The sequence below is a fragment of the Shewanella sp. JNE2 genome (genome assembly GCF_023159115.1).
Taxonomy (GTDB): Bacteria; Pseudomonadota; Gammaproteobacteria; order Enterobacterales; family Shewanellaceae; genus Shewanella; species Shewanella putrefaciens.
In genome coordinates this window covers 1-57671 of the sequence record NZ_CP096169.1, presented here as the reverse complement: position 1 = coordinate 57671, position 57671 = coordinate 1, and the positions used below count along the sequence as shown (strand labels likewise).

Annotated in this window: 44 protein-coding genes, 3 rRNA genes and 1 pseudogene (1 of these 48 running past the window's edge); 23 read left to right on the top strand and 25 right to left on the bottom strand. The window is 45.0% G+C overall.

Features of this window, described 5'->3' with window-relative positions; translation table 11 throughout:
• Positions 1–606, top strand: partial view of a DNA polymerase I gene (gene polA, locus MZ182_RS00240; RefSeq protein WP_248067638.1) — the final stretch only. 2163 nt of this gene lie to the left of the window's left edge; 606 of the gene's 2769 nt are visible here — the last part of the coding sequence; the start codon falls outside the window, past its left edge; the stop codon is at positions 604–606.
• A gap of 811 nt (positions 607–1417) precedes the next feature.
• Here the strand turns inward: polA and yihA are convergent.
• The gene (gene yihA / locus MZ182_RS00235) at positions 1418–2077 is read right to left on the bottom strand and encodes a ribosome biogenesis GTP-binding protein YihA/YsxC (protein WP_011920302.1); all 660 of its coding nucleotides are present in this window, start codon (positions 2075–2077) and stop codon (positions 1418–1420) included.
• 169 nt (positions 2078–2246) lie between these two features.
• Here yihA and MZ182_RS00230 point away from each other — a divergent pair, with 169 nt between their 5' ends.
• From MZ182_RS00230 to hemN, 5 genes are all read left to right on the top strand, one after another.
• Entirely contained in the window at positions 2247–2870 is a 624-nt protein-coding gene (locus MZ182_RS00230) for a c-type cytochrome (protein ID WP_011920303.1), read from the top strand.
• A gap of 817 nt (positions 2871–3687) precedes the next feature.
• Entirely contained in the window at positions 3688–4326 is a 639-nt protein-coding gene (locus MZ182_RS00225) for a methyltransferase domain-containing protein (protein WP_011787463.1), read from the top strand.
• A 90-nt stretch (positions 4327–4416) separates the two neighbouring features.
• Positions 4417–4968 (top strand): Der GTPase-activating protein YihI, encoded by a 552-nt coding sequence (yihI, locus tag MZ182_RS00220; RefSeq protein ID WP_248067635.1) that lies wholly within the window; start codon positions 4417–4419, stop codon positions 4966–4968.
• Positions 4969–5037: 69 nt separating this feature from the next.
• On the top strand, positions 5038–5505 hold the full coding sequence (locus MZ182_RS00215) for a DUF2489 domain-containing protein (protein WP_248067633.1): 468 nt from the start codon (positions 5038–5040) through the stop codon (positions 5503–5505).
• Positions 5506–5753: 248 nt separating this feature from the next.
• Positions 5754–7130, top strand: coding sequence for an oxygen-independent coproporphyrinogen III oxidase (hemN, locus tag MZ182_RS00210; RefSeq protein ID WP_014609519.1), 1377 nt, complete (start codon positions 5754–5756; stop codon positions 7128–7130).
• Positions 7131–7226: 96 nt separating this feature from the next.
• Here the strand turns inward: hemN and add are convergent, their stop codons facing one another.
• Entirely contained in the window at positions 7227–8222 is a 996-nt protein-coding gene (add, locus tag MZ182_RS00205) for an adenosine deaminase (RefSeq protein ID WP_115016650.1), read from the bottom strand.
• Between the two features lie 210 nt (positions 8223–8432).
• Between add and MZ182_RS00200 the strand changes: the two genes are divergently transcribed.
• Together MZ182_RS00200 and MZ182_RS00195 are read left to right on the top strand one after the other, a co-directional pair.
• Positions 8433–10244, top strand: coding sequence for a DUF885 domain-containing protein (locus MZ182_RS00200; RefSeq protein ID WP_248067632.1), 1812 nt, complete (start codon positions 8433–8435; stop codon positions 10242–10244).
• A 95-nt stretch (positions 10245–10339) separates the two neighbouring features.
• Positions 10340–11323 carry an alpha/beta fold hydrolase gene (locus tag MZ182_RS00195; RefSeq protein ID WP_014609516.1) on the top strand — a complete coding sequence of 328 codons (984 nt, stop codon included), beginning with the start codon at positions 10340–10342 and terminating at the stop codon, positions 11321–11323.
• On the opposite strand, the gene MZ182_RS00190 is transcribed toward MZ182_RS00195, so the two are convergent.
• From MZ182_RS00190 to MZ182_RS00175, 4 genes are all read right to left on the bottom strand, one after another.
• Positions 11280–13730: an EAL domain-containing protein gene (locus tag MZ182_RS00190; RefSeq protein ID WP_317233125.1), complete on the bottom strand. Its 2451-nt coding sequence runs from the start codon at positions 13728–13730 to the stop codon at positions 11280–11282. The genes MZ182_RS00195 and MZ182_RS00190 overlap by 44 nt on opposite strands.
• Positions 13731–13969: 239 nt before the next feature.
• Positions 13970–14085: ribosomal RNA gene (gene rrf, locus MZ182_RS00185) — 5S ribosomal RNA — on the bottom strand.
• Between the two features lie 221 nt (positions 14086–14306).
• Positions 14307–17199: ribosomal RNA gene (locus MZ182_RS00180) — 23S ribosomal RNA — on the bottom strand.
• A 326-nt stretch (positions 17200–17525) separates the two neighbouring features.
• Positions 17526–19068, bottom strand: a 16S ribosomal RNA gene (locus MZ182_RS00175).
• Together the 16S, 23S and 5S rRNA genes form the textbook arrangement of a ribosomal RNA operon.
• Positions 19069–19650: 582 nt before the next feature.
• Between MZ182_RS00175 and MZ182_RS00170 the strand changes: the two genes are divergently transcribed.
• On the top strand, positions 19651–20199 hold the full coding sequence (locus tag MZ182_RS00170) for a gamma carbonic anhydrase family protein (RefSeq protein WP_248068445.1): 549 nt from the start codon (positions 19651–19653) through the stop codon (positions 20197–20199).
• A gap of 133 nt (positions 20200–20332) precedes the next feature.
• Here MZ182_RS00170 and MZ182_RS00165 read toward each other — a convergent pair whose 3' ends face one another.
• Positions 20333–20608, bottom strand: a complete 276-nt coding sequence (locus MZ182_RS00165; protein WP_248068442.1) for a DUF1488 domain-containing protein — start codon at positions 20606–20608, stop codon at positions 20333–20335.
• 5 nt (positions 20609–20613) lie between these two features.
• A complete protein-coding gene (aroE, locus tag MZ182_RS00160; RefSeq protein WP_248068439.1) occupies positions 20614–21462 on the bottom strand; it encodes a shikimate dehydrogenase in 849 nt (282 codons plus the stop codon).
• A 153-nt stretch (positions 21463–21615) separates the two neighbouring features.
• On the opposite strand from aroE, the gene MZ182_RS00155 reads away from it, so the two are divergent.
• A complete protein-coding gene (locus MZ182_RS00155; RefSeq protein ID WP_248068435.1) occupies positions 21616–22053 on the top strand; it encodes a group II truncated hemoglobin in 438 nt (145 codons plus the stop codon).
• A gap of 34 nt (positions 22054–22087) precedes the next feature.
• Here MZ182_RS00155 and hemF read toward each other — a convergent pair whose 3' ends face one another.
• The 6 genes from hemF to MZ182_RS00125 form a co-directional block, all read right to left on the bottom strand.
• Positions 22088–22996, bottom strand: coding sequence for an oxygen-dependent coproporphyrinogen oxidase (gene hemF, locus MZ182_RS00150; protein ID WP_248068449.1), 909 nt, complete (start codon positions 22994–22996; stop codon positions 22088–22090).
• Positions 22997–23021: 25 nt separating this feature from the next.
• A complete protein-coding gene (locus MZ182_RS00145) occupies positions 23022–23588 on the bottom strand; it encodes an L-threonylcarbamoyladenylate synthase (protein ID WP_248068431.1) in 567 nt (188 codons plus the stop codon).
• A gap of 147 nt (positions 23589–23735) precedes the next feature.
• The gene (locus MZ182_RS00140) at positions 23736–24299 is read right to left on the bottom strand and encodes a type I DNA topoisomerase (protein ID WP_105253028.1); all 564 of its coding nucleotides are present in this window, start codon (positions 24297–24299) and stop codon (positions 23736–23738) included.
• Between the two features lie 119 nt (positions 24300–24418).
• Positions 24419–24892, bottom strand: coding sequence for a DUF494 family protein (locus tag MZ182_RS00135; RefSeq protein ID WP_006083793.1), 474 nt, complete (start codon positions 24890–24892; stop codon positions 24419–24421).
• Positions 24893–24894: 2 nt separating this feature from the next.
• Positions 24895–25911 carry a DNA-processing protein DprA gene (gene dprA, locus MZ182_RS00130; RefSeq protein ID WP_025008553.1) on the bottom strand — a complete coding sequence of 339 codons (1017 nt, stop codon included), beginning with the start codon at positions 25909–25911 and terminating at the stop codon, positions 24895–24897.
• Positions 25912–25995: 84 nt separating this feature from the next.
• Positions 25996–27120: a LysM peptidoglycan-binding domain-containing protein gene (locus MZ182_RS00125; protein ID WP_248068415.1), complete on the bottom strand. Its 1125-nt coding sequence runs from the start codon at positions 27118–27120 to the stop codon at positions 25996–25998.
• Between the two features lie 125 nt (positions 27121–27245).
• On the opposite strand from MZ182_RS00125, the gene def reads away from it, so the two are divergent.
• The 5 genes and pseudogenes from def (at position 27246) to MZ182_RS00100 (ending at position 32904) form a co-directional block, all read left to right on the top strand.
• The gene (gene def / locus MZ182_RS00120) at positions 27246–27758 is read left to right on the top strand and encodes a peptide deformylase (protein WP_011787446.1); all 513 of its coding nucleotides are present in this window, start codon (positions 27246–27248) and stop codon (positions 27756–27758) included.
• A 9-nt stretch (positions 27759–27767) separates the two neighbouring features.
• Entirely contained in the window at positions 27768–28724 is a 957-nt protein-coding gene (fmt, locus tag MZ182_RS00115; protein ID WP_248068412.1) for a methionyl-tRNA formyltransferase, read from the top strand.
• Between the two features lie 2 nt (positions 28725–28726).
• Positions 28727–30016 carry a 16S rRNA (cytosine(967)-C(5))-methyltransferase RsmB gene (gene rsmB / locus MZ182_RS00110; protein WP_248068410.1) on the top strand — a complete coding sequence of 430 codons (1290 nt, stop codon included), beginning with the start codon at positions 28727–28729 and terminating at the stop codon, positions 30014–30016.
• Between the two features lie 15 nt (positions 30017–30031).
• Positions 30032–31441: a Trk system potassium transporter TrkA gene (gene trkA / locus MZ182_RS00105; protein ID WP_248068407.1), complete on the top strand. Its 1410-nt coding sequence runs from the start codon at positions 30032–30034 to the stop codon at positions 31439–31441.
• A 20-nt stretch (positions 31442–31461) separates the two neighbouring features.
• Positions 31462–32904: pseudogene (locus MZ182_RS00100) on the top strand (TrkH family potassium uptake protein).
• A 39-nt stretch (positions 32905–32943) separates the two neighbouring features.
• On the opposite strand, the gene hemG (MZ182_RS00095) reads toward MZ182_RS00100, so the two are convergent.
• Positions 32944–33498 (bottom strand): menaquinone-dependent protoporphyrinogen IX dehydrogenase, encoded by a 555-nt coding sequence (hemG, locus tag MZ182_RS00095; RefSeq protein WP_011787441.1) that lies wholly within the window; start codon positions 33496–33498, stop codon positions 32944–32946.
• A gap of 202 nt (positions 33499–33700) precedes the next feature.
• Here hemG (MZ182_RS00095) and MZ182_RS00090 point away from each other — a divergent pair, with 202 nt between their 5' ends.
• On the top strand, positions 33701–34009 hold the full coding sequence (locus MZ182_RS00090; RefSeq protein WP_011787440.1) for an ArsR/SmtB family transcription factor: 309 nt from the start codon (positions 33701–33703) through the stop codon (positions 34007–34009).
• A gap of 48 nt (positions 34010–34057) precedes the next feature.
• Here the strand turns inward: MZ182_RS00090 and hemG (MZ182_RS00085) are convergent, their stop codons facing one another.
• The 4 genes from hemG (MZ182_RS00085) to pepQ all read right to left on the bottom strand — a co-directional run bounded on the left by hemG (MZ182_RS00085) (position 34058) and on the right by pepQ (position 38083).
• Complete coding sequence (gene hemG / locus MZ182_RS00085) at positions 34058–34582, bottom strand: menaquinone-dependent protoporphyrinogen IX dehydrogenase (protein WP_014609506.1); 525 nt, start codon at positions 34580–34582, stop codon at positions 34058–34060.
• Positions 34583–34584: 2 nt separating this feature from the next.
• A complete protein-coding gene (locus tag MZ182_RS00080) occupies positions 34585–36042 on the bottom strand; it encodes a TrkH family potassium uptake protein (protein ID WP_011787438.1) in 1458 nt (485 codons plus the stop codon).
• A gap of 77 nt (positions 36043–36119) precedes the next feature.
• Positions 36120–36734: a YigZ family protein gene (locus tag MZ182_RS00075; protein WP_115016689.1), complete on the bottom strand. Its 615-nt coding sequence runs from the start codon at positions 36732–36734 to the stop codon at positions 36120–36122.
• Positions 36735–36760: 26 nt separating this feature from the next.
• Positions 36761–38083 carry a Xaa-Pro dipeptidase gene (gene pepQ / locus MZ182_RS00070; protein ID WP_248068404.1) on the bottom strand — a complete coding sequence of 441 codons (1323 nt, stop codon included), beginning with the start codon at positions 38081–38083 and terminating at the stop codon, positions 36761–36763.
• Between the two features lie 490 nt (positions 38084–38573).
• Between pepQ and fadB the strand changes: the two genes are divergently transcribed.
• The 5 genes from fadB (at position 38574) to MZ182_RS00045 (ending at position 46292) form a co-directional block, all read left to right on the top strand.
• Positions 38574–40724: a fatty acid oxidation complex subunit alpha FadB gene (gene fadB, locus MZ182_RS00065; protein WP_248068401.1), complete on the top strand. Its 2151-nt coding sequence runs from the start codon at positions 38574–38576 to the stop codon at positions 40722–40724.
• A gap of 22 nt (positions 40725–40746) precedes the next feature.
• The gene (fadA, locus tag MZ182_RS00060) at positions 40747–41910 is read left to right on the top strand and encodes an acetyl-CoA C-acyltransferase FadA (RefSeq protein WP_248068398.1); all 1164 of its coding nucleotides are present in this window, start codon (positions 40747–40749) and stop codon (positions 41908–41910) included.
• Positions 41911–42140: 230 nt separating this feature from the next.
• Positions 42141–42386, top strand: coding sequence for a sulfurtransferase TusA (gene tusA, locus MZ182_RS00055; protein ID WP_248068395.1), 246 nt, complete (start codon positions 42141–42143; stop codon positions 42384–42386).
• A 44-nt stretch (positions 42387–42430) separates the two neighbouring features.
• The gene (locus tag MZ182_RS00050; protein WP_011918267.1) at positions 42431–42883 is read left to right on the top strand and encodes an MOSC domain-containing protein; all 453 of its coding nucleotides are present in this window, start codon (positions 42431–42433) and stop codon (positions 42881–42883) included.
• Between the two features lie 220 nt (positions 42884–43103).
• A complete protein-coding gene (locus MZ182_RS00045; protein WP_248068392.1) occupies positions 43104–46292 on the top strand; it encodes an amidohydrolase family protein in 3189 nt (1062 codons plus the stop codon).
• Between the two features lie 117 nt (positions 46293–46409).
• Here the strand turns inward: MZ182_RS00045 and MZ182_RS00040 are convergent, their stop codons facing one another.
• Complete coding sequence (locus MZ182_RS00040) at positions 46410–47012, bottom strand: DNA-3-methyladenine glycosylase I (RefSeq protein WP_248068389.1); 603 nt, start codon at positions 47010–47012, stop codon at positions 46410–46412.
• Positions 47013–47129: 117 nt separating this feature from the next.
• Between MZ182_RS00040 and glyQ the strand changes: the two genes are divergently transcribed.
• Together glyQ and glyS are read left to right on the top strand one after the other, a co-directional pair.
• Positions 47130–48035, top strand: coding sequence for a glycine--tRNA ligase subunit alpha (gene glyQ, locus MZ182_RS00035; RefSeq protein ID WP_011070431.1), 906 nt, complete (start codon positions 47130–47132; stop codon positions 48033–48035).
• 10 nt (positions 48036–48045) lie between these two features.
• Positions 48046–50115 (top strand): glycine--tRNA ligase subunit beta, encoded by a 2070-nt coding sequence (gene glyS, locus MZ182_RS00030; protein WP_248068387.1) that lies wholly within the window; start codon positions 48046–48048, stop codon positions 50113–50115.
• Positions 50116–50203: 88 nt separating this feature from the next.
• Here glyS and MZ182_RS00025 read toward each other — a convergent pair whose 3' ends face one another.
• From MZ182_RS00025 to dnaA, 5 genes are all read right to left on the bottom strand, one after another.
• Positions 50204–51250, bottom strand: a complete 1047-nt coding sequence (locus MZ182_RS00025; RefSeq protein WP_248068373.1) for an HDOD domain-containing protein — start codon at positions 51248–51250, stop codon at positions 50204–50206.
• A 201-nt stretch (positions 51251–51451) separates the two neighbouring features.
• Positions 51452–53869 (bottom strand): DNA topoisomerase (ATP-hydrolyzing) subunit B, encoded by a 2418-nt coding sequence (gyrB, locus tag MZ182_RS00020; RefSeq protein WP_011787427.1) that lies wholly within the window; start codon positions 53867–53869, stop codon positions 51452–51454.
• A 16-nt stretch (positions 53870–53885) separates the two neighbouring features.
• Complete coding sequence (gene recF, locus MZ182_RS00015; RefSeq protein ID WP_011787426.1) at positions 53886–54968, bottom strand: DNA replication/repair protein RecF; 1083 nt, start codon at positions 54966–54968, stop codon at positions 53886–53888.
• Between the two features lie 196 nt (positions 54969–55164).
• Positions 55165–56265: a DNA polymerase III subunit beta gene (gene dnaN / locus MZ182_RS00010; RefSeq protein WP_011787425.1), complete on the bottom strand. Its 1101-nt coding sequence runs from the start codon at positions 56263–56265 to the stop codon at positions 55165–55167.
• Positions 56266–56285: 20 nt separating this feature from the next.
• Complete coding sequence (gene dnaA / locus MZ182_RS00005; protein ID WP_011787424.1) at positions 56286–57671, bottom strand: chromosomal replication initiator protein DnaA; 1386 nt, start codon at positions 57669–57671, stop codon at positions 56286–56288.

The window sequence follows — 57671 nt, the reverse complement described above, 5'->3', positions numbered from 1 at the left end:
GAGGGTAAAGACATTCACAGAGCCACCGCTGCCGAAGTATTTGGAACTAACTTTGATGCTGTAACAACAGAACAGCGACGCCGCGCTAAAGCCGTAAACTTCGGCCTTATTTATGGTATGTCAGCCTTTGGTTTAGCTCGTCAACTGGATATTCCTCGTAACGAAGCTCAAACCTATATTGATACTTACTTCGCCCGCTACCCGGGAGTGTTAAGGTATATGGAAGAAACGCGCGCAGGAGCAGCAGAATTAGGATATGTTTCAACACTATTTGGTCGTCGCCTCTACTTGCCCGAAATCCGGGATCGTAATGCAATGCGCCGCCAAGGCGCAGAACGTGCTGCGATTAACGCACCGATGCAAGGCACGGCTGCCGATATCATCAAAAAAGCCATGATCAATATTGCCCAGTGGATCAAGACAGAAACCCAAGGCGAAATCGCCATGATTATGCAAGTCCACGACGAATTAGTATTCGAAGTCGATGCCGATAAAGCAGAGACGCTCAAACAAAAAGTATGTGAACTCATGGCGAAGGCTGCAATCCTCGATGTAGCATTACTCGCAGAAGCTGGCATTGGTGATAATTGGGATGAAGCCCACTAACCCAATCTGAGCGACATCTTTTACAAAAAACTTAAAATCAACACAATGAAAACAAAGATAAATCTGAATCTACTATAGCAATAGCATTCAGATTTATCTTCTTGTTAATCAACACCTTTAAGTGTCGTCATCAAATAATAAGTAAGAATGTGTGCTCATTCTTACTTTTGACTGCTAAAGCCGAGCCAATATTTTAGAGTAAAAACATTAAATTTGATGCTGTGATCGTTTTTGTATAAAAATTTCTATTAATTCATTACAAACAGCGTGTTAAGTTCTTTAAATGAAATTTTCAGATCAAAATAAGATGTTTTTTCACACACAACTTGAGATCAAACGCACATAATTACCTCTTTTTTGAAAAAACTGTTTTCCATTTAAAGATAAATGCCGTATTATTCTCTGCGTAGGGTACAGAGGTTAAGATGTTCTATCTTTCAGACCTTTATTTCACTTATAGTGATGAGCCAAATTCTGGCGCCTCAGCAACTTGTTTGCTGAGGCTTTTTTTTGCGTATTTTTTAAAAAATTCATCACAAAATTTAGAGCATTTACTTTAATAAACAGTAAATCCCATGTATGCTGTCTTCATTGAGAACCATTGAAGCTAATTTTTAATGGTGCTTGAGTCTTGTTGAATTTAGCTTCTCCCCAAAAGAGCTAATATTATTTAGGCCGATAACACTGTTATCGGCTATTTTTTTACCTGAAATCTGAAAAGTGGCGGGAAGTACTGCCAGAAGATAGAAAGAAGGCACAAAGCAAACTACACAGCTTAAGTTAGGCTGCGTAGGCTTTGTTAATAAAAAGATTAGTTAGATTGTTCTGCGGTATCTAACTCATCCCTCAACCACTGGGGATGACACCATTCATTTAAGATACTTAAGACTTTAGGCTTACCAGTTCCCTTCAAAGCAGAGAAAGGCTCTACCAGAACCCAATCACCAAAATCTGCCAGAGCTTTACGCACTTCATTCACCGTTTTCATTTTGGCACTTTGAGCTAACTTGTCAGACTTTGTCAGTAGAGCCAGAACAGGGATCTCACTCGCAACTGCCCACTCGATCATCTGCATATCTAAATCTTTTAAAGGATGACGGATATCCATTAACACCACTACGCCACTTAAACAGGCACGCTTTTGCAAATATTCACCCAAGGCTTGCTGCCATTTGTTTTTCATTGCCAGTGGTACTTGTGCAAAACCATAACCAGGCAAATCCACCAATCGTCGCTGAGAATCGAGTTCAAAGACGTTAATTAGCTGAGTCCGTCCAGGTGTTTTACTGGTTCTCGCCAAACTCTTTTGCTCAGTTAAAGCATTGAGTGCGCTAGACTTTCCAGCATTAGAGCGGCCAGCAAAAGCAATCTCAACACCAACATCGCCGGGCAGATATTGATCCAAGTGTGCAATGTCTGGTGCACTAATTAAAAACTTCGCCCTGCGAAAATCTATATGAGATTCAGTCACTATTTACTCCAAAATATTTGCTGCGCAATACCATAATTAATGAAGAATTGCTTACTTTTCCACGTTTTCGTGTAAAATATTACTCCGATCACATTAAATACATTTTACCACGCTTGCGGGTCACCCTAGTAAGCTCAGGATAATAATCTTAACCAGAAGTTGGAACGCCATGAAAAAGTTAGCTCTTGCGCTGTCTGTTGTAGTTGCCGCCATATCTTCACCTGCGATTGCTGAAGGTAATGCTGAAGCGGGAAAAACTAAAATTATCGTTTGCTCAGCCTGCCATGGCATGGACGGTAACAGCATGATCGATATGTACCCTAAGCTTGCTGGCCAACACGGCACTTATCTCCAGAAGCAATTACACGATTTCCGTAGCGCAGCGCAAACTGGTGGTAAAAACGGTCGTATGGATCCTATCATGGGTGGTATGTCTATAGCTCTAAGCGATCAAGATATTCTCGACATTAGCGCATATTTTGCGAGTCAAACAGTTCAAGTTGGTGAAGTAAAAGATATCCCAGAGCTCGGCGCTCAACTCTACAAAGGCGGTGACGTTTCCCGTGGTATTACCGCCTGCATGGCATGTCATGGTCCTGATGCAAAAGGTGCTGAATTAGCAGGTTTTCCAACGCTTGCAGGCCAACATGCAAACTATATCAAAATTCAACTCACCAAATTCCGTGATGCTGGACGCAATAATGACTTGAATGGCATGATGCAAGATGTAGCTAAAAAGTTAAATGATAACGATATTGATGCGTTATCCAAATATCTATCAAGTTTAAAATAAGTTCACAGTATTAAAAAGGGTGTTTTGTCACCCTTTTTTTACACCCAAAGTTTACGTTCACGTAAACTGCGAAAGATTCAGGCTTGACATAGATCACGTATTTAGGTTTAATTAGCCCCGTACCGAGATAAACCCATCTGCTTGTACAAATAAATTAATCATAACTTGCAGATTTCGGTATAATTAACATTAAAGATATAAGAATAAAAAGACTCAATAACAATAATATAATTAAGACTACTCTCTAATAATAACAAGAGTCGTGGTTTCGCTTTGAAATCCAAGTCAGTACATTTTTGTAAGGGATGGCCGATAACGCCAATTTGCGCTAAGCAAAACGCCTTACACTCAGGGTAACTTGCCCCATCAGGACACAGTTTGAATGATTCAAATTGTAGCAAAGGAAGCTAATTAGCTTAGGATGCACTGGCTGGAAGCTTGTTATCACTGGAAGGTACTTTAAGCAACATGGATGGTTAACTGAACGTCAATGATGACGCTGCTATACAAGATGTGTCTTGAGACCATCTACAGAAACTGTGGTCAGGATGGCGACAGAAAATGAATTAAGTGTCTGGAAGACCGATAACGAAAATGTTGCAGGGAAAGCAGTAAAAAAAGAAGGATACCGACCGGGAAAGTCGCATAGCAAGTATGGATACTTGGAATCAGGATAAGGTGCTAAATGCACCCTTTGTAAGGCGGCAGTTAAACTGCCGCCTTTTTTCTTTTGTAACACACCATCAGTGTCTAAAATGTGCACTCAACCAATATAATTGGTACAATCAAAGCCTTAATAACCACTTCAGCAGACTCAATGCCCAGATGCCCTCTTTGTCATAACAGTCAGACACAACTCCTTCATCAAGATAAAAAGCGGAGTTTTTATGTTTGCAAGACATGTGAGTTAACCTTTGCGGATGCGAATAGCCATTTACCCCCCGCGGCAGAGAAGCAAAGATACGGTCGTTCACGCATAGCGTCGAAGCAAAAGCAGTTATCGCAATTTATTTTGCCGCTGTTAGCGCAATTAGAGCAGCAACAAGCTGGCAGTTTATTAGGATTGAATTTTGGTCGCATACTCGATGATGAGAGCCTGACGACCATAGAAAATGCGGGCCACAAATTAAACCAATATGATCCCTTCTTTGCACCAGACCATGAAACACTCAAGCAGGAGTATGATTTTATTTGCTGCTATCGTGTCTTTGAACATTTTAAAAACCCCATAAAAGAATGGAGTCTGCTCTCGCGCTTATTACGTCTAAGAGGATGGTTAGCAATTAGTACTCCATTACTAATTGATTTAGATGGTTTTGCTAAGTGGCATCATAAAAATAATCTCACTCATGTAAGCTTTTACCAACGACAGACCTTTGAGTTCCTAGCAAACAATAGCGATTTTGAACTATTATTTGCCGCGAAAGACCTCGTTTTGATGCAAAAAACATCATAATCTGGTATAACACCCGACCTAATTTAGCACCTTATAGATATGATTATCTCTTATCTGTAAGGCCACACGTTGTAAATAATTGAGAAAACCATGTCTCGTAGCAAGAAAACACGCAAGGGCGGCGAGAATAGCCCCAAGTTGCAGCCAAGAGTGAAAAAGCAAGACCGTGCTGTAGCAACTGGCAAACGTAAAGAAAGCGGTAATAAGTCAGGTAGTCGTCATAATGAAGGACTGATCCTTGCTCAGGCTCCGCAGCAAACTGCAACGCAAAAGAAAGATCCACGCCATGGCAGTAAAAAACCTGTGCTATTAGCCATTCCAGCGGCAACAGAAACAACGCAAGCAGCAAAGGTTAAGCAACCTAAACTAACTGATGAGCAAAAGTTGTTGAAGCTGGAAGAAGATCCAAGACTAAACCAATTACTCGATATGCTAGAAGAAGGTCGCGACCTTAATGACGCCGATCAAAAATGGTTAGATCAACAGTTAAATAAGATTGAAGCTCTGATGGTCAAACTTGGAATAAGTGATGAACTAGATGAGGATGTGCCTGCCTCAGCTAAAGCGCTCTCCGATGATGAGTTGTTCGATAAATTTGAGTCAGGTGCTGATTTACTTAAAGATTATCAAGATAAATTCTAATTTCTAATAATGCATAAAAGCAAAGGCATAATTTCCTTTGTTTTTATGCCTGTTACATAAGGAATATTTGTGTCTACGGCTCTCATTGTCCTCGGTTTTATCATCATAGTGGCACTCAGTAGCTACGCTACCTTTTTACTCTTAAAACTCAAGCGGCAAAAACAACGTCAACAGGTAGCACATGCCGAACGAGAAGTTGCTGCAAATGCGAAAAGAGCTCAAGTTTTAGGAGATATTCGCTATATAGCGACAGCAATGATTGAAGATCGGTGCGAAATATCTGAAGGCGTGGTGAGAATTGGCCGTTTATTCGAGATTTTATCCCTCAGTGAACGGGTGGCTCCAGAGTTTCCTTCATTATTCCAACACTTTGAGTTAATTAAAGGTCATCCCATAATGGAGGCTCGCCAAGCATTGCCTAAGCAGGAAAGGATGAAGTTAGACTTAATCAGAATGAAGTCAGAAGCTGAACTGGCTGAGGGCATCAATGATGATGCAAAAAAATTATCCGACTACCAACTCAAAGCAACACACTAAAAAGACCCCGAAACCATAAACGGTGACTTTTGAGGTCATCTACATCACATTATTTTGTACCGCCCAAAACATCTTCCCGTGAACCTGTGCACAAAACCTCCAAAAAATGACAGACATTGAAACCTTTTTCATAGATATTGCGTAACTTCTAAAAATGCAGACTTCATTTTTACAACCTAGATCAAGGTTATTTACTATAGAACCTTGCATACTTCGCTTGTTGCTAATTTACCCTCGGAGGACACGCCTTGAAGCAGCCCACTCAGATTAGTTGGGATCAGTCGATGATCGAAAAATATAACTACAGCGGTCCCCGTTATACCTCTTACCCAACGGCATTAGAGTTCGATGATTCTTTCACCGAACAAAGTCTATTAACTGCCATTGAAACTAGCAAAAGCGATAAGCTATCGCTGTATATTCATATCCCGTTCTGTGCCAAGCTTTGCTATTACTGCGGCTGTAATAAAGTCATCACCCGCCACCAACACAAAGCCGATCAGTACATTGAATATTTAAGCCAAGAAATTATTAAACGTGCACCCCTGTTCAAACATTACAGTGTGACCCAAATGCATTGGGGCGGCGGTACACCCACTTTCTTAAATCCAGAGCAAATTTTAAAGCTGACATCATTGATTAAAGCCAACTTTAACTTTGCGGATGAAGGTGAGTTTTCAATTGAAGTCGATCCCCGCGAGATTGAACTTTCAATGCTCGACACGTTGAAAGAAGCGGGTTTTAACCGAATCTCCATCGGCGTACAAGATTTCAATAAAGAAGTGCAAATTGCCGTTAATCGCGAGCAAGACGAGCAATTTATTTTCGACTTAATGGCTAAAGCAAAAGCCATGGGGTTTGTGTCAACCAACATAGATTTAATCTATGGCTTGCCACACCAAACACCAGAAACATTTGCCGCAACAATGCAGCGCGTTTTAGATTTATCGCCTGATCGGTTATCGGTATTTAACTATGCTCACTTACCTGCGCGCTTTGCCGCTCAGCGTAAGATCAAAGACGAACATTTACCTTCGCCAAAACAAAAACTCGAAATGCTGCACCAAACGATCGAGACCTTAACTGGCGCGGGCTACCAATATATTGGTATGGACCACTTTGCTAAGCCCGATGACGAGTTAGCCAAGTTACAGCGTGAAGGCAGACTACACCGCAACTTCCAGGGTTATACCACCCAAGAAGAATGCGATTTGTTAGGTCTTGGCGTATCGTCCATCAGTCAGATTGGCGATTGCTATGCACAAAACCAGAAAGATATCCGTCCTTACTATGAAGCCATAGATAAAGACGGCCATGCCCTGTGGAAAGGTTGCAGCCTAAACCGTGACGATGAAATCCGCCGCGTAGTGATTAAACAGCTGATTTGCCACTTCGATTTAGATATGGCCAAAATGGATGAAAAACTGGGGATCCAGTTTGAAGAATACTTCGCCGAAGACTTAAAACTACTGCAAACTTTTATCGACGATAAATTAGTTGAAGTGGTCGACAGAAAAATCACTATCAGCCCAACAGGCCGTTTATTGATCCGCAATATCTGTATGTGCTTCGACCTTTACTACCGTCAAAAAGCGCGTCAGCAACAGTTCTCGCGCGTGATCTAAAGGCTCTTTGCCGTACTCACAAGTGCTGCACAAAAAATCCGACTCTAAGTCGGATTTTTTATTGATGGCAATTTTTATTAACGACTCAGAATCGACTTATACCTTAGCGGCATAGAGTGCTTTGCGCTCACTATCGGATAAAAATGCCATTTCAACCCCGTTGCGTTGCACCTGCGCTAACTCAGCATCGGTTAACTTGAGTTCAGATTTAGCGATACGATACTCATGCTTAATATCGATAGCACTCACACCAGGATCATCGGTATTTAGGCTTATCAACACGCCTGCATCCATAAAGGTTCTGAATGGATGCTCAGCGTAAGAAACCACTGTAGAAGTATGCAAGTTACTGGTCGGGCAAGATTCGATGCCAATACGGTGCTTAGCGAGATATTCCATCAGCTTAGGATCGTGAATCGCGTTCACCCCGTGGCCAATTCGAGTTGCGCCAAGTTCTTGAATCGCTTGCCACATACTTTGTGAGCCCGCAGCTTCACCGGCGTGAGCCGTAATCGCAAGGCCTGCATCACGAACACGTTTAAAGTGATCGTTAAATAACTCACCTGGGAAACCCAATTCATCACCTGCCAAGTCCATCGCCACGAGATGTTGTTTATGGGCAAGTAAGCCTTCAAGTTCTTGAGTACAAGCTGCTTGACCAAATGAACGTGACATAATGCCAATTAAATTGATCTTCACGTTATAGTCTTTTAAGCCCGCTTTAACGCCGTCAACTACCGCCTCAACTACGCCTTCAATCGGTAACTTATGGTTCATCGCCATATAGTAAGGACTAAAACGTAACTCAGCGTAATCTAAGCCAGATAACGCCGCATCGGCAACGTTTTCATAGGCGACGCGTTTCACTGCATCCAAATCAGCGAGTACGGCAACCATCCAATCGAGTTTCTTTAAGAAGGCGACTAAGCTAGTTTCTTTCCCCTGAATTTGCACAAAAGGTGCGAGTGTCTCTAAAGAATCGGCAGGTAGCGCAATGCCGTGTTGGTGTCCTAGTTCCCAAATGGTATTTACCCGCACATTACCGTCTAGGTGACGATGCAGATCCACCAATGGAATGGATGTATCAATCATATTTAACCCCTATTTGAACTACCCAGCCAATGCTTTTGTTATTTGGTCGCGGGCGGACACTAAGTTTAACACGCATTTTCAGGGGCATTTATGGACCAGATGCATTTAAATTCACATTTAGTCACAATTCTGCTTAATATCCGTACAAGGAACTGCCGTATTCATCAGGCATAATGACTTCAATAACAAAGAAAATATCAGAGATCTAACATGCATAAACTCTTAACCCCCAGTTTATTGATATTCGCATTAGCCGCCTGCAGTGCCACTCAAACCACAAAAAATATTCAAACCCCATCGTCACAGACAATATCAGCAGCACAGTCGCAAGTTGAGCCAATCGCTCCCGCGCTGCAAGCGATTATCGACCAAAGCTGGCAATTACAGCTCAGCGCGAGTCCTGAAATGGCTTACAGCATGGGTGATACCAGTGCCGCAGGAAAATTAGCAGATCTCTCGCCAGCCGCGCTCGCTAAGCTTAATCAAGGTCAAATCGCAGTATTAGCGCAGCTCAAAGCACTCGACCGCAGCAGCTTGAGTAAAGAAGATAAGATTAATGCTCAAATACTGGAAGATCAGATCCAAAACGATGTCGACCTATATAGCTTCAAGGATTATTACCTGCCCATTACGGCGGAAAGCGGCTTCCACGCGTATATCACGTCAATCGCACAGGGAAGATTCAACACCTTAGAGGATTACCGCAACTATATTGCCAAACTCAATGCACTCCCGACCTATTTCGCCCAGCAAACCCACTGGCTAAAACAAGGATTAGCCGAGGGAATAACGCCGCCAAAAGTGACACTCAATGGCTTTGAAGACAGTATCAGTGCTTATATTGTCCCTGTTGAAAAGAGCGGTTATTTCAAACCTTTTACGCAATATCCCAGCTATTTCACTGAGGCACAAAAAACTCAGCTGACCCAAGAAGGCCGCGCTTTAGTTGAGCAAAAAGTTCTACCTCTGTACCAAAACTTTTATGATTTTATGACTAAAGAGTACATTCCCAATGCACGGGAAAATATCGCAGCGAGTAGCTTACCTAACGGTGCAGAATTTTATGAGAATAGAGTACGTTACTATACGACCTTGAATATGACGTCGATGCAAGTGCATGAACTGGGCTTAAAAGAAGTACAGCGTATCCGCCAAGAAATGGAACAAATCATCGCGTCGGTAGGCTTTAAAGGCAACTTTGCCGACTTCTTACATTTTTTGCGGACCGATCCCAAGTTTTACACCACCAGTGCCGATCAGTTACTCAAAGAAGCGGCATTTATTGCCAAAAAAGCCGATGCCATGCTGCCTAAGTACTTCGGCAAACTCCCCCGTAAACCCTATGGCATTGCACCAGTACCCGCCGAAATTGCACCGAAATACACCACGGGGCGATATTCAGGATCTAACAGCGATGACGAGCCAGGTTACTACTGGGTCAACACTTATGCATTGGATAAGCGCCCACTCTACGAGTTAGAAGCCTTAACCTTGCATGAAGCCGTACCCGGTCATCATCTGCAAATTTCATTGAACTCTGAACTAACTTCACTCCCCGACTTCCGTCGTTATAGCTATATCTCTGCCTTTGGTGAAGGATGGGGCTTGTATAGCGAATACTTAGGCTTAGAGGCCGGTTTCTACCAAGATCCATACAGTAACTTTGGTCGCTTAACCTATGAAATGTGGCGTGCTGCACGTTTAGTTGTAGACACAGGCATGCATGCCCAAGGATGGAGTCGTCAACAAGCCATCGACTTTATGGCTAGCAATACCGCACTATCACTGCACAATGTCACTACCGAAATTGACCGCTATATTTCGTGGCCAGGACAAGCCTTGTCCTACAAGATTGGTGAGTTAACAATCAAACGATTACGTGCCAAGGCAGAACAGGAACTCGGCGACAAATTTGATATTCGTGCCTTCCACGATGCTGTGCTCGAAAATGGCTCAGTGCCTATGTCAATCCTCGAACAGCAAATCAATGATTTTATTGAAGCGAAAAAGGTGACACGCTAAGTTAATGAAATTCATGGGAGTCGGTATTTTCAGACTCCCATGGTTGTCTGTTACACTCTAGCAAACCATTCAAGCCAAATGATTTGCGACTGAGTATGAGCCAAGCCAAAGCGACATTTTCAACTGAACACGATTTAAATACCTCAGAGCAGCAAGCCTTCTGGCAAACCGTTGTCCAAGATACGCTAGCCTCTGCCGACGGCGTCACGCTGGCCTATATGATGGTCAAACATCCCCAAGCGCATACCGCAATTGTTCTCAGCAGTGGTCGAGTCGAGTCCTATTTAAAGTATCAAGAATTGATCTTCGACTTATACCAACAGGGTTACTCTGTTTATGCCATAGATCATCGTGGCCAAGGGCTATCGGATCGAATGACAATCAACCCACATATGGGACACGTGCGAAGATTTAATGATTATATCGATGACTTTGCTCTATTTATGCAGAAGATAGTGTTACCACAAAACGACAAACAACTCATGCTACTCGGCCATTCAATGGGTGGCGCGATTGGCACTTTGTATCTCAAACAGCACCCCGATATTTTTACTGCGGCGGCATTTTCGGCGCCCATGTATGGCATTAAATTACCTATGCCTAAAGGGTTCGTGCGTTGGTTAGCCAGTAAACTCGATACCACACTCAATGGCGGCGAGCCTAATTATGTGCTTGCAGGACAAAACTATAAACCTGTTCCATTCAAAGGGAATGAGCTAACTCACAGCCAAACCCGATACCAAGCCTACCGAGAATTGTATGATGCCGCGCCTAAGTTACAACTCGGTTCACCCACTAACCGTTGGTTGACTGAATCTTTAGATGCCGCAGATACTTGCGTACTGGCAACGGCACAAATTCGCACTCCGATACTGATACTGCAAGCGAGTGAAGATAAGATTGTTGATAATGCGGCCCAGAATCTCGCCGTGAGTACCCATTGCCAATTGAAAGTAATCGCTGGAGCTGCCCATGAGATTTTTATGGAAAAAGACGCCTGCCGAAACCAAGCCTTAAACTATGCACTCGATTTTTTTAAACGCTACGCAACAAAGAATTCGAATGGAAAAGTTGTTTAAAATCAGCAAAATTTAGTGCTCGGCTATAATAATAGCCTTGATAAGCATGGCAACCTAATGCCGTAAATATCTGTTGTTGCTGTGCTGACTCTATACCTTTAGCCACTAAGCATAGGTCGAATGGTAATACTGATTGAATTAATGCTTTTTGCCATATCTGCGTCGAGGTAATAGAAGCGACACAACTCAGATCTAACTTTACTTCGCTTATCGGATACTGATTTAAGCAGCTTAACGCAGCGTGACCTGAACCAAAGTTATCTAGAATGACTGGCACCCCAATCTCCACTAACTGGGTAATACGTTCATTCACAAAAGCATCTTGTAAGAGTAGTGCAGATTCATTTAATTCAATGCCAAGTTGATTAGTACGAATTGAATACGTACGAATCAAAGCAATTAAATGCTCAATAAAATCAATCTGACAAAATGATAACGCGCTAATATTGATCGTTATACGAGGAAGAGATAAACCCTGCTCATCTGCTTGCTGTAATAATATACATATTCGTTTAGCAACACTTAAATCTAACCCAGCAATCAAACCACAACGTTCAGCAAGGGCAATAAATTCAGAAGGAGAAACAACATCACCATTAGCTAAATACCAACGTGATAACACTTCTGCAGAGAGAATTTCGCCCGCTACATTCACAATCGGTTGAAACATTAATGATAGCTTTTCATGTTCTATCGCTAACTTAAGCTCATGTTGTAACAGCTCATCACGGCTCTGACGAACATCTAACTCCGAATGATAAAAAGCGCAACCGCATTGCCCTAACAATTTTGCATGTTTTTGGGCTAGCTCGGCGCAGCGTATCACAAGTAGGGGCTCTAATGTTTCTACTGGATCGAGCAGATAAATACCGACATTGGCATTTAATTCAAAGTGATGATCTCTGTAATGAAATGGTCTTGCAATGATTTGCCTCAACTCAGTCGCTAGGGCTAGAGTTCGACGTGCAGCCACTTCTGCATCAATCGACAATTCTTTAGCAAGCAAGGTGAAACGCCCTAACTCCAAATGTCCAACAATAATATTGTCTGTGAAGTAGCTCGAGAGTCTCGCGCCAATCTGTGTAAATAAACGCTCAGCTTCATGTGAAGTTAGCGAGTTCATTACCCCTAAACTCTCAACCTCAATAAAAAATAATCCTCCCCAATGACCAGAATTATCTTCTTGAGTCAGAAATTGGGACAAACGTTCCATGAATACTGCTGGTAACATTCGATGCCCTGCAACTGAATGTTCAACTAACTCTGCAATTGCTGCATGGTTTTTCTCACTTTCAGATACATCAACATGGATGCCTATCATCCGCATTGGACGGCCCAAATGATCCCAATCAACAAGCATGCCACGATCGAGCACCCATATATAATGACCATCACGATGCCGCAGTCTATGGACACTCTCAAACTCTTTACTTTTACCGCTAATATATTCCTGCAAACAATCTAAAACAGTATCTCGGTCTTCCGGATGCAGCCGCGACTCCCAAGTTTTAAAAACACACTCTAATTCATCAGGAGCATATCCAATCATCTCTTTCCAACGATCGGAAAGAAATACTTCACCAGTGCTAATATCCCAATCCCAAATACCATTACGAGATCCCTCAACGGCAAATAGCCAACGCTGCTCACTGTCATTTAGCTGTTTTACTGCACGTCCCAAACGGGCATGTACCTCCTGTAAACTGCTTTGCAGTGACAAAACCTCTGAAGAACTCCAAGGGATCTGAGTTGAAAATTCAGGTGTACCTATATGCTTTGCACTTTCACTTAAAATCCGAAATGGCTTAATTAATAAAAAATATAAAATGAGAGTAAAACCAATCAATAGCAATCCACCCAAGCCCCATACACGGATAAATCGCTGTTGTAACTTAGCAGAGGCTTCTGAAACTAAAGGAGCCAAGTCAGATTCGAGGTAAATTAATTCAACTGCACCAGGGTATTGAGAAATAACAGGATAATAAGCCTGAATCGTTAAACGCTCCATATTGACAGATACTTGCGGGAGAGAGGATTGAGCAACGGTATGATGTCGAACAACATCATAACCATCAATAACTTGAATAGCATTACTATCGCGCCAAACGGTATGATTAGCAAAGCGGATCCGACTATCCATATCCACCAATATATACACCATTGTGTTCATATCCAGTGCAGCCAATGACACCTCTTGTTCTATACGCTCAATATCCTGTAAAACTTGTGCCGATTGTACAACCGCCTGCATTCTCAAAAGCTGTTGTTTTATTTGAGTAACCTGACGTCCAGCGAGCTCACTGCGTATTTGATCACTCTCATACAAATACTCTCCTATGACTAACACCAAATAAAGTATTAGCATACAAAGAGGAATTAGAACTGCGAGTGAAAGTTTTCTAAGCATCTGCGCTAGGCAGCCTTCTACTGAACAATGAATTATTCGTATGCTAACGGGAAATAGGATACTAAGCAAAAGGACTTAACGAAGTTATCGAGATCTTCTGCTAATTAATGGAGTTCAGCGATAATTTAACAATCTAGGAATAAATATTATGCGTCATCAAACGGGTATAGCTAAAAGTGAAATGCAAAAAAGCCAGCTTATTCAGCTGGCTTTGTTACATCTTTACAAGATAATTAGGCGCTTGGCGATGACCTACTCTCACATGGGGAGACCCCACACTACCATCGGCGCGATTGCGTTTCACTTCTGAGTTCGGGATGGGATCAGGTGGTTCCACAATGCTATTGTCACCAAGCATATTCGGTTTAAACAAGGTATCAGGGCGCGCTTTGCGCTTCTAGGAACTAGAACCTAGGACCTGCTGTACCTTATTTAATAATTCGGAAAGCTGATTGTTTTTTGAGTTCAAGTACACGGATGTACTGTGTGTCATAAATGCAGGAGCATTTTATGACCACACTTTATTAAGTGTTTATATTCTGTCTAAGGCTTCTTTGTAAAACCCATCTGGGTTGTATGGTTAAGCCTCTCGAGTCATTAGTACATGTTAGCTCAACGCCTCACAACGCTTACACACCATGCCTATCAACGTCCTAGTCTCGAACGGCTCTTTAGTGGACTTATAGTCCAAGGGATGACTCATCTTGGGGCTCGCTTCCCGCTTAGATGCTTTCAGCGGTTATCGATTCCGAACGTAGCTACCGGGCAATGCCATTGGCATGACAACCCGAACACCAGCGGTTCGTTCACTCCGGTCCTCTCGTACTAGGAGCAACTCCCCTCAATCATCCAACGCCCACGGCAGATAGGGACCGAACTGTCTCACGACGTTCTGAACCCAGCTCGCGTACCACTTTAAATGGCGAACAGCCATACCCTTGGGACCGACTTCAGCCCCAGGATGTGATGAGCCGACATCGAGGTGCCAAACACCGCCGTCGATATGAACTCTTGGGCGGTATCAGCCTGTTATCCCCGGAGTACCTTTTATCCGTTGAGCGATGGCCCTTCCATTCAGAACCACCGGATCACTATGACCTACTTTCGTACCTGCTCGACGTGTATGTCTCGCAGTTAAGCTGGCTTATGCCATTGCACTAACCGTACGATGTCCGACCGTACTTAGCCAACCTTCGTGCTCCTCCGTTACTCTTTGGGAGGAGACCGCCCCAGTCAAACTACCCACCAGGCACTGTCCCTAACCCCGATTAGGGGTCTAGGTTAGAACATCAAAACTACAAGGGTGGTATTTCAAGGACGACTCCATCAGGACTAGCGTCCCAACTTCATAGTCTCCCACCTATCCTACACATGTAGGTTCAATGTTCAGTGCCAAGCTATAGTAAAGGTTCACGGGGTCTTTCCGTCTAGCCGCGGGTATACGGCATCTTCACCGCAATTTCAACTTCACTGAGTCTCGGCTGGAGACAGCGTGGCCATCATTACGCCATTCGTGCAGGTCGGAACTTACCCGACAAGGAATTTCGCTACCTTAGGACCGTTATAGTTACGGCCGCCGTTTACCGGGGCTTCGATCATGAGCTTCTCTTGCGATAACCCAATCAATTAACCTTCCGGCACCGGGCAGGCGTCACACCGTATACTTCCTCTTGCGAGTTTGCACAGTGCTGTGTTTTTGATAAACAGTTGCAGCCACCTGGTATCTGCGACTCCCGTCAGCTTAGAGAGCAAGTCTCATCACCAACAGGAGCGTACCTTCTCCCGAAGTTACGGTACCATTTTGCCTAGTTCCTTCAGCCGAGTTCTCTCAAGCGCCTTGGTATTCTCTACCCGACCACCTGTGTCGGTTTGGGGTACGATTCCCGCTAACCTGAAGCTTAGAAGATTTTCCTGGAAGCATGGCATCAACTACTTCAGTCCCTTAGGACCTCGTCATCAGCTCTCAGTGTATAGCAACCCGGATTTGCCTAAGTCACCCACCTACCACCTTAAACGCGGACTACCAACGCCGCGCTAGCCTAGCCTTCTCCGTCTCTCCATCGCAGTTAGCGGAAGTACAGAAATATTAATCTGTTTCCCATCGATTACGCCTTTCGGCCTCACCTTAGGGGTCGACTCACCCTGCCCCGATTAACGTTGGACAGGAACCCTTGGTCTTTCGGCGAGGGGGTTTTTCACCCCCTTTATCGTTACTCATGTCAGCATTCGCACTTCTGATACCTCCAGCGTGGGTTACCCCTTCACCTTCAACGGCTTACAGAACGCTCCTCTACCGCGCAACCCTAATGGGCTGCACCCGTAGCTTCGGTGGTATGTTTAGCCCCGTTACATCTTCCGCGCAGGCCGACTCGACTAGTGAGCTATTACGCTTTCTTTAAATGATGGCTGCTTCTAAGCCAACATCCTAGCTGTCTAAGCCTTCCCACATCGTTTCCCACTTAACATACACTTTGGGACCTTAGCTGACGGTCTGGGTTGTTTCCCTTTTGACGACGGACGTTAGCACCCGCCGTCTGTCTCCCGAGTAGTACTCATTGGTATTCGGAGTTTGCAAAGGGTTGGTAAGTCGGGATGACCCCCTAGCCTTAACAGTGCTCTACCCCCAATGGTATTCGCTCGAGGCGCTACCTAAATAGCTTTCGAGGAGAACCAGATATCTCCCGGTTTGATTGGCCTTTCACCCCCAGCCACAAGTCATCCGCTAATTTTTCAACATTAGTCGGTTCGGTCCTCCAGTTGATGTTACTCAACCTTCAACCTGCCCATGGCTAGATCACCGGGTTTCGGGTCTACACCTTGCAACTAAACGCGCAGTTAACACTCGGTTTCCCTACGGCTCCGCTATTCGCTTAACCTCGCTACAAAATGTAAGTCGCTGACCCATTATACAAAAGGTACGCAGTCACGGTCTCAAGGACCGCTCCCACTGCTTGTACGTATACGGTTTCAGGTTCTATTTCACTCCCCTCACAGGGGTTCTTTTCGCCTTTCCCTCACGGTACTGGTTCACTATCGGTCAGTCAGGAGTATTTAGCCTTGGAGGATGGTCCCCCCATATTCAAACAGGATGTCACGTGTCCCGCCTTACTCGTTTTCATCTACGGTTAGTTTTCGTGTACGGGGCTATCACCCTGTGCCGCTGGACTTTCCAGACCATTCCACTAACACCCCATAGACTTAAGGGCTAATCCCCGTTCGCTCGCCGCTACTAGGGGAATCTCGGTTGATTTCTTTTCCTAAGGGTACTTAGATGTTTCAGTTCCCCTCGTTCGCCTCATGTAGCTATGTATTCACTACATGATGACCGCTTATGCGGCCGGGTTCCCCCATTCGGACATCGTTAGCTCAAATGCTTGTTACTAGCTCGCCAACGCTTTTCGCAAGTTACTACGTCCTTCATCGCCTCTGACTGCCAAGGCATCCACCGTATACGCTTAGTCGCTTAACCATACAACCCAAATGAGTTTCACTTGAATTGTTGCGACCAGCTGGTTTTACTTGTCTCACTTCTGACCAAAGAAGTGGACGCGCCTTAGACTTGAATATTCAAGACACTTAATAAAGTGTTTGAGAACTCAATGTTCAATGCTTTCGCATTAAACTTTTTTCGTATCAACACAACGACAGACATCATTGTGTTTAATACTATCAGCTTTCCAAATTGTTAAAGAACTACATCGACCTGCTAGAGGGATGTTTCGCTCTACCCGTCCTAAGACAGGATAAACAAGCAATCTGTGTGAACACTCAAAAGCATCAAGTTAGTCGTATAGGTAAGGAGGTGATCCAGCCCCAGGTTCCCCTAGGGCTACCTTGTTACGACTTCACCCCAGTCATGAACCACAAAGTGGTGAGCGCTCCCCCGAAGGTTAAGCTACCCACTTCTTTTGCAGCCCACTCCCATGGTGTGACGGGCGGTGTGTACAAGGCCCGGGAACGTATTCACCGTGGCATTCTGATCCACGATTACTAGCGATTCCGACTTCATGGAGTCGAGTTGCAGACTCCAATCCGGACTACGACGAGCTTTGTGAGATTAGCTCCACCTCGCGGCTTTGCAACCCTCTGTACTCGCCATTGTAGCACGTGTGTAGCCCTACTCGTAAGGGCCATGATGACTTGACGTCGTCCCCACCTTCCTCCGGTTTATCACCGGCAGTCTCCCTAGAGTTCCCACCATTACGTGCTGGCAAATAAGGATAGGGGTTGCGCTCGTTGCGGGACTTAACCCAACATTTCACAACACGAGCTGACGACAGCCATGCAGCACCTGTCTCACGGTTCCCGAAGGCACTAAGCTATCTCTAGCCAATTCCGTGGATGTCAAGAGTAGGTAAGGTTCTTCGCGTTGCATCGAATTAAACCACATGCTCCACCGCTTGTGCGGGCCCCCGTCAATTCATTTGAGTTTTAACCTTGCGGCCGTACTCCCCAGGCGGTCTACTTAATGCGTTAGCTTGAGAGCCCAGTGTTCAAGACACCAAACTCCGAGTAGACATCGTTTACGGCGTGGACTACCAGGGTATCTAATCCTGTTTGCTCCCCACGCTTTCGTGCATGAGCGTCAGTCTTTGTCCAGGGGGCCGCCTTCGCCACCGGTATTCCTCCAGATCTCTACGCATTTCACCGCTACACCTGGAATTCTACCCCCCTCTACAAGACTCTAGTTCGCCAGTTCGAAATGCTATTCCTAGGTTGAGCCCAGGGCTTTCACATCTCGCTTAACAAACCGCCTGCGCACGCTTTACGCCCAGTAATTCCGATTAACGCTCGGACCCTCCGTATTACCGCGGCTGCTGGCACGGAGTTAGCCGGTCCTTCTTCTGTAGGTAACGTCACAGATGAGCCGTATTAAGACTCACCCTTTCCTCCCTACTGAAAGTGCTTTACAACCCGAAGGCCTTCTTCACACACGCGGCATGGCTGCATCAGGGTTTCCCCCATTGTGCAATATTCCCCACTGCTGCCTCCCGTAGGAGTCTGGGCCGTGTCTCAGTCCCAGTGTGGCTGATCATCCTCTCAGAACAGCTAGGGATCGTCGCCTTGGTGAGCCATTACCTCACCAACTAGCTAATCCCACCTAGGTTCATCCAATCGCGGAAGGCCCGAAGGTCCCCTCCTTTCCCCCGTAGGGCGTATGCGGTATTAGCAGTCGTTTCCAACTGTTATCCCCCTCGACTGGGCAGATCCCTAGGCATTACTCACCCGTCCGCCGCTCGCCACCTCAGGAGTAAACTCCCTTGTGCTGCCGCTCGACTTGCATGTGTTAGGCCTGCCGCCAGCGTTCAATCTGAGCCATGATCAAACTCTTCAATTAAAGTTTTGGTGCTTCCGTCTTTCGACTTCAGCGGCTCAATGAATTCTGATTTTTGTTTCCGCTTTTAAAAAAGCGAAATCAAAATTATGTACATATTGCTATGAACACTCAATCACCTAAGTGACTTGAAGACATTGATTTAAATTTTTGACTGCCAACCCGAAGGCTAAGCAGTTTCGATTAACTCAACACCTGTGAGTGTCCACACAGATTTCTTGTTTTATCTTGTTAAAGAGCAACTCAACCTCGTAAGAGAAGGTGAGTACCACACTGAGCGCCGAACGCTTCCAGTTGGCTAGGGCTGCGTATTTTACGCATTTCCCGTTTAGCGTCAAGGAGTTTTTTTCAACTTCTTGCTGCGCTTGAATTAAGTGCTTAAAAGCTACTCAGTTCAACCTAACTCTTCAGTTGGCTTTCGCTGTCTGCCGTGTCAGTGGATGCGCATTATAGGGAGATTGAGAAAGTCCGCAACCCCTATTTTTAAGATAATTGTCATTTTCTCTCTGTTCGTTGGATATTTGACCTGACCCGCTAGTTTTTAACCTTTATAATGCTAAAAACCACTCAATTAGGGACTTTTCTATGTCAGGGCCACTCAGAACTTACCAAGGTATTCATCCTCAATTAGGCAATAACGTATATGTAGATGAAGCTTCGGTGCTTGTTGGCGATATTGCGTTAGATACTGATGCCAGTATTTGGCCTATGGTGGCGGCGCGTGGTGATGTTAACCATATTCGCATTGGTAAGCGCTCGAACGTACAAGACGGTAGCATATTACATGTGACGCGTAAGTCATCTGCTCGTCCCGATGGTCATCCACTGATTATTGGTGATGATGTAACTATTGGTCACAAGGCTATGCTTCACGGTTGCAAAGTCGGTAACCGAGTATTAGTGGGCATGGGTGCGATTATTCTCGACGGTGCGATTTTAGAAGATGATGTGATCTTAGGTGCTGGTTCTTTAGTGCCACCGGGCAAGGTATTACAGAGTGGCTATTTATATGTAGGGAGCCCAGTTAAGCAGGCTCGCCCATTAACGCCTGCCGAAATTGCCTTTTTGCCAGAATCTGCCGACAACTATGTTAGACTGAAAAACGAATACTTAGTTGAGTTACAAAACATCTAGTCACTTATAGCTAATCTCTTATAGTTAGTCGCTTATTGTCACTATAACTATATAAGAAAGGCGGTAGACACTCATTGAGTCTCTACCGCCTTTTGCTATTCGCTGATTCAGAAGCTATCTAAGCTCGATGAGTTTAGCCTAAGTGTACTGCCCCAAACTCATCGAACTCCTCGGCTTCGATTAACTCTTCCGCCATTTCTTCGGCATCAAATCTCACTGCATCAAACAAAGCCAGGATAGCGGCGGCTTCATCGGTACTCGGCTGCTTGGAGAAATCATTCAGCTCGGCTAACTTATTCGCACTGATATAGCACTTGATGTTCATCCCTTGTGACTGCGCGATAAAGCAGACTCGCTTGTGGGCGTCGTCCCAATATTGCAGTTCGGGGAAAAGAATACTTTGATTCATGCTTCCTACTTAGGCTCAGCCTTTAATTTGTCCCGCAAAAGAGTCAACACCACTTGAGTATCTGGCTCAACACCTCGCCATAGGGTAAAGCTTTTAGCGGCTTGTCCGACTAACATACCGAGTCCATCAATAACCTTAGCTGCACCTTGGGATAGCGCCCATTGGTTAAAAGCGGTAACTGAGGCACCATACATCATGTCATAGCAGACAGTTTGAGGGGTAATGATATGCGCTGGCACGGGTGGCAACTCGCCCGCAAGGCTAGCCGAAGTTGAGTTAATAATGATATCGAATTCGCCCACAAGCTCATTCATTTCTACGGCGGTGACTCTATTTGCGAAAGCACCGTTATCCACCGAAGTAAAGATATCGACCAGAAGCTGCGCCTTAGTGTGAGTGCGATTGCTAATCGTTAGCTGCGCAATTCCCGCATTTAATAATGGCAGAATACAACCGCGCGCCGCACCACCAGCACCTATAAGTAACACGCGCTTACCTTGCAGGCTGCCTAAGTTAGCGATGAGATCAGCCACCAGCCCTAAACCATCGGTGTTATCACCGCGAATAGTGCCATCGGCCAATAAACTTAAGGTGTTTACCGCGCCGGCAAGCTTGGCCTCTGGGCTGAGACTGTCACACAGCGCAAAAGCTTGCTCCTTAAAAGGCACTGTCACATTCGCGCCCTTGCCGCCCGCATTGAAAAACGCCGTCAGTGAGGCTTCAAAACCATCGACCGGAGCAAGAATGGCTTCATAGGTTAATAACTCTTGGGTGGGCGCGGCAAATTGTCCATGGATGAACGGCGATTTACTGTGGCTAATTGGATTGCCAAACACTGCGTATCTGTCTGTCATAGCGATATTAAATTTTAGGTTCAATGGCTTTGCAGTCTACCGCGCTTTTGAGCCTAGGCAAGACGAATTATGCTCAACTAAATTTCACGCTGGGTTTCACGCTATAATGCGCCATCGGCTCAATACTCTCTATTTTAGTGAACGACTATTCCAATGAACTGGCTTAAAAAGATTTTTAGCAAACACACTCCACCGCAGGATGATCGCGATCCGAGCCAATCTAACGCTTACGACTTAATCGGCGGCGAAAAAGTGATCCGCGCTATCACTAAATGTTTTTATCAGAAGATGGCAAGCTCCGCAGAAACGACAACACTGCTTGCCATTCATAGAGCACCAATTGCGGAATCAGAGCAGAAGTTGTTCGAATTTTTAAGTGGTTGGCTCGGCGGGCCACAGCTCTATCAGCAGAAATATGGTCATCCCGCATTGCGAGCACGGCACATGCATTTCGCCGTCGATGAGGCGATGCGGGATCAATGGCTGTTTTGTATGAAATTTGCGATTGAAGAAAACATTAATAAGCCAGAGCATCGAGCCGCCATTTATGAGGCGATTTCAACTCTAGCTGATCATATGCGTAATCAATAAAGTGGATGTTGTATCCACTTTATAAGATTACTGGCTAAACCCAGTTGCGGGGTTTGAGGTAGTTATCGTACAAATCTGCCTCTGGGCTTCCCGCCTCTGGTGTATAAGCATATTGCCAACGCACTAATGGCGGCATCGACATTAAGATAGACTCGGTACGGCCGCCTGTCTGCAGGCCAAACAAAGTGCCCCTGTCGTAGACTAAGTTGAACTCAACATAACGACCACGACGGTAGAGTTGGAACTGGCGCTCACGCTCACCGAATTCAGTCTCTTTACGACGCTCGACAATCGGCGCATAGGCCGTTAAGAAGCCATTACCTACAGCTTGCATAAAGCTAAAGCTTTGCTCGAATCCGTCTTGATTCAAGTCATCGAAAAACAATCCACCCACGCCGCGGGTTTCATTACGGTGCGGCAGAAAGAAATACTCATCGCACCATTTCTTATACTTGGGATAAACCTCATCCCCGAAAGGCGCGCAAATATCCTTAGAAGTCTGGTGCCACTCGCGCACATCTTCCTCGAAAGGATAATAAGGCGTTAAATCAAAGCCACCGCCAAACCACCACACAGGATCGGCACCCTCTTTTTGAGCGATAAAGAAACGCACATTGGCATGAGTCGTTGGGATATAAGGATTATTAGGATGAATCACTAAAGAAACCCCCATAGCTTCAAAACTACGACCCGCCAATTCTGGGCGATGCGCCGTCGCCGATGCGGGCATAGCGGCACCAGTCACATGGGAAAAGTTAACCCCAGCTTGCTCGAACACTGCACCTTGGGTTAATACTTTACTGGTACCACCACCGCCTTCGGCGCGAGTCCATGAATCGGCGGTGAACGTGGCTTGGCCATCCAGTGCCTGTAAACCGGCACAAATTCGGTTTTGTAAATCGAGTAAAAACGCTTTTACCACAGAAGCATCAGGCACACTCATCTTGTTATCCTTATTATTGGTTGGCTCATTGTCCATTTCGTAAAATCTTACCGCTTCGCGCATCGATAATGGTCGAGGGCTGACGTTGCTCACCGAGTTCACCTAATACGAGTGCATCAATTTTACCTGTAAAATCTGCGAGAATTTCATCGGCAGTTAATGCTGGCTCTTCGCCTGCAAGGTTAGCGCTAGTCGACACTAAAGGTTTATTGAGCGCGCGGCACAGGGCTTGCACCCCAGTATGGGCTGATACTCGCACTGCGATAGAGTCAAATTCACCACAGAGGTATTTTGAAACCTGCGCTTTGATTGGCATTACAAAGGTAAAAGGCCCCGGCCACTTGGAAAATGCAAACTCGAGCTGCTCAGCCGTTAATTGCGATTCATCAACATAAGCTAAAAGCTGCTGAAAATCACTGGCGACTAAGATCAGTCCCTTTTGCCATGGGCGCTGTTTTACCGCCAATAACTTTTGGATAGCGGTGTCATTATCTGGGTCGCAACCTAGGCCATAAACGGCCTCGGTTGGATAAGCGATAACACCACCGTTAAGCACAATATCTTTTATGTCAGATGGGTGCAGCTGCAACATCTTAGGATCACCTTTTGAGTATTGTCGATTTCAACAATCAAATTATTGGATAAATTCGAATACTGACCACCCCATCAGCGGTCAGCCGAGGATTATACGCAAGCCACTTTCATCGGCCAAATATTAAGATGCAGGTCACACAATAAACTAAAGTGGTCTTTTGTATTTACAGCTTTTTTGCGGGCATTCTAAACGCATCCCCGCCGCACCTTTACGCTCGACTAAGATCCCAAAACCACAACTCGGGCAAGCTTCAGCAACCGGAGGATAATTCACAATAAACTTACACTTAGGGTAAGCACTGCAGGCATAAAAACTCTTTCCGAAGCGACTCGTTCTGTGCTCAAGCTTACCCGCTTTGCATTCAGGGCAAGGAATGTCAGGCTTGTCACTCGCTTGATCCTGTTTTTCAATATGCGTGCAGCTAGGATATTGAGTACACCCAATAAAGATCCCAAAGCGCCCTGACTTTACTGCCAGTTCGTGACCGCATTCAGGGCATACAGAACCTTCAATCACTTGAGTTTCAATAGATTCGTGCTGCACTAAGGGTCGAGTGTAATTACAGCTAGGGTAATTATTACAGCCAATAAAACCGCCGTGCTTACTGTGTTTAACCGATAACTCGCTGCCACATTCGGGACAAAGTTCGTATTCTTTTTCCAGTGCGTGTTCGTGGGCACTAAATAATTGTTCATCAATCTTAGACATAATCATTCACCACCTGTCGTAGCGCATTAGGATATCAAGCGCAGTGCCATCAAGGAATTTATGGCATCAAAAAAGGAGGTCTTAGCCTCCTTTCTCTCATAATTCATCTTTCACAACAATTAAGAATGCAGTCGGCCTTCGGGCTGTTCGAAGATTAAATCTTCCATTTGCTCATAAGCGGACTCATGGCCAGGAGCATTAAACAGTACCATTAAGATAACCCATTTGAGATCTTCTAAAATCAGGGTTGGTTCATCCAACTCCATCACTCTATCGATCACCATTTCACGGGTTTCGACATTCAGCACCTTAACTTGCTCTAAAAACAACAAGAAACCACGGGATTCTACATCCAGCTTGTCCATTTCGTCCTTTGTATAGATACGAAACGAATGCTGATCGTGATTACAAAGATAAGGTTTATCCCCTTCTTGTAATTCAGCTAAGCGCTCTAACCAAGTTAACGCTTTTAAAATCTCGGATTGATGAAATCCGGCACGAGTGAGTTCCTTGGTTAACTCGTCTTCATCAACTAGTAGTTCAACTTCACTGTGAACATAGTTTTCAAATAGATACATGAGGATATCAAACATGGCTAGCTCCTCTTTACTCTGACGTAACCACCGGGTACTGCAATAACCCAACCTTGCAACTCAAGTTCAAGCATTTGTTCTAACACCAGATCTATCGTTTTTCCACTATGTTCAACTACAGCATCAATTGTTGTAGTTTCATAACCTACACTAGCTAACAGAGACGAAAATGGCAAATGGCAAATGTCACTCTTCTGTATATGGTGGCATAAGTTTAATTCTTCAAGGTGGAAAGCCGTTAAACTTGCCAACTCTTCCACTATATCGGCAGCGGTTTCCACAAGTTTTGCCCCATCACGTAATAAATCATGACAGCCTTGATGGTAACCCCCTAAGATTGAGCCTGGAACAGCAAATACTTCGCGCCCCTGCTCCATCGCCAACCTCGCTGTGATTAAAGATCCGCTTTTACGACAGGCTTCAACCACAAGTGTACCTAAAGATAGACCGCTAATAATGCGATTTCGTTTCGGGAAATTGCCCGCAAAGGGGCCTATATCGGGCCAAAACTCGCTGAGTATACAACCTTGCTGCTGAATATTCTCATAAAGCTGTCGATGTCTGCGGGGGTACACGATATCAATACCTGTTCCCAGTACAGCAATCGTCCTTTTATTATGGTCAACACAGGCTTTATGCGCAGCACCATCAATGCCCATTGCCATCCCACTACAAATACCAAAACCAAGGGATGACATCTCTGTAGCTAGTTGATAAGCGACCTGTAAGCCTCCAGGCGAAGCATTACGACTTCCGACAATAGCAAGGTAAGGAGGCACCAATGCCTCCAAACACCCCTTAACAAAGAGGATGGAAGGCGGATCGGGTAATTGCTTTAACAACGGTGGATAAAGCGGATCAGAAAAACAAATCAGGTAATGCTCAGAGGAGTGTTGCTGCCATTCTAGGGCTGCATCCACTTTTTGATAATCAATCACAAGGCTATGGAGCAGATGATCAGATAAAGGTAGCGCTTGTCTCTCGTGCTCTAACCTTTGCCTGAGGTCGTCCACTTCCATGTGCATTAATAATTGTTGGGTCCGAGCAGGTCCAAGCCCAGATACAGCACTAACAATTAACCAATCGACCAAGTTTTCAGTAATTTATTGACCTCTAAACGCTAAATAATCGGGCGAAATTAGCTTATCATCAACTCGAACTGGGCGTTCTGTAGAGACAATTAAACCCAGACTCACTTTATCGAATACTTTAAATACCATTAGTTTACCATGATAAACGTCCGGCATTTTAATCGAACGCTCCGATGAAACGGACGCTATGATGTTATCATAGGCGGTGCGTTCTAGCGCAGGAACCGGTGAACCATCATGGTTAATGACAATTTCTTCACCATCACGGTAAATTGAGAACACATTACCAGGCTCAACACCGTCTTGGGTTCCTTTATCTAAATAGACTACATTCAGCTTACCCGCTTCACGCATTGCAGATTCTGTTGCTAAAACTGAAGCATGGTTTACTAACTGTGCAGGCTTGGGGGTAAAGTACGCAGACATCAGGGAGTCATCCTCCATTGGTAGCACCTTAAAACCCGCTTTAGTCTCTCGAAAACTACTCAGTAATTTTATCTTTGAAACATTTCCAGACTCAATAACTTGACCAGTAGATACCAAGATAGCCTCTTGCCCCAACGCCTCACCTGACTCTTTATTAAAAAATGCTCGACCACTTTCGTAAACACCATACTTTTGGTGTAAAGGTAATATGTTATTGATATAAACCACGTCACCAATAATATGGTGACGTGAAGGACTTTCACCCGCCAATATCATTGGCTGCTCAGAAAACCAGTTAGAATCGACAACTCGATTTTGCACAAGATAGTTTTTGATAAGTGCAAGATCGATGGCAGGAACAGCATTACTCTTAGCGATAATGCGCCCTTCAGGGCTCTTTTTTACAAAAGGTTTTCCCGCACTCGAACTATCACGTACAAGCCGAGGTTGACCATCAATAAAGATTAATGTCAGTTGATCACCGGGATAAATAAGATGAGGGTTCGCAATCTGTGGGTTAACATCCCAAAGACGAGGCCATTTCCACGGATCATTTAAGAAAGTCGTAGTGATATCCCATAAGGTATCACCTTTTTTCACCACATATGACTCGGGATACCCCGCTTTAAGCGTAAGAGTATCAGCGGAAACAAACGTGCAACTAAATGTCATTAACACGAGTAAAATTAACCGTTTCATGGTGTGGTCCATGTTGTTTTGGCTCGAAATAGAGCTTTTACTATTATTGATAGACACTAAAGACTAAAATTAGCCCATTAGCATTAGTCAGTATAACTAACTGACCAAAATTTGACAGACTTGTTAAGAGTTTAAGTATGGCACTATTAAATGTTTTACGCTTTCCTGATGAAAGACTAAGGATCCAAGCCAAACCTATCACTGAGTTTGACGCAGAACTACAGACTCAAATCGATAACATGTTTGAAACAATGTACCAAGAAAAGGGTATAGGACTTGCTGCAACGCAAGTCGATTATCATAAACAACTTATCGTCATGGACTTACAAGACGAAATCGAGCGCCCAAAGGTGTTTATCAATCCTGAAATTATCTCGAGTAGTGGCGACTTTTGTAATGAAGAGGGTTGTCTATCTGTTCCAGGTATCTATGCCAAAGTGGATCGTGCCGAATTTGTCACGGTAAAAGCATTGGATAGGAATGGTTGCGAATTTATTGTTGAAGCCGATGAGTTATTTGCCATTTGTATTCAACATGAAATGGACCACCTCAAAGGCAAATTGTTTGTCGATTATTTGTCGCCGCTAAAACGTCAGCGGATCAAACAAAAACTTGAAAAAGCGGCCAGATTGGACGCCAAAGAAGCATAGGATTTGGATTTGAAATCACTCAACATCATTTTTGCCGGAACACCGGATTTCGCTGCTCGCCATTTGCAAGCTTTGCTCAACTCACAACACAATGTGATTGGTGTTTACACTCAACCTGATAGACCCGCAGGGCGCGGCAAAAAACTCACCGCCAGCCCAGTAAAAGAACTCGCTGTCGCCAACAATATTCCTGTATATCAACCGGGATCATTACGTAAAGAACCTGCACAACAAGCACTTGCCGCTCTCAATGCCGATATTATGGTGGTGGTTGCCTATGGCCTGATTTTACCCAAGGTTGTACTAGATACGCCGCGCTTAGGTTGTATTAATGTTCATGGTTCTATTTTACCTCGCTGGCGCGGTGCCGCACCCATTCAGCGTGCCCTATGGGCGGGCGACAAAGAAACTGGCGTGACAATTATGCAAATGGATGTGGGTTTAGATACAGGGGATATGCTGCTTAAAACCTATCTGCCGATCGAAGATAACGACACGTCAGCCAGCCTTTACGAAAAACTTGCAGAACAAGGCCCTATTGCCCTATTGCAAGCACTCGAAGGTTTGACAAATGGCACCTTAGCCGCTGAAAAACAAGATGAAGCCTTAGCGAACTACGCTGAAAAACTCACTAAAGAAGAAGCCCGGCTCGACTGGAATAAGTCTGCCAAACAATTGTGGCAAGAAGTCCGTGCCTTTAATCCTTGGCCTGTAAGTTATTTTGAGCACCAAGGAAACACGATTAAAGTGTGGCAAGCACACGTTAGCGAAACCATCAGCACAGCCGCTCCAGGTACTATTATCAGCGCCAGCAAAAAAGGCATAGAAGTGGCCACCGCCGATGGCGTGTTAACCCTGCTGAGTATGCAGCTTCCGGGGAAAAAGCCACTCAATGTTGCCGATATTCTTAATGCCCGCGGTGAATGGTTTAGTCCGAATACTCGTCTCGCAAACGAGGCCGAATAATCATGAACTTGCGCGCGCTGGCTGCGAAAGCCATCTTCGAAGTATTAGAAAAAGGCGTGTCACTGTCAGTGGCATTGCCTGAGCAGCAGAAACATCTTGCCAGTGGTAAAGATAAAGCCCTACTCGCCGAACTTTGCTACGGTGTGATGCGCACTCTGCCACAAATAGAGAAACGCATCAGTGAATGCCTAGAGAAACCACTCAAGGGTAAACAAAGGATTATCCACCAGCTGCTGATCATAGGTTGCTATCAGCTTTACTTCACGCGCATTCCGAGCCACGCCGCGATTTCAGAAACTGCCGAAGCCTGTCGCCAATTAAAATTTGAAGGCATGGTCAAGGTAGTTAACGGTGTACTGCGCAACATTCAGCGCCAGCTTTCGCCACTGAGCACTGAATCAGACACCTTAAGCTACAACACACCTGCTTGGTTGATTAAGCGCTTAAAAGAAGCCTATCCCGAGCAGTGGCAAGACATCATTCAACAAAGCCATGAACGCCCACCGATGTGGCTGCGTAACAATCGCTTATCCCAGAGCCGTACCGAATACCTTGCAGCCTTAGCCGAACTCGACATTGAAGCGAGCGAAGGCAGTAGTGCCGATGCCATTCTCTTAGCCCATCCAAAGGATGTCGCCACACTGCCACGCTTCCATGAAGGCGCGGCATCAGTGCAAGATGGCGCGGCACAATGGGCGGCGACCTTACTCGCCCCGCAAGCCAATGAGTTAATACTCGATGCCTGCGCGGCGCCCGGTGGCAAAAGTTGCCATTTACTCGAACTTGAACCGAGCATCAAGTTAGTCGCCGTCGATTTTGATGCCAAACGCCTTGAACGCGTGCAACAGAACCTTGACCGCTTATCATTAAAAGCGGAGCTTATCCATGGCGATGCGGCCAATATTGACTCATGGTGGCAAGGTGGACTATTTGATCGTATCTTACTGGATGCCCCCTGTTCAGCCACTGGGGTGATCCGCCGTCATCCCGATATTAAATGGTTGCGAAAAAACCATGACATCGAAGAATTGGCTGAACTTCAACAGCAAATTCTCGATCATTGCTGGAAGTGGCTAAAACCAGGAGGCACGCTTCTTTATGCCACGTGTTCGATTTTACCGCAGGAAAACCGCGACCAGATCAGTGCGTTTTTAGATAGAACGGTAGATGCTAAGCTAGACATACTCACCCAGCAAAATTCGCCACAGGATATAGGTTGGCAAATCACGCCAGGACAAGACAATATGGATGGGTTTTATTACGCCCGTTTATTGAAAGCGACCCACAAGTAGGAAGTAAGCAAGGCCATGAAGATTATCATATTAGGTGCGGGTCAGGTTGGGGGAACTTTGGCCGAGAATTTGGTGGGTGAAAATAATGACATCACCATAGTCGATAGCGACAGATCAAAATTACGTGCCCTACAGGATAAATATGACCTTCGCGTTGTGGCAGGCCATGGCGCTCATCCAGATGTGCTAAAAGAAGCCGGTGCCGAAGATGCTGATATGCTAATTGCGGTCACTAATAGCGATGAATGTAATATGGCCGCCTGCCAAATTGCCTACAGCCTATTTGGCACACCAACAAAAATCGCCCGTATCCGCTCAGACCCCTATCTGGCTATGCGTGATAAACTCTTTATTGATAGCGAAACCAAGAACAGTGACGGCCGTCCACGTGGTGGCTTTGTAATTGACGAACTCATTGCTCCTGAACAGTTAGTAACCGCTTACATCCAGCGCCTTGTTGAATATCCGGGTGCATTGCAAGTGCTCGAGTTTGCCGAAGGCAAATTAAGCTTAGTCGCAGTACGCGCCTATTACGGTGGTCCGTTAGTGGGTAATGCACTCGCGGCGCTACGCGAACATATGCCCAATATTGATACTAGAGTCGCGGCAATTTTCCGCCAAGGTAGGCCCATTATGCCGCGCGGAACGACAATTATTGAAGCCGATGATGAGGTATTTTTCGTCGCTGACAGTCGCCATATTCGCGCCGTTATGAGCGAAATGCAAAAGCTCGATAATACCTACCGTAATATTATGATCGCTGGCGGCGGTAACATAGGATTAGGGTTAGCAAAACGCCTAGAACGTACCCACTCGGTAAAACTTATCGAACACAAATTTGAGCGAGCAGAATCGCTTTCGGAACAACTCGAAAATACAACTGTATTTTGTGGTGATGCTTCGGATCAAGAATTACTACTCGAAGAACATATTGACCAAACCGATGTGTTTATTGCCGTCACTAATGATGATGAAGCCAACATTATGTCGGCTCTTTTAGCAAAGCGTATGGGCGCAAAAAAAGTGATGGTGCTAATCCAGCGTGAGGCCTATGTCGATATTGTACAAGAAGCCAATATCGATATCGCTATTTCCCCGCAGCAGGCAACCATTTCAGCCCTACTCACCCATATTCGTCAGGGTGATATTTGTAACGTCTACTCCTTACGCCGCGGCGCCGCCGAGGCGATTGAAGCCATAGCACATGGCGATTCAAACACCTCCAAGGTAGTAGGTAAAGCCATTGGTGATATTAAATTGCCACCGGGAACGACCATAGGTGCAATTGTCCGCAATGATGAAGTGCTGATGGCCCATGATAAAACCGTGATAGAACAAGGAGATCATGTCATCCTGTTCCTTGTGAATAAAAAGTTTGTCGGTGAAGTCGAAAAACTTTTCCAACCTAGTGCTTTCTTTTTTTAGGTCATTAAAGTCACTACTTTATGCTGAATTTCAGACCACTACTGTTTATTTTAGGGCTGTTTCTTTCCATGTTGACAGCCTTTATGTTTATCCCCCTGCTTCTGGCCGCTTTCAGTGGTGAAGAAACTGTGGGCTCTTTTATGGTATCCGCACTAGCAACAGGGATCTGCGCCAGCCTTTGTTTACATAATGGCCAAAGTAAAACTATTCACCTCAATATCCGCGATATGTTTCTGCTGACGAGCCTAACATGGTTAATCGTCAGCCTGTTTGCGGCCATGCCCTTTACCCTGTATCACGGTATTGGCTATACGGATGCATTTTTTGAAACCATGTCCGGTATTACCACGACGGGTTCCACCGTCCTTTCAGGCTTGGATACCATGGACCATAGCATTCTAATCTGGCGATCATTACTACAATAGCTTGGAGGTATTGGTTTTATTGTTATGGCCGTTGCAATTTTGCCTTTCTTAAACGTCGGAGGTATGCGGCTATTTCGTACTGAATCTTCTGATTGGAGTGATAAAGCCGTACCCAGAACACAAAATATGGCTAAGCATTTATTTTTTATCTATATTTTATTAACCATTGTTTGTTGTGTTGCCTACCACTTGGCTGGTATGACTTGGTTTCAAGCAATTAACCATGCGATGACCACAATATCCACTGGTGGTTATTCCACTTCAGATAGCTCAATGGCAGCTTTTTCAAACTCAGCACACTGGGTAGGTATTGTATTTATGGCGGCTGGTGGCTTGCCACTATTACTGTTCGTACATACGATTCAACAACGGAATCTTCATATTTGGAATGATGCACAAGTTAGAGGATTTTTATTCTTTCTGACCTTTGTCTCCTGCTCCATTGGATTTTGGCTCTGGCAAACCCGTGACATTGCGTTATTGGATGCCCTACGCTTATCCAGTTTTAATGTGGTTTCTGTTGTCACAACAACAGGATATGGCTTAACTGATTACGGATCTTGGGGGGCTTTTGCTAATATCGCTTTTTTATTTTTAATGTTTGTGGGCGGTTGTTCAGGCTCAACATCGGGGGGAATTAAGATCTTCCGCTTTCAAATCGCAGGTGCCATTATGCGCGAGCAATTAAAGCAACAGTGTCATCCAAACGGTCTATTTCGAGAGCGCTATAATAATCGCATTATCAGTGAAGATATTGTCCGCTCGCTCATTACCTTCGTCTTACTGTTTATGCTCGTCATTGTTGGATTATCAGTAATTTTAGTACTTACAGGGCTCGATCCTATGACTAGCTTTACCGGTGCCATCACTGCCGTCACCAATGTAGGACCAGGTTTAGGCCCTATTATTGGCCCTGCGGGCAATTTCTCAACCTTGCCCGATGTCGCCAAATGGGCATTAGCACTCGGTATGTTACTTGGCCGCTTGGAAATCTTAACCGTGGCAGTATTATTCCACCCAAGTTTCTGGAAATACTAACGGCAGTCATAAAAATGCGCTAATAACATGCATTTTCCATTACGTTGTTGCTGTAACCTCTGTCAGATCTAACAGATGATCGGCATAAATTTTCACATCTTCCCAGTCGGTATAATCGATCACTGACTTAGGATCGGTTGGACCTTTAGTCATCTTCATAATCAACTGAATCGCCAATCTGTCGTACCAAGGCCATGAAGGATAATCCACTTTACCTGCAATGATCTTCAGATCTGCGGGAGTCCATGGTGATAATGCAATAAACTTTTGCAGGTATTTATTATTTTCTGGGATACGTTTTTCAGGATTTCTGGCCACCACATTGACACAGAAGAAACTGTTCGGTAAAGCGCTTAATGCTTGATTATGCTGTTCTATAAACTGGAATACTGTTTTATCGTAGGTTCCGTAGAGAACACAAGCCCCCAGAGCAACAACCTGATAATCCGGCCAATTAATCCGAGTGGCTGCGGCACTATTGATATCAACTAAGTCAACCTGCGCACCACGGTTTTTTAATTGATCAGCAATTGCACTAGCAATCTTGGCTGTATGTCCACCACGGGTAAAATAAAGTACGAGGACGCGTATCATTGGAAGTTCTCAATTCGCTGAAGTAATGTCACCATTGTGGCGTTATTCCGCTAAATAATCCTCTGATAGGATCACAAATCAGCGGTATCTCATATTCTGTTATGCAAAAATTGAGATCTGTATTGTCGAGCAGTATGATTGCGTTTACAGGTATGTACAATTAGAATTATCTAATAAAATAAGCGATAAAGTGAGTGACCTTATGCAAAATGATATAGATGTAGATGCAATGGTAACTAATGCGGAAAGTGCAGCTAAATGGCTTAAAGCCATCGCGAATCCTTATCGCCTAATGATTTTATGCCTATTGCTAGATAAAGAGTTAAGCGTAACTGAACTCAATGCCACGGTGCCATTAAGCCAATCCGCACTATCCCAGCATTTAGCTGTGTTACGCGCAGAAGATTTAGTGGATACCCGTAAGAGTTCGCAAATTGTTTATTATAAGCTTAAGAATGAGCAAGTTACCCAAGTCATTTCTATTCTACACAATCGCTACTGCGCGGGGTAATGCTAAATTTAAGCCCCTCTCTATTTTAAGATTTGGGGCTTAAATTTTTTACTGGTGACTAAAGTCAGTGCCAAAAGCATCAACCTTAGCCCAATCGGTAAACTCAAAGGTTCCGTTAATATCGGTCGGCCCTTTAGTCATCCACATAATAAAACGTATCATAGTGCGATCAAAGAAACTGTACTTTGGATAATCAATCTTACCTGCAAATACCGCCAAGTGCTGAGGTTGCCATAGGGAAAGTTTTAAAAACTTTTGCATATAGGGATTGGTTTCGGGGGTATTTTTTAAGGGCTTGCGCGCCACAACATTAACGGAAAAAAATCCGTTAATTTTGGTATCCAATATTGCATGGTGACGATTAACAAATTGATATAACTCGGGCCTATATTTTCCATAGCGAATACTGGCACCGATCAACACTTTATCAAAATCAGCCAAACTCAATGCTTCTGCCTGCTCTAAAGTGACTAGCGAGACATTTTCTCCCGCCTGCTCTGCAAACAGTTTTATTTTTTGGCAGATTGCCAATGTTTGGCCATCAATGGTTGAGTAGATTATTAACGTCTGCATCTTTAATTTTTCCAAAAGGTTGGCGTGAATAAAATCAGTAAGGTAAAGACTTCGAGGCGTCCAAACAACATCGCGACCACCAGCACCCACTTTGCTCCATCACCGATACTGGCGTAATTACTCGCCACCTCGCCTAAACCTGGGCCAAGGTTGTTTAAGCAAGCCGCGGTAGCACTAAAAGCGGTAATATCATCTAAACCCATCGCCATCAGTGCAAGCATACAAATCACAAACACTAGCGCATAGGCAGAAAAGAATCCCCATACAGCATCGACAACACGGTCAGGTAAAGCCTTAGAACCAATCCTAATTGAAAACATAGCCTTCGGGTGAACGAGTCGTTTCAATTCGCGCGACCCCTGTAACAGCAGCAAAATCACCCGGATAACTTTAATCCCCCCCGCAGTTGAACCGCCACAACCACCAATAAAGCTCGAAAATATTAATAACATCGGTAAAAATAGCGGCCACATATGAAAGCTATCCGTACCGAATCCAGCCGTTGTCGCCACAGAAACTGCTTGAAACAGCGCCTGATCTAAGGTTTCTTCGGGTGATTCATAAATACCAGAATGATAAAGCGTCAGAAAGCAAATCGCGGTAAGAATAAGTTGAATCGCCACCAGCATTTTAAATTCAGTATCTTTAAAATACACTTTAACGTTAATACCTCGCCGCGAAAATGCCGCAAAATGCACGCTAAAGTTAACCGCAGAGACAATTAGAAAGAACACACAAATCAGATTGATCACAGGACTATCGAAATAGCCCATACTGGCATCATGGGTCGAAAAGCCACCAATGGCTATGGTTGAAAAAGAATGACAAATTGCATCAAAAATACTCATTCCTGCCAACCAATAGGCGCCAGCGCAGGAGATCGTTAACAGTAAATAGATATACCACAGTGCTTTAGCTGTTTCAGCTATCCTAGGTGTCATCTTACTGTCTTTCACAGGCCCTGGGATTTCAGCACGATAAAGCTGCATCCCCCCAACACCAAGTACAGGTAAAATAGCCACAGCAAGCACAATGATCCCCATACCACCGAGCCATTGCAACATGTGCCGATAAAACAGAATAGCTTTGGGCAAGGAGTCAAGACCAACAATCACTGTCGCCCCAGTCGTGGTCAGCGCCGAAAAAGATTCAAAAAAACTATCTGTCCAACTCAGATCTGGCTGATTAGAGAAAATAAATGGAAGGGATCCTATAGAACCCAGTACTGTCCAAAATAATACAACAATCAAAAAACCCTCTCGGGTACGTAACTCTTCTTTGCAGCGGCGATTGGGATACCAAAGCCAAAAACCAATAAATAGACTCACAAAAAAGGCTTGGATAAATGCCGTACCGCCACCATCGTTATACCAAATAGCGATCAGTGCTGGTGGCAGCATAGTGATGGAAAATAAGCCGATTAATAGACCTATTATTCTTATTATGGTTTTATATTGCATTAAGCGAGTTCAATTATTCCATTGGCTGTAAAGGTATTTTCAGCATTTTGGCTATTTTGGCATAATTTGCGCGGGCATCACAGTTCAAACTCGGCACTTAAGCTGCCTTGGCTCAAGGTCATCAATAATTCGCTGAACCTTTCTTGCTGTAGCTTTCCTATTTCAAACTCAATATAGACAACTTCAGCAAACTGCTTATTGATCATAACGGCATCAACTTGCTGTAATGAATATTCTACATCCCTTAGTTGCGAGTAGTCACACTGTAGCCTTGCAGGATAACGCAGCTGCTTTGTTTGCATTGATAGCTTGGTCAATCCAAGTCTTAAACCAGAAGTATAGGCTCGAACTAAGCCTCCCACACCAAGTTTAGTACCGCCATAATAGCGCACAACCACAGCAGCAACTTCACCAATATTTGCACCTTGTAAAACAGCGAGCATAGGGCGGCCAGCACTGCCAGCGGGTTCACCGTCATCACTTGAGCCAATCAATACGGTGTCGATTGGTGCGCCAGCGATAAAAGCATAGCAGTAGTGGCTTGCGCCGGGATAATCACACTTTATGTCAGTGAGCACTAACTTTAATTTATCAATACTATCGCAATGAAAGATAAAAGAGATAAAGCGGCTATGCTTTATCTCTTCTTCAATCTGAATATTTTCACTCGGGATAAGGTAACTTTCGAGCACAAGATCGTCCTAAACTCGCCCTATGATCAATCGGCTAAACCCAGCTCGCGGGTCATATTCTCGTTTCTATCTTGGTGCACTATGACGTTATCTTCGATACGAATACCGCCAAAAGGCCTTAACTCATCAACGGTTTGCCAGTTGATCTGCAGGCCACGACTATCTTGTTTAAGCTCATTAAGCAAAGTATCTATGATGTATAACCCAGGTTCCATAGTCAGTACTTGGTTTGGCGCTAAAATGCGGGTGCAGCGCAAAAATGGGTGGGCATCGGGCGCCGCGATATGGGTACCGCGCTCATCGTGGGAGAAGCCACCCACATCATGCACTTGTAAACCTAACATGTGGCCTAAACCATGGGGGAAGAAAGCACTGGTAATGCCTTGATCAACCAAACCTTGGGCATCCCCCGTGGCTAAATCAAAATCCAATAGCATTTGTGCGACTTTAGCGTGAGTCGCTAAGTGTAAATCAGGATAACGCACACCGGGGCGCATCATGTCGATAAGCTCCAGCTGCACCTTATTCATCGCAGCGATCAACTCATCGAAACGATTCTTCTCGAATGCATAGGTTCTAGTAATATCAGACGCATAGCCAAAGTAACTCGCGCCCGCATCAATAAGAAAAGACAAACGTTTCGCAGGGCTTTGATGCTCAAGCGCGGTGTAATGCAAAATCGCCGCATTTTGATTAAGAGCGATAATATTGCCGTAGGGCACTTCATTTTCGCTCTGGCCCACGGCAGATAAATAATGCTGTTGGATTTCGAACTCACTCGCACCGTTATAAAACGCATTTTTAGCAGCCAAATGTCCCTGCACCGCAATTTGGTTGGCGCGGCGCATACATTCCAGCTCATATTCAGTTTTAGTGGTTCTGTGGTAATGCAAATAGCTCATCACAGCATCGGGATTGCGACTGGTAAAACCCAGCACTTCGGCTACATCTAAATGCTCGCCCAAATAAGCCCAATTAACAGTGTCTTTGGGCAACAGTTCAGCGACCTTATCGGCCTTAGTTAACAGCTTAATATCAAAATGCTCGGTCCAGAACATATCCGGCACATCGGATACTTTGTGCCAAAAATCCACAGGACGATAAAAAATCAGCTGCGGCTTATCGCGACCATTGACGACTAACCAGCAATTCGGATTATCTAACACTGGCAACCATGCCTTGAAGTGCGGGTTTGCTTTAAAGGGATAATTGATATCATCCAAAAACATCCGATGCGGCTGACCCGAATGGATCACTAAACCAGACAAGGCTTCTCGAGACAAAATCTCTGCGACTCGGCGGTTTAACTCGGCAATATGGGCACGATAGTGATGAGCCAACTGATCCATTTGTCATCTCCTGCAATGAATAAAAGTTAATATTATGAGCCAAATTTGCCCACATAATCTTAATCTGATCATGAACAACAGATTCAATCAAAACGTTAAACTGTCACTCAATCTAAAATACATGGCTGCTGAATAAAGAACATTAAAGCGATAACATCATGATTATTTTTAATAATTCTATTCAACCCTAGCATGGCTACAGCGTTTAAACGTCTAAGGAAAACAGCCACAAAGACCTATTTATCCACAAAGTGATTTAACGCATTCTAGGTGTTCTACACTCTGTGCAGTGTATCACAAAGGTGAAAAATCACTCTAGCCGACAAGAAATTAAACAGTCGTTTAAATTGGGTGTTGTAATTTATCGAATTTCGAAGCACACTGACACACAACTGGTCAAATGATGGCCGAAGCTGCTGTGAGATAGAGAGTCGTACTAGCACCAACACATAATGGTGGGTATCACTTTTAAGCCAAAAGGAAGCAAGCAATGATCTACCAAAGTCCTACAATTCAAGTTGAGTTACTCGAGGATAATATTGCCAAGCTGTGCTTTAACGCACCCGGTTCGGTGAACAAATTCGACAGAGAAACCCTCGCTTCGCTCGATGCCGCATTAGACAGCATCAAGCAAAATTCCAATATCAAAGCGTTAGTGCTGACCTCAAGTAAAGATACCTTTATTGTGGGTGCCGACATTACCGAATTTTTAGGCCTATTCGCACAAGATGACGCCGTACTGCTCTCTTGGGTTGAACAAGCCAACGCTGTCTTCAACAAACTCGAAGACTTACCTTTCCCAACAGCATCTGCAATCAAAGGCTTTGCCTTAGGTGGCGGCTGTGAAACCATTCTGGCAACGGATTTTCGTATCGCAGATACCACAGCCAAAATCGGTTTACCTGAAACTAAACTCGGCATCATCCCAGGCTTTGGTGGCACAGTTCGTCTGCCACGTGTGATTGGTGCAGATAACGCACTTGAATGGATCACCACAGGTAACGACCAACGCGCTGAAGATGCACTGAAAGTCGGTGCTGTGGATGCCGTGGTTGCACCAGAAGCATTAGAAGCGGCTGCGATTCAAATGCTCAAAGATGCTGTTGCTGAAAAGTTGGATTGGCAATCACGTCGTAACCGCAAGCTGTCTGCACTAACACTGCCAAAACTTGAAGCTATGATGTCATTCTCCACAGCCAAAGGCATGGTGTTTGCGGTTGCGGGTAAACACTACCCAGCACCAATGGCCGCAGTAAGCGTGATTGAGCAAGCATCGACTAAAGGCCGCACCGAAGCACTGCAAATCGAGCATCAAGCCTTTATAAAACTGGCTAAAACTGACGTTGCTAAAGCGCTTATCGGTATCTTCCTTAATGATCAATTCGTTAAAGGCAAAGCGAAAAAAGCGGGTAAATTAGCCAAAGAAGTGAAAAACGCTGCCGTATTAGGTGCTGGTATTATGGGCGGCGGTATCGCCTACCAAAGTGCCAGCAAAGGCACACCGATTGTCATGAAAGACATTGCCCAGCCAGCATTAGATTTAGGTCTCAATGAAGCCGCCAAACTGCTGTCTGCCCAAGTTGCTCGTGGTCGTTCAACGCCAGAAAAAATGGCCAAAGTGCTGAACAACATCACGCCTTCATTAGATTATGCTGCGCTCAAACACAGTGATGTCGTCGTTGAAGCCGTTGTTGAACATCCAAAAATTAAAGCACAGGTTTTAGCCGAAGTTGAAGGCTATGTGAGTGAAGATGCAATTATCGCATCAAACACCTCAACGATTTCAATCAACTTGCTCGCTAAGAGCATGAAGAAACCTGAGCGTTTCTGCGGTATGCATTTCTTCAACCCAGTGCACAAAATGCCGTTGGTCGAAGTTATCCGTGGTGAGCACAGCTCTGAAGAAACCATCGCCTCTGTTGTGGCTTACGCCAGCAAAATGGGCAAAACCCCAATCGTGGTAAACGATTGCCCAGGCTTCTTCGTTAACCGCGTACTCTTCCCTTACTTTGCAGGCTTTAACGGCTTACTTGCCGAAGGTGGCGACTTTGCTGCAATCGACAAGGTAATGGAAAAACAATTCGGTTGGCCAATGGGCCCTGCTTATCTGCTCGACGTAGTGGGTTTAGACACAGGTCATCACGCCCAAGCCGTTATGGCTGAAGGTTTCCCTGATCGCATGGGTAAATCAGGCACTGATGCGATTGATGTGATGTTTGAGAACAAACGTCTTGGCCAGAAAAATGGCAAAGGTTTCTATGTCTATTCAGTCGATAGCCGTGGTAAACCGAAGAAAGATGTCGATCCTACGAGCTACGGCCTATTGAAAGCTGCCTTTGGCGAATTAAAAGTCTTTGAAGCCGATGACATTATTGCCCGTACAATGATCCCTATGATCATCGAAACCGTGCGCTGTTTAGAAGAAGGTATTGTCGCATCACCAGCCGAAGCGGATATGGGCCTAGTTTATGGCTTAGGTTTCCCGCCATTCAGAGGCGGCGTGTTCCGTTATTTGGATACCATGGGTGTCGCAAACTTTGTAGCCTTAGCAGACAAATATGCTCACTTGGGCGGTTTGTATCAAGTCACAGATGCGATGCGTACAAAAGCCACCAATAACGGTAGCTACTACCAAGCCTAATTAGCGGGAAAGGAATTTAATCATGAAACAAGCTGTTATCGTAGACTGCATCCGTACTCCGATGGGCCGCTCAAAGGCTGGCGTATTTCGTAATGTACGTGCAGAAACTCTGTCTGCCGAATTGATGAAAGGTCTGTTGCTGCGTAATCCGCAACTCGACCCAAACCTAATTGAAGACGTGATTTGGGGTTGTGTGCAACAAACCCTAGAGCAAGGCTTCAACATTGCCCGTAATGCTTCACTATTAGCCGGTATTCCAAAGACCGCTGGCGCTGTGACGGTTAACCGCCTATGTGGTTCGTCAATGGATGCTATCCATCAAGCGGCGCGTGCGATTATGACTGGCATGGGCGACACCTTTATTATTGGTGGCGTAGAACACATGGGCCACGTGCCTATGAGCCATGGTGTCGACTTCCACCCAGGTCTTGCTAATAACGTGGCAAAAGCCTCTGGCATGATGGGGTTAACTGCTGAAATGCTGGGTAAACTGCACGGTATTACCCGTGAACAGCAAGATGCTTTTGCAGTACGTTCTCATCAACGTGCTTATGCTGCGACGATTGAAGGCCGTTTTGCCAAGGAAATCTATGACATTGAAGGTCACGATGCTAACGGTGCCTTAATTAAAGTCCTCCAAGACGAAGTGATCCGCCCAGAAACCACAATGGAATCTCTAGCAGCACTGCGTCCGGTATTTGATCCAGTCAACGGTACTGTCACTGCGGGTACTTCTTCTGCACTGTCTGATGGCGCTTCAGCCATGTTGATCATGGAAGAATCTAAAGCGCGCGCACTTGGCTTACCGATTCGTGCACGTATTCGCTCGATGGCGGTTGCGGGTTGTGATGCGGCGATCATGGGTTACGGCCCTGTTCCTGCCACGCAAAAAGCGCTGGCTCGTGCCGGTATCACAGTTGCCGATTTAGATGTGATTGAACTGAACGAAGCATTTGCAGCTCAGTCTTTACCTTGTGTAAAAGATTTAGGCTTAGCGGATGTGGTTGACGACAAAATCAACCTCAACGGCGGCGCGATTGCACTAGGTCACCCACTGGGTTGTTCAGGTGCGCGTATCTCTACGACGCTGATCAACTTGATGGAAGACAAAGACGCGACCTTAGGTTTAGCGACCATGTGTATTGGTTTAGGCCAAGGTATCGCCACCGTGTTCGAACGCGTTTAATCATCCTGCGATTTATTACATTGGTAGATAAAGAATGCCGGAATTAATTTCCGGCATTTTTATATCAATAGCTCTGACATATATGCAGATGTTCCACGTGAAACATCAATCAAACAATATCAAAATATAAGCACCTTAATACCTATCACAAATTCAAATAGCCAGCTTGGTTTATCATGATCGCTAGAGTAACATTAGCCAATTCTGTTTGACCGTTCTGTAGAGGTAATATGAACGACGCTTTCTCAAACGCACAGCATAAACTCGATGCCATAGGTTTACGCTGCCCAGAGCCTGTAATGATGGTGCGTAAAACAGTAAGACAAATGGCTGCTGGTGAGACACTGCTCATCATTGCCGATGATCCAGCAACAACTCGCGATATTCCCAGCTTTTGTGAGTTTATGGACCACACCCTTATCGCCAGCGAAACGGCTCAAACGCCATACCAATATTTGATCAAAAAAGGACTTTAGGTCGTATAACCTGTCATTAAACAGTAAACAGAGGATATGATGCTATGCCAAAGCTGCTGGGGATTGCCTATAAAACCGTAAAGAATGGCTTAATGAATGAAGTTCTGTACGCCAATGTCACCCAACTCAGCGGTGTCGAAAAAGATATATTTGGCCGCCCTGGCAAACGCCAAGTCACAGTACTATCCAAACAGCAATGGCTGATTGCATGCCAAAGTATCAATGTAGATTTACCTTGGACGACTCGCAGAGCAAATCTATTCGTTGATGGTCTGGTATTTAGCAGTGCTGATGTTGGTAAACATTTGCAGATTGGTGAGTTACTACTTGAAATCACGGGTGAGACAGATCCCTGTAAAAAAATGGAAGTGGCCCATATTGGTTTAGAGGCTGCACTTTCTCCCGATTGGCGCGGTGGTGTAACTTGCCGAGTCATCGTGGGCGCGATGATCCATCAGGGCGATACAGTCACGTTAGTCACTGAATCACTCTCATAAATGGGTATATTCTGCACAAGACTCAAACTACAGCCAAGTCTCTACTTGGCTTACTATATAGCTTCCTATCCGCTCGTATTTTTCTCTGATCACTAATTGAAACAGTATTTACGTTTTCCTTCCTACCTATTTATGCGATAACTACACCAAGTATTAACAAAACTTTATCTTGTGATTAATACGGATCATGTAATCCATAAAAACGATAACAGGAAGTGACATGTTGAACGCTAAACTTACCCCGCTTTATATTGCCCTCACTCTTGGGATGAATACCTTCGCAGTTAACGCCACAGAAACGAAAGAATCGACTTGGCATGTTAACGCTCCAGCGAATGCTCCCTTAGAGCAAGTCAAAGTTGATGTTAATGAAGGCACTTGGATGAACTTGAGTGTCAGTCCAGATGGTAAGCATATCGTCTTCGACTTACTCGGTGATATCTATCAAATTCCAGTAACAGGCGGTGAAGCTAAGCCATTGGCCCAAGGCATAGCTTGGCAGATGCAGCCCGTCTATAGCCCAGATGGCAAGCACATCGCTTTTACGTCCGATGGCGATGGTGGTGATAACATTTGGATTATGGATGCCGATGGTAAAAACCCAAGAACCGTCACCCAAGAAACCTTCAGGCTGCTAAACAGTCCAGCTTGGAGCCCTGACTCCCAGTATCTGGTTGCCCGTAAGCACTTTACCGCCAGCCGCAGCTTAGGCGCGGGCGAAGTGTGGCTATATCACGTAGCGGGCGGTGAAGGCGTCAAACTGACCGAACGCCCGAATGATGAGAAAGATTTAGGTGAACCCGCGTATTCTCCCGATGGGCGCTATATCTACTTTAGTCAGGATGACACGCCGGGCAAAACCTTCCATTACTCAAAGGATTCAGTCAACGGTATCTATAAAATCAAACGCTACGATACTCAAACTGGTGAGATTGAAGTATTAATCGAAGGCACGGGTGGCGCGATTCGGCCAACGCCGAGCCCAGACGGCACTAAGCTCGCCTATATTAAGCGCGATGATTTTCAATCTTCACTCTACCTACTCGAGCTTAAGTCGGGAGAGACGACTAAACTGTTTGGCGAGCTAGACAGGGATATGCAAGAGACGTGGGCCATTCATGGCGTCTATCCAACAATGGCATGGACACAAGATAACAAGGATATTTTCTTCTGGGCTAAAGGCAAAATTAATCGTCTGAATGTTGCCAATAAAACACTCACAGATATCCCCTTTAGTGTAAAAACTGAGTTAGCCGTACAGCCCTCAGTGCGCTTTAAGCAAGATATCGATAAAGACGTTTTCGATGTAAAAATGCTACGTATGGCGCAAGTCTCACCGGATGGCAACAAAGTCGTATTCGAAGCACTGGGTAAAATTTGGTTAAAATCCTTACCCGACGGCAGAATGTCACGCTTAACAGAACTGGATAAAAATATCGCAGAGCTTTATCCCCAATGGTCGCGCGATGGTAAAGATATTGTTTTCACCACTTGGAATGACCAAGACCAAGGCACAGTACAAGTGATTAGCGCCAAAGGTGGCAAACCTAAGCAGCTAACATCAGAGCCAGGAAAGTATGTCGAACCCACCTTTTCACCCAATGGTGAACTCGTAGTGTATCGTAAAACTCAAGGCGGTAACCTCACACCAAGAACTTGGTCGCAGGAACCTGGGCTATATAAAGTCGATATAAAAGGTAAACAAAATAGCAAGATCAGTGCCGATGGCTATCAAGCTCAATTCGGTGCCAATGCCGATCGCGTCTTTTTTATAAATAGCAGCGAAGATGAAACGCCGCAGTTATCATCCATCAACTTAGACGGCTTCGATAAACGGGTTCATTACAGCAGTAAACATGCAACTGAATTTAGGGTTTCACCCGATGGTGAGCAACTCGCCTTTGCTGAACGCTTTAAGGTTTGGGTAACACCTTTTGCGAAACACGGCGAGACAGTTGAGATTGGCCCCAATGCCAGCAATCTACCCGTAAGCCAATTGAGTGCCCGTGCGGGCGAAAGTATCAGTTGGAACAGTAAAAGCGACCAACTCTATTGGACGCTTGGCCCCGAGCTGTACCAAGCCAAGGTTGACACTCAATATCGCAACAAAGATGAAAAGGCACAACCAAGCATTATCGATTTAGGCTTTACCGAAAAGGCCGATGTTCCACGTGGAACAATCGCCTTCGTCGGTGGCAAAGTGATTACCATGGAAAATGACCAGGTAATTGATAATGGTGTGGTAATAGTCAAAGACAATCATATTGTCGCCGTAGGCGATGCCAATGTTGCGATTCCTAAGGATGCGCAGATCATCGACATCAAAGGCAAATCCATTATGCCAGGACTATTCGATGCCCACGCCCATGGACCGCAAGCGGATGATGAAATCGTGCCACAACAGAACTGGGCGCTGTATTCTGGCCTTTCCTTGGGTGTCACCACGATTCACGATCCATCGAATGACACCACAGAAATCTTTGCCGCGTCCGAGCAACAAAAAGCGGGCAATATTGTCGGTCCACGTATATTCTCCACCGGCACCATACTTTATGGCGCGAATGCCCCGGGTTACACGTCACATATCGACTCGCTCGATGATGCCAAGTTTCATCTGGAACGCCTGAAAAAAGTCGGTGCCTTTAGCGTAAAAAGCTATAACCAACCGCGCCGCAATCAGAGGCAACAAGTCATAGCCGCAGCGCGTGAACTTGAAATGATGGTTGTCCCAGAAGGTGGCAGTTTGCTGCAACATAATTTAAGCATGGTCGCCGATGGCCATACTACGATTGAGCACTCGCTCCCCGTTGGTTCTATTTATAACGATATCAAACAGTTTTGGAGCCAGACTCAAGTTGGTTACACGCCAACCTTAGTGGTCGCCTATGGTGGTATTTCTGGTGAAAACTACTGGTACGATAAAACCGATGTGTGGGCCCATCCACGCCTATCCATGTATGTGCCAGCCGATATTTTACAAGCAAGATCGATGCGACGCCCCCATGCCCCAGAGAGCCACTACAATCATTTCAATGTTGCTAAGGTTGCTAACGAGCTCAATAAGTTAGGGGTTCATCCAAATATCGGCGCCCACGGCCAACGTGAGGGTTTAGCGGCACACTGGGAAATGTGGATGTTTGCCCAAGGCGGTATGAGCAATATGGAAGTGTTGAAAACGGCCACCATTAATCCGGCGACAACCTTTGGCATGGAGCATCAGCTTGGCTCAATCAAAGAAGGTAAGCTCGCCGACTTGGTCATTATTGATGGTGATCCATTAGCCGACATTAGGGTCACCGACAAAGTCACTTATATTATGGTTAATGGTAAGTTGTTCGATGCCGAAAAGATGAATCAACTTAATGGCAGCAAACAACAACGTAAGCCGTTTTTCTTTGAGAAAATCTAATCTCAGCAAATAGAAATAACCAAAAGCATGTTCCACGTGGAACATGCTTTTTTTATCTCTAGGCTTCTAATACCACGACAAGTTCTAAACCCTACTTCAACATCGGCAATCTCTCGATTAATGTTGCTCGTGATTATGCAGTCCGGCACAAGAATCTACACAGGCCTGATAAGCAATACACTCGACAAGATGATCGTTCACCATACCCACCGCCTGCATAAAGGCATAACAAATGGTTGGGCCGACAAAATTGAATCCGAGTTTCTTCAACGCTTTTGACATGGCTTCAGATTCTGGCGTTTGTGCCGGAACCTGCGACATTGCCGTAATCTGATTAACTATGGGTTTACCGCCCACAAAGCTCCATAAAAATGCAGAGAAATCCTTACCATCGGCTGTATAGGCTAAATAACCTTTGGCATTCTTGATGATAGAGTTCACCTTCAAGCGATTGCGCACTATGCCGGGATTCAACATAAGCTCCTCTACTTTTGTCTCATCGAAGGTGGCAATTATCTCAGGTTCAAAATTGGCAAAGGCCTGCTCATAGTTTTGTTGCTTCTTCAGGATAGTTATCCAAGATAATCCGGCCTGTTGGCCATCTAAACACAACTTAGCAAACAACTCCTTAGAATCATAAACTGGCCGCCCCCACACTTTGTCGTGATACTCACGATACAAGGGATCATCACTTACCCAGCCACAGCGGATCTCTTCCATGATATATAACCTTATTGTTTTAATTAAGAAGGTAAAAAATAACCTACATAAGCAGATATCTACAAGGTATAATCGAACCCATTTTCTATTCAGGCTGACGGCAGTAGACAAGTAGACATGACGACAAAACACGACGTAAAAACATTTCAGGGTTTTATTCTCACCCTGCAGGAATATTGGGCGCAGCAAGGCTGTGCAATCGTTCAACCTCTAGATATGGAAGTCGGTGCGGGAACTTTCCACCCACAAACCTTCTTACGCTCTCTAGGGCCAGAACCTATGAGCAGTGCCTATGTGCAGCCATCGCGCCGCCCAACAGATGGCCGTTACGGTGAAAACCCTAACCGTCTACAGCACTACTACCAATTCCAAGTCGTGTTGAAGCCTTCACCAGATAATATCCAAGAACTCTATTTAGGTTCACTGCAAGCACTCGGTATCGATACTCAAATCCACGATATCCGCTTTGTGGAAGATAACTGGGAATCACCAACACTCGGTGCTTGGGGTCTAGGCTGGGAAGTCTGGCTTAACGGCATGGAAGTGACTCAGTTTACCTACTTCCAACAGGTCGGCGGCTTAGAATGCAGCCCTGTCACGGGCGAAATCACTTATGGCCTAGAGCGTCTGGCGATGTATATCCAAGGTGTTGATAGCGTTTATGATCTCGTTTGGACCGATGGCCCAATGGGCCGCATCACCTATGGCGATGTATTCCACCAAAACGAAGTCGAGCAATCGACCTATAACTTTGAACACGCCGATGTAGACTTTATGTTTGCTCTGTTCGATCAGTGCGAAAAAATGTGTCAGCATTTATTGTCGCTGGAAAAACCTTTACCTCTACCCGCCTATGAGCAAGTGATGAAAGCCTCACACGCCTTCAACCTGCTCGATGCCCGTCACGCCATTTCAGTTACCGAGCGCCAACGCTACATCTTACGCGTTCGCACTATGGCTAAGGCTGTTGCTGAATCCTATTATCAGGCACGCGAAGCGCTTGGCTTCCCAATGTGTAAGTAGAGGTAAAAACATGAATTTTGAAAACTTACTCATAGAGTTAGGCACGGAAGAGTTACCACCCAAGTCACTGCGTAAACTGGCTGAATCCTTTTTAGCTAACTTTACTGAAGAACTCACCAAAGCCGATTTAGCGTTCAGCTCAGCCGTTTGGTACGCAGCGCCACGTCGTCTGGCAATTAACGTCACTGAACTTGCCCTTGCGCAAGCCGACAAAGTCGTTGAAAAACGCGGCCCAGCAGTGAGTTCAGCATTCGATGCTGAAGGCAAACCGACTAAAGCCGCCGAAGGTTGGGCACGTGGTAATGGTATTGCTGTTGAACAAGCCGAACGTTTAGTTACAGATAAAGGCGAATGGTTAGTCCATAACGCCAAAGTTGAAGGCGTCGAAACAAAAAGTTTGATCGCTGCTATGGCGCAACGTGCACTCGATAAATTGCCCATTCCTAAGCCAATGCGTTGGGGAAATAATAAAACCCAATTTATTCGCCCTGTTCATACTGCCACTATCTTGTTAGGTAGTGAATTGATTGAAGGTGAATTGCTGGGTATCAAATCGGCACGCACTGTTCGCGGTCACCGCTTTATGGGCCTAAAGCAGTTTGAATTAGCCCATGCAGATCACTACCTTGCCGACCTAAAAGAAAAAGGCAAAGTCATCGCCGATTACGAAAGCCGTAAAGCATTAATCAAAGCCGATGCCGAAAAAGCCGCCGCTAAGATTGGTGGCACAGCCGATATCGAAGATAGCCTACTTGAAGAAGTCGCCTCTTTGGTTGAATGGCCAGTGGTATTGACCGCTAGCTTCGAAGAAAAATTCTTAAGTGTGCCGTCTGAAGCTTTGGTCTATACCATGAAGGGCGATCAAAAATACTTCCCTGTCTTTGATGACGCTGGCAAGTTACTGCCAAACTTTATCTTTGTGGCCAATATCGAATCAAAAGATCCCGCGCAAATTATCTCTGGTAACGAGAAAGTGGTTCGTCCACGTTTAGCCGACGCCGAGTTCTTTTTTAATACCGATAAAAAACACACGCTGGAATCGCGTTTACCTAGCCTAGAAACCGTCCTGTTCCAACAGCAGCTCGGTACCTTAAAAGACAAAGTGAATCGTATTTCTGCCCTAGCCGCCTTTATTGCCGAGCAAACTGGCGCGAATGCGGTGGATGCAGCCCGTGCAGGTCTGTTATCTAAAACCGATTTGATGACCAATATGGTGATGGAGTTTACCGACACTCAAGGCACTATGGGCATGCACTACGCCCGCCTTGATGGTGAAACCGAAGCCGTTGCGGTTGCGATGGAAGAGCAATACAAGCCTAAGTTCTCTGGCGATACAGTGCCTAGTGCTGGCGTTTCTTGCGCAGTCGCATTAGCAGATAAACTCGACACTTTAGTTGGTATCTTTGGTATTGGCCAAGCACCAAAAGGCGCAGCCGATCCCTTTGCCCTACGCCGTGCCGCCATCGGTGTGCTGCGTATTATCGTTGAGAACAAACTGCCACTGGACTTAGTAACGCTGATTGCTAAGGCTCAAGAACTTCACGGTACTCACTTAAGCAACGCCAATGCAAGCGACGAAGTGTTAGAGTTCTTAATGGCTCGCTTCCGCGCTTGGTATCAAGATAAAGGCATTGGTGTTGATGTGATCTTAGCAGTGCTAGCACGTCGCCCAACACGCCCAGCTGATTTTGATAGCCGTATCAATGCGGTTTCACACTTTAGAAGCCTAGAAGCTTCTGGCGCACTTGCAGCAGCGAACAAACGTGTATCCAACATTCTGGCTAAGGTTGAAGGCGCTTTACCAACTACTATCGATGCGAGTTTGTTAACCGAAGCCGCAGAGCAAGCATTGGCGGCCAAGTTGAATGAGCTGCAACCACAGTTGGCACCTTTATTTGCCAATGCCGATTACCAACAAGCCTTAACTTTGTTAGCTGGCCTGCGTGAAAGCGTCGATCAGTTCTTTGAAGATGTGATGGTTATGGCAGATGATGAAGCATTGAAAAACAATCGCTTAGCATTGTTGAATAATCTACGCGAGCAGTTCCTGCACGTAGCGGATATCTCATTACTGCAATAATGTGCCGCTAAGCACCAATAAAAAACGCGCTTAAAAGCGCGTTTTTTATTGGCCTGATTTCTTATACCAAACGTATTAAATTACCCAATCAGAACTGCAGCAGCTTTTGATGTAAGCCATCAAATTGGGTCTGTTCCAAGTTAACTTGCTGCAGTAAATTCGCCAGTATCTCAGGGGATAATTGCCCTGCTTGATGCAGCATAGAAATCTCGCTGATCACATTCGCCCGCCATACCACTGCAGCAAGCCCCGCTTGAGGACGCGAGTTCACACTGGCGAGCCTGTCTAATTCTGTTTCAAAGGTATTAGGTAACTGCCAATGCTTAGCAAGCAATGAACTCAAGGTTAACGATTTCGTCGTCATCACTTGTCTAAATAACCCAGAATTAGGCTGTTCTCCTGGCTCTGCCTGTACAAATGCATCGAGGAGCATTTTAAAAATGGCCAACTTGCCGACATCGTGTAATAGGCCCAATAAAAAAGCTGTATCTTGATCTTCATCGCTTAACTCACTGGCAAGAAAAGCGACCTGCATCGAATGGCGCCAAATTTCAGCCCCAAAACGACGGAAATAAATTGGTTTGATATCTAACATTTCACGCACTAAACAAGTGGTGACAAACTTTCTCAACTGTTCGCGGCCAAGCTGTACCAAAGCCTGTTGTAAATTCGTGATATCCCTATCGCTACGTTTAAACGCAGGGGAATTGCACAGCTTAAGCACCTCCACACTCAGTAAAGGATCACGCTCGATAAGTGCTAATAGAGCCTTAATATCAAACTGTGGGTCAGCCAGCTTACGATCTAACTCCAATACCTTTGACGGCAGTTTTAACACTTTTTCGGCGATCACTTGTGGCGATGCTAAGGCATGCTCTATCTCCGTTATCACCCGACGTTCAAGATTGTTGGCAATTCCACCAGCATCATTCACTCGAGCGGGAAATAACAAACTATAAAAAAGTGCAGATAAATCAACGTAAACAACGTTAGCAGAAATACTTTCCTGCTGAGTGATATTTTTTGGAGAAATTGCTAGTGGCTTTCCCAAATCGGTGGCACTAAAGCTCTTAGGACGCTCAATTGGGTTATCTTCACGAAGATTAAATAATTTATTAAAAATGGACTTTATCAAGCAATATAACTCCCAGAATTAACAAATAAAAAGAGTTCCATATCAAGCAATGCAAGTCCATTGTAGTCAATGCTCAATAAAAGGTATTTGTCACTAACTTAATAACAACATAATAGCTGCTTTTATGGGATAAGTATTAATAATCCAAACAAAAAGGGAAAGCCTCAGCTTTCCCTTAATTCAATCAATCATTACAACACATTACACGTCTAAGTTAGCCACGTTCAATGCGTTCGCTTCGATAAACTCACGGCGTGGTTCCACTTGGTCACCCATCAAACAAGTGAACAACTGATCGGCACCCACGGCATCATCAATTGTGACTTGCAACATACGGCGTGATTCAGGATCCATTGTCGTTTCCCACAATTGCTCAGGGTTCATCTCACCCAATCCTTTATAACGCTGGATATACAAGCCACGTTTCGCTTCAGAAATCGTCCAATCTAGCGCTTCGAGGAAACTGCCGACTTCTTTAACCCGTTCACCACGTTGTACATAGCCGCCTTCTTCAATCATGCCATCTAACGCCGCACCTAACTTGCCGATACGTTGATAATCGCTTGATTGGAAGAAATCATAAGTAAACAGGTAGTTAGTATCGATACCGTGTTTACGAATAGTGATTTTAGGCAGATACACTTTACGCTCAGGATCGAGAATTGGCTCAGCCGAATACAATACACCGCTACTTTCCATTTCCACCAGCTCGTGGATAAAGGCATCGATCCACTCTTTCATCTTACCTTCATCAGCCAACATCTCGTTGGTGATCATTGGGTGATAAAGCATACGGTTAGTAATGTGCGTTGGATAACGCTGCTCTAAACGGGCAACAATCGCCTCTACTTCACGGTACTGAGTCACTAAACGCTCTAACGGCTCACCCGACATACCAGGTGCACCTTGCGTTGGATACACTACGGTGCCATCCAATGCTTGAGTCGTGAGGTATTGAGTCAATGCTGGCTCGTCTTTCAAATACTGTTCTTGCTTACCCTTTTTCACTTTAAACAAAGGCGGCTGAGCAATATACACATAACCACGTTCAATCAATTCAGGCATTTGACGGAAGAAGAAGGTCAACAGCAAAGTACGAATGTGCGAGCCATCGACGTCAGCATCCGTCATGATGATGATGTTGTGATAGCGGGTTTTATCTGGGTTATATTCGTCGCGACCAATACCACAGCCAAGCGCCGTGATAAGCGTCGCCACTTCTTGAGAAGACAACATCTTATCGAAGCGGGCCTTCTCAACGTTTAGAATTTTACCTTTCAGTGGCAGAATCGCTTGGTTCTTACGGTTACGTCCCTGCTTAGCGCTACCGCCAGCAGAGTCCCCTTCCACTATGTAAATTTCGGAAAGACCAGGATCTTTTTCTTGGCAATCGGCCAGCTTACCTGGCAAACCACCTAAATCGAGAGCACCTTTACGGCGAGTCATTTCACGGGCTTTACGCGCCGCTTCGCGGGCACGGGCCGCATCAACAATCTTGCCGACAATCAGCTTAGCATCGGCCGGATTTTCCAGCAGATAATCGTTCAGCTTCTCACCCATGGTTTGTTCAACCGCGGTTTTAACTTCACTTGAAACCAGTTTGTCTTTGGTTTGCGAGCTGAACTTAGGATCTGGCACTTTAACAGAGATAACGGCAGTTAAACCTTCACGGGCATCATCGCCGGTCGCGTTCGTCTTACCTTTCTTGTTATAACCTTCGTTTTCCATGTAGTTGTTGAGGTTACGCGTCAACGCACTACGGAAACCAACTAAGTGAGTACCACCATCACGTTGCGGAATGTTGTTGGTAAAACAGAAAATATTTTCTTGATAGCCATCGTTCCACTGCATAGCCACTTCAACGGTAATACCGTCGTCACGCTCTTGCATAAAGTGGAACACCTCTTTATTGACAGGTGTTTTATTACGGTTCAAATAATCGACGAATGCGCTAATACCGCCTTCATATTTGAAAAATTCATTTTTATTGTCACGTTCATCAATCAGGCGAATACCGACACCAGAGTTAAGGAATGACAATTCACGCACCCGTTTTGCCAGAATTTCAAAGTGAAATTCAACATCACTAAAGGTATCTTCACTCGGCCAAAAACGGATTTCAGTCCCTGTTTTGGTTGCATCACCAATCTCTTTGATTGGCGCATCAGGCACACCATGGGTATAAAATTGTTCGTACACTTTGCCAGCACGACGAATAGTCATTTGCAGCTTTCGAGATAAAGCGTTTACAACCGAAACACCCACGCCGTGGAGACCACCAGACACTTTATAGGAGTTATCATCGAACTTACCGCCGGCATGTAATACCGTCATAATAACTTCTGCTGCCGATACGCCTTCTTCCTCATGGATAGCGACCGGAATACCACGCCCATCATCTTTTACAGAAACAGAACCATCTACATGGATAGTAATGGTAATATCGCTACAATGGCCGGCTAACGCTTCATCGATAGAGTTATCGACTACTTCGAACACCATATGATGTAGACCCGTACCGTCGTCGGTGTCACCAATATACATCCCAGGTCTCTTACGTACTGCATCAAGGCCCTTAAGGACCTTAATACTCGAAGAATCGTAACTATTCTCTGACATATTATTCTCTCAATGGTTATTCAACTACCGTTACACGTCCCTGTTCCACATGAAACATCCTATTGGGAGGCGTGTGTAACGAATCGACTATTGCAGCAGGATCGATGGCGGTCACAAATACTTGTGCTCCGGTATCCGTTAACTGCTTAAGCAATAGCTGCCTATGCTGTGCATCCAACTCGGATGGAAGATCATCCACAAGATAAATACTGTGTTTATCTATTTGTTGTTTGAGCAACTTTCCCTGTGCAATACGCAGTGCACAGACTAATAATTTCAATTGACCACGGGACAGGGCATCCTGCGCCGGCAAATTGCCTACACGAAGTCTAAGGTCAGCTTTATGGGGACCGCTGACGGTATGACCTGTGGCCAAATCTCTGGAATATTGGTTTTCGAGTAGTTCTGCAAAATCCGTCTTACTATCCCAGCCGCGAGTAAATGAAACCTTCACATCTACACTCGGTAAAAACTCCCCGATTATACCCTTAAGTAGCCCATTTAACGAGTCTACATAATGGTTTCGTATTTCGGTGACCTGCTCGGCATAACGCACAAATTCTTGGTCCCAAAATTGAATATGAGTGTAAACAGCACCATTCCTAAGCAATTGATTTCTTTGCTTAAGAACACGACGAACATTCGTCCAAGCACCATAAAACTGCGGATCGGCATGAAATGCGCCCCAATCGATAAATTGTCGACGGGATTTTGGGCCTTCAAACAGTAACGAAAAGCTTTCTGGTGTGATCACTTGAATAGGCAAGGTTTCGGCTAAGGTCGATAGCCGTTTGACCTTTTCGCCATCAATTTTAACTTCAGTCTCACCGCTACGAAATCGGCGCAAACCGATTTTACTGTCACCGCGCGCTAAGTTTAACGTCGCAAATAGAGTCAACTTATCGTTGTCGTTATTAATCACCCGCTGCGATAAATGGCTGCGAAACGAACGCCCCATACCGAGGAAATAAATGGCTTCTAAAATACTGGTTTTTCCGCTGCCATTTTGGCCATAAATCACGTTAATCCCTGGCGCAGGGATTAACTGTGCAAACTGAATATTGCGAAAAGCTTCAATATTAAGACGGGTTAAACTCATGCATTACCCATAGAGCCGAGCAATCGGCACAGTACAGAAATTCATAGTAGCTATCATACCGCACTGACCTTAGTGAAGCCGCACCATACCAATGATGGATGGTTTAACAGGAGTATTTTGAGGAAATCTACGCCACGAACACGCGGCGTAGATAGCAAAGATAAACGGGTAAACATGGACAAGTATGTGACGTGAACTACAAACGCATCGGCATAACCACATACATGGAATCTTCTTCCAAATGGTTTTCAATTAAAGCGCTAGAGTTACCATCAATCAGCGTGATACGCACATCATCGGACTTAAGGTTATTGAGCACGTCCAGTAAATAACTGACGTTAAAACCAATTTCAAGTGATTGATTGTTATAGTCAACATCGATGATCTCTTCCGCTTCTTCCTGTTCAGGATTGTTAGCGGTAATCTTGAGCAGACCATTCTCGAGTTGAATACGCACACCACGGAATTTTTCGTTGGATAAAATCGATGCCCGAGTCAGTGCTTGTTTCAAATGATTGCGACTCGCGATCACAATTTTATCACCGCCCTTTGGTAATACACGGCGATAATCAGGGAAGCGACCATCCACTAATTTACTGGTAAAGACGGTGTTAGCGGTAGTCGCACGAATCGCATTATCACCGATAGCAATCGCGATATCTAAATCGTCCGACTCCAATAAACGCGCCATTTCCATCACGCCCTTACGCGGAACAATAACTTGTTTTTCAGGCAATTGGGCATCGATAACACGATGACTTAAGGCTAAACGATGACCATCGGTCGCAATAGCGCGCAACATATTACCTTCAGTTTCAAAGAGTAATCCATTGAGGTAATAACGCACATCTTGGTTCGCCATCGAAAACTGCGTCGAATCGATAATCGACTTCAATACGCCTTGCTTTAAACTAAATTCAATTTCAGCTTGGAAAGCTTCAACATTGGGATATTCTTCGGCGGGCAAAGTCGCTAAGGAAAAACGGCTACGGCCTGAACGCAGCAACCACTTATTATCCTGTTGCTCAACCTTTAATTCGCTTTGTTCTGGCAATGACTTTACGATATCTAACAGCTTCTTAGCAGGAACTGTAGTACGACCTTCTTCGATATCACCGTGAACCACAGCTTGACCAACAAGTTCAACTTCTAAATCTGTCCCCGTCAGTTTAAGAGAGTGACCACTAACTTCTACAAGGAGATTAGACAAAATGGGCAAATTATGGCGTCTTTCTACCGCACCACAGACTAATTGAAGCGGCTTTAACAGGGCATCCCTATCAATTGAGAATTTCATAGTGTCCAAATTCCTTGTTTTTAAGAAGATAGCGTTCTAATCAAATTAGCATAATCTTCTTTTATGTCGTGGCTCTCTTCCCGTAGCTGAGCAATTTTACGACAGGCATGCAACACTGTGGTGTGATCGCGACCACCAAAAGCATCACCAATTTCCGGCAAGCTCTGGTTAGTTAATTCTTTGGATAACGCCATGGCAACTTGTCTTGGACGCGCGACACTACGTGAACGGCGCTTAGACAACATATCAGCCATCTTGATCTTGTAGTATTCAGCTACGGTTTTCTGAATATTGTCTATAGTGACTAATTTTTCTTGAAGTGCCAAGAGGTCACGCAGTGCTTCACGAACAAAATCAATGGTGATTGGTCGACCAGTAAAGTTAGCGTTCGCAATAACGCGGTTTAACGCACCTTCTAGCTCACGCACGTTTGAACGTAAGCGCTTAGCAATAAAGAAGGCCACTTCATCGGGCAAGTTAATACCACTCTCTTGGGCTTTACGCATCAAAATCGCCACACGGGTTTCTAACTCGGGTGGCTCAATCGCCACGGTTAACCCCCAACCAAAACGCGATTTCAATCTGTCTTCAACACCATCGATCTCTTTTGGATAACGATCTGAAGTCAAAATAATTTGGTGGTTGCCTTCAAGCAAGGCATTGAAGGTATGGAAGAATTCTTCTTGAGATCTGTCTTTATTGGCAAAGAATTGAATGTCATCGATAAACAGTGCATCGACACTACGGTAGTAACGTTTAAATTCTTCGATGGCATTATTTTGCAGCGCTTTAACCATATCTTGGACAAAACGCTCAGAATGCATATAAACCACTTTGGCATTAGGATTATTTTTGATGATCCCGTTCCCGACAGCATGCAACAAGTGAGTCTTACCTAAACCTGTTCCACCATATAAGAATAATGGGTTATAGGCACCACCAGGATTTTCAGCCACTTGCAACGCTGCAGCTTTACCTAATTGGTTTGATTTACCTTCGACGAAGTTATCAAACTGATAGGTTGGATTGATATTGCTACGATGATTAGCATTAGCAATAGGCTCAGCTTGGGTATTAAAATAAGTACCGACAGTCGCTTTAGTTTGAGTATTAGGTGCACGCACAGTCGCTACTGGGGCGGGCTCAAACTTTTTAGCCGATGGACGACTACCAATATCGAAGCGTAATTTGGGTGCGTCGCTACCCATTTGCTCAGTAAAAAACTGATTAATGATATTAATGTACTTTTCTCTGACCCAATCGAGCACGAAGCGGTTGGGCGCATAGAGCACCAATGTATCACCATCCATTTCAGCTTGTAACGGTCTGATCCACATACTAAACTGCTGAGCAGGAAGCTCATCTTGCAGTCGTCCGATACATTGTTGCCAAAGTGAAACCGCCAC

Coding starts and splice junctions, on each gene's coding strand:
- hemF (WP_248068449.1), bottom strand. CDS start 22,996: ATGAGTGTGCCTGATGCTTCTGTGGTAAAAGCGTTTTTACTCGATTTA.
- hemG (WP_011787441.1), bottom strand. CDS start 33,498: ATGATACGCGTCCTCGTACTTTATTTTACCCGTGGTGGACATACAGCC.
- fadA (WP_248068398.1), top strand. CDS start 40,747: ATGAAACAAGCTGTTATCGTAGACTGCATCCGTACTCCGATGGGCCGC.
- MZ182_RS00145 (WP_248068431.1), bottom strand. CDS start 23,588: ATGTTGCAGCTGCACCCATCTGACATAAAAGATATTGTGCTTAACGGT.
- MZ182_RS00125 (WP_248068415.1), bottom strand. CDS start 27,120: ATGGACCACACCATGAAACGGTTAATTTTACTCGTGTTAATGACATTT.
- MZ182_RS00135 (WP_006083793.1), bottom strand. CDS start 24,892: ATGTTTGATATCCTCATGTATCTATTTGAAAACTATGTTCACAGTGAA.
- gyrB (WP_011787427.1), bottom strand. CDS start 53,869: ATGTCAGAGAATAGTTACGATTCTTCGAGTATTAAGGTCCTTAAGGGC.
- MZ182_RS00200 (WP_248067632.1), top strand. CDS start 8,433: ATGCATAAACTCTTAACCCCCAGTTTATTGATATTCGCATTAGCCGCC.
- glyQ (WP_011070431.1), top strand. CDS start 47,130: ATGACGACAAAACACGACGTAAAAACATTTCAGGGTTTTATTCTCACC.
- def (WP_011787446.1), top strand. CDS start 27,246: ATGGCACTATTAAATGTTTTACGCTTTCCTGATGAAAGACTAAGGATC.
- pepQ (WP_248068404.1), bottom strand. CDS start 38,083: ATGGATCAGTTGGCTCATCACTATCGTGCCCATATTGCCGAGTTAAAC.
- rsmB (WP_248068410.1), top strand. CDS start 28,727: ATGAACTTGCGCGCGCTGGCTGCGAAAGCCATCTTCGAAGTATTAGAA.
- MZ182_RS00050 (WP_011918267.1), top strand. CDS start 42,431: ATGCCAAAGCTGCTGGGGATTGCCTATAAAACCGTAAAGAATGGCTTA.
- glyS (WP_248068387.1), top strand. CDS start 48,046: ATGAATTTTGAAAACTTACTCATAGAGTTAGGCACGGAAGAGTTACCA.
- MZ182_RS00230 (WP_011920303.1), top strand. CDS start 2,247: ATGAAAAAGTTAGCTCTTGCGCTGTCTGTTGTAGTTGCCGCCATATCT.
- tusA (WP_248068395.1), top strand. CDS start 42,141: ATGAACGACGCTTTCTCAAACGCACAGCATAAACTCGATGCCATAGGT.
- fadB (WP_248068401.1), top strand. CDS start 38,574: ATGATCTACCAAAGTCCTACAATTCAAGTTGAGTTACTCGAGGATAAT.
- MZ182_RS00140 (WP_105253028.1), bottom strand. CDS start 24,299: ATGTCTAAGATTGATGAACAATTATTTAGTGCCCACGAACACGCACTG.
- MZ182_RS00080 (WP_011787438.1), bottom strand. CDS start 36,042: ATGCAATATAAAACCATAATAAGAATAATAGGTCTATTAATCGGCTTA.
- dprA (WP_025008553.1), bottom strand. CDS start 25,911: ATGGAAGTGGACGACCTCAGGCAAAGGTTAGAGCACGAGAGACAAGCG.
- aroE (WP_248068439.1), bottom strand. CDS start 21,462: ATGACAGACAGATACGCAGTGTTTGGCAATCCAATTAGCCACAGTAAA.
- MZ182_RS00045 (WP_248068392.1), top strand. CDS start 43,104: ATGTTGAACGCTAAACTTACCCCGCTTTATATTGCCCTCACTCTTGGG.
- MZ182_RS00190 (WP_317233125.1), bottom strand. CDS start 13,730: ATGCTTAGAAAACTTTCACTCGCAGTTCTAATTCCTCTTTGTATGCTA.
- MZ182_RS00155 (WP_248068435.1), top strand. CDS start 21,616: ATGAACTGGCTTAAAAAGATTTTTAGCAAACACACTCCACCGCAGGAT.
- yihI (WP_248067635.1), top strand. CDS start 4,417: ATGTCTCGTAGCAAGAAAACACGCAAGGGCGGCGAGAATAGCCCCAAG.
- dnaN (WP_011787425.1), bottom strand. CDS start 56,265: ATGAAATTCTCAATTGATAGGGATGCCCTGTTAAAGCCGCTTCAATTA.
- MZ182_RS00170 (WP_248068445.1), top strand. CDS start 19,651: ATGTCAGGGCCACTCAGAACTTACCAAGGTATTCATCCTCAATTAGGC.
- trkA (WP_248068407.1), top strand. CDS start 30,032: ATGAAGATTATCATATTAGGTGCGGGTCAGGTTGGGGGAACTTTGGCC.
- MZ182_RS00195 (WP_014609516.1), top strand. CDS start 10,340: ATGAGCCAAGCCAAAGCGACATTTTCAACTGAACACGATTTAAATACC.
- hemG (WP_014609506.1), bottom strand. CDS start 34,582: ATGCAGACGTTAATAATCTACTCAACCATTGATGGCCAAACATTGGCA.
- add (WP_115016650.1), bottom strand. CDS start 8,222: ATGATTGATACATCCATTCCATTGGTGGATCTGCATCGTCACCTAGAC.
- MZ182_RS00090 (WP_011787440.1), top strand. CDS start 33,701: ATGCAAAATGATATAGATGTAGATGCAATGGTAACTAATGCGGAAAGT.
- recF (WP_011787426.1), bottom strand. CDS start 54,968: ATGAGTTTAACCCGTCTTAATATTGAAGCTTTTCGCAATATTCAGTTT.
- MZ182_RS00225 (WP_011787463.1), top strand. CDS start 3,688: ATGCCCAGATGCCCTCTTTGTCATAACAGTCAGACACAACTCCTTCAT.
- MZ182_RS00165 (WP_248068442.1), bottom strand. CDS start 20,608: ATGAATCAAAGTATTCTTTTCCCCGAACTGCAATATTGGGACGACGCC.
- MZ182_RS00040 (WP_248068389.1), bottom strand. CDS start 47,012: ATGGAAGAGATCCGCTGTGGCTGGGTAAGTGATGATCCCTTGTATCGT.